The sequence below is a fragment of the Amycolatopsis sp. lyj-112 genome (assembly GCF_046549055.1).
Lineage (GTDB): Bacteria > Actinomycetota > Actinomycetes > Mycobacteriales > Pseudonocardiaceae > Amycolatopsis.
Window position 1 is genome coordinate 1,355,317 of sequence record NZ_JAJPWS010000001.1, and the last position, 57,671, is coordinate 1,412,987.

At 69.6% G+C, this 57,671-nt stretch carries 43 protein-coding genes (2 of these 43 only partly in view); 24 read left to right on the forward strand and 19 right to left on the reverse strand.

Annotation, left to right across the window (positions count from 1 at the left end; genetic code table 11):
* From ACLJRL_RS06490 to ACLJRL_RS06520, 7 genes are all read left to right on the forward strand, one after another.
* Positions 1-4,898, forward strand: partial view of an SDR family oxidoreductase gene (locus ACLJRL_RS06490; protein ID WP_410655061.1) — the 3' portion only. 1,900 nt of this gene lie to the left of the window's left edge; the window shows 4,898 of its 6,798 coding nt (coding positions 1,901-6,798); the start codon falls outside the window, past its left edge; it ends in the stop codon at positions 4,896-4,898.
* Between the two features lie 36 nt (positions 4,899-4,934).
* Positions 4,935-9,185: a beta-ketoacyl synthase N-terminal-like domain-containing protein gene (locus ACLJRL_RS06495; protein WP_410655185.1), complete on the forward strand. Its 4,251-nt coding sequence runs from the start codon at positions 4,935-4,937 to the stop codon at positions 9,183-9,185.
* Positions 9,175-9,480: an acyl carrier protein gene (locus ACLJRL_RS06500; RefSeq protein WP_410655062.1), complete on the forward strand. Its 306-nt coding sequence runs from the start codon at positions 9,175-9,177 to the stop codon at positions 9,478-9,480. Before ACLJRL_RS06495 ends, ACLJRL_RS06500 begins: the two co-directional genes overlap by 11 nt.
* Positions 9,481-9,482: 2 nt before the next feature.
* The gene (locus ACLJRL_RS06505; protein ID WP_410655063.1) at positions 9,483-10,280 is read left to right on the forward strand and encodes an alpha/beta fold hydrolase; all 798 of its coding nucleotides are present in this window, start codon (positions 9,483-9,485) and stop codon (positions 10,278-10,280) included.
* Entirely contained in the window at positions 10,281-11,432 is a 1,152-nt protein-coding gene (locus ACLJRL_RS06510; RefSeq protein WP_410655064.1) for a glycosyltransferase, read from the forward strand. It begins immediately after the preceding gene.
* A gap of 81 nt (positions 11,433-11,513) precedes the next feature.
* Positions 11,514-13,250 (forward strand): cytochrome c oxidase subunit I, encoded by a 1,737-nt coding sequence (gene ctaD / locus ACLJRL_RS06515; protein ID WP_410655065.1) that lies wholly within the window; start codon positions 11,514-11,516, stop codon positions 13,248-13,250.
* Between the two features lie 10 nt (positions 13,251-13,260).
* Positions 13,261-13,809, forward strand: coding sequence for a bifunctional nuclease family protein (locus ACLJRL_RS06520; RefSeq protein WP_410655066.1), 549 nt, complete (start codon positions 13,261-13,263; stop codon positions 13,807-13,809).
* Between the two features lie 87 nt (positions 13,810-13,896).
* Here the strand turns inward: ACLJRL_RS06520 and ACLJRL_RS06525 are convergent, their stop codons facing one another.
* From ACLJRL_RS06525 to ACLJRL_RS06540, 4 genes are all read right to left on the reverse strand, one after another.
* Positions 13,897-19,383 (reverse strand): biotin carboxylase N-terminal domain-containing protein, encoded by a 5,487-nt coding sequence (locus ACLJRL_RS06525; protein ID WP_410655067.1) that lies wholly within the window; start codon positions 19,381-19,383, stop codon positions 13,897-13,899.
* Between the two features lie 374 nt (positions 19,384-19,757).
* Positions 19,758-20,942, reverse strand: coding sequence for a DUF222 domain-containing protein (locus ACLJRL_RS06530; protein WP_410655186.1), 1,185 nt, complete (start codon positions 20,940-20,942; stop codon positions 19,758-19,760).
* Positions 20,943-21,197: 255 nt separating this feature from the next.
* Positions 21,198-22,427 (reverse strand): GGDEF domain-containing protein, encoded by a 1,230-nt coding sequence (locus ACLJRL_RS06535; RefSeq protein WP_410655187.1) that lies wholly within the window; start codon positions 22,425-22,427, stop codon positions 21,198-21,200.
* A gap of 323 nt (positions 22,428-22,750) precedes the next feature.
* Positions 22,751-24,019, reverse strand: a complete 1,269-nt coding sequence (locus ACLJRL_RS06540) for an MFS transporter (RefSeq protein ID WP_410655068.1) — start codon at positions 24,017-24,019, stop codon at positions 22,751-22,753.
* A gap of 169 nt (positions 24,020-24,188) precedes the next feature.
* On the opposite strand from ACLJRL_RS06540, the gene ACLJRL_RS06545 reads away from it, so the two are divergent.
* The 3 genes from ACLJRL_RS06545 to rnhA all read left to right on the forward strand — a co-directional run bounded on the left by ACLJRL_RS06545 (position 24,189) and on the right by rnhA (position 26,508).
* Positions 24,189-24,479 carry a hypothetical protein gene (locus tag ACLJRL_RS06545; protein ID WP_410655069.1) on the forward strand — a complete coding sequence of 97 codons (291 nt, stop codon included), beginning with the start codon at positions 24,189-24,191 and terminating at the stop codon, positions 24,477-24,479.
* Between the two features lie 309 nt (positions 24,480-24,788).
* Complete coding sequence (dinB, locus tag ACLJRL_RS06550) at positions 24,789-25,979, forward strand: DNA polymerase IV (protein ID WP_410655070.1); 1,191 nt, start codon at positions 24,789-24,791, stop codon at positions 25,977-25,979.
* Positions 25,980-26,022: 43 nt separating this feature from the next.
* The gene (rnhA, locus tag ACLJRL_RS06555) at positions 26,023-26,508 is read left to right on the forward strand and encodes a ribonuclease HI (RefSeq protein ID WP_410655071.1); all 486 of its coding nucleotides are present in this window, start codon (positions 26,023-26,025) and stop codon (positions 26,506-26,508) included.
* Between the two features lie 4 nt (positions 26,509-26,512).
* Here the strand turns inward: rnhA and ACLJRL_RS06560 are convergent, their stop codons facing one another.
* The 4 genes from ACLJRL_RS06560 to ACLJRL_RS06575 all read right to left on the reverse strand — a co-directional run bounded on the left by ACLJRL_RS06560 (position 26,513) and on the right by ACLJRL_RS06575 (position 29,976).
* On the reverse strand, positions 26,513-27,181 hold the full coding sequence (locus ACLJRL_RS06560; protein ID WP_410655072.1) for a hypothetical protein: 669 nt from the start codon (positions 27,179-27,181) through the stop codon (positions 26,513-26,515).
* A gap of 196 nt (positions 27,182-27,377) precedes the next feature.
* Positions 27,378-27,878 carry a hypothetical protein gene (locus ACLJRL_RS06565; RefSeq protein ID WP_410655073.1) on the reverse strand — a complete coding sequence of 167 codons (501 nt, stop codon included), beginning with the start codon at positions 27,876-27,878 and terminating at the stop codon, positions 27,378-27,380.
* Positions 27,875-29,287 carry an ATP-binding protein gene (locus ACLJRL_RS06570; protein WP_410655074.1) on the reverse strand — a complete coding sequence of 471 codons (1,413 nt, stop codon included), beginning with the start codon at positions 29,285-29,287 and terminating at the stop codon, positions 27,875-27,877. The genes ACLJRL_RS06565 and ACLJRL_RS06570 overlap by 4 nt, the downstream gene beginning before the upstream one ends.
* Positions 29,284-29,976, reverse strand: coding sequence for a response regulator (locus tag ACLJRL_RS06575; RefSeq protein ID WP_410655075.1), 693 nt, complete (start codon positions 29,974-29,976; stop codon positions 29,284-29,286). Before ACLJRL_RS06575 ends, ACLJRL_RS06570 begins: the two co-directional genes overlap by 4 nt.
* 110 nt (positions 29,977-30,086) lie before the next feature.
* On the opposite strand from ACLJRL_RS06575, the gene ACLJRL_RS06580 reads away from it, so the two are divergent.
* A complete protein-coding gene (locus ACLJRL_RS06580) occupies positions 30,087-31,034 on the forward strand; it encodes a phosphatase PAP2 family protein (RefSeq protein WP_410655076.1) in 948 nt (315 codons plus the stop codon).
* Between the two features lie 4 nt (positions 31,035-31,038).
* On the opposite strand, the gene ACLJRL_RS06585 is transcribed toward ACLJRL_RS06580, so the two are convergent.
* Positions 31,039-32,610 (reverse strand): diguanylate cyclase, encoded by a 1,572-nt coding sequence (locus ACLJRL_RS06585; RefSeq protein WP_410655077.1) that lies wholly within the window; start codon positions 32,608-32,610, stop codon positions 31,039-31,041.
* Between the two features lie 102 nt (positions 32,611-32,712).
* On the opposite strand from ACLJRL_RS06585, the gene ACLJRL_RS06590 reads away from it, so the two are divergent.
* Positions 32,713-33,933, forward strand: a complete 1,221-nt coding sequence (locus ACLJRL_RS06590; protein WP_410655078.1) for a cytochrome P450 — start codon at positions 32,713-32,715, stop codon at positions 33,931-33,933.
* Positions 33,934-33,939: 6 nt separating this feature from the next.
* Here the strand turns inward: ACLJRL_RS06590 and ACLJRL_RS06595 are convergent, their stop codons facing one another.
* Positions 33,940-36,222, reverse strand: a complete 2,283-nt coding sequence (locus ACLJRL_RS06595) for an ATP-binding protein (protein ID WP_410655079.1) — start codon at positions 36,220-36,222, stop codon at positions 33,940-33,942.
* A gap of 457 nt (positions 36,223-36,679) precedes the next feature.
* Here ACLJRL_RS06595 and ACLJRL_RS06600 point away from each other — a divergent pair, with 457 nt between their 5' ends.
* Positions 36,680-37,618: a DMT family transporter gene (locus ACLJRL_RS06600; RefSeq protein ID WP_410655080.1), complete on the forward strand. Its 939-nt coding sequence runs from the start codon at positions 36,680-36,682 to the stop codon at positions 37,616-37,618.
* On the opposite strand, the gene ACLJRL_RS06605 is transcribed toward ACLJRL_RS06600, so the two are convergent.
* On the reverse strand, positions 37,543-38,049 hold the full coding sequence (locus ACLJRL_RS06605) for a GNAT family N-acetyltransferase (RefSeq protein ID WP_410655188.1): 507 nt from the start codon (positions 38,047-38,049) through the stop codon (positions 37,543-37,545). The two genes, ACLJRL_RS06600 and ACLJRL_RS06605, sit on opposite strands and share 76 nt — an antisense overlap.
* A gap of 173 nt (positions 38,050-38,222) precedes the next feature.
* Between ACLJRL_RS06605 and ACLJRL_RS06610 the strand changes: the two genes are divergently transcribed.
* Together ACLJRL_RS06610 and ACLJRL_RS06615 are read left to right on the forward strand one after the other, a co-directional pair.
* Positions 38,223-38,432, forward strand: a complete 210-nt coding sequence (locus tag ACLJRL_RS06610; RefSeq protein WP_410655081.1) for a hypothetical protein — start codon at positions 38,223-38,225, stop codon at positions 38,430-38,432.
* 42 nt (positions 38,433-38,474) lie between these two features.
* Positions 38,475-38,909, forward strand: coding sequence for a VOC family protein (locus tag ACLJRL_RS06615; RefSeq protein WP_410655082.1), 435 nt, complete (start codon positions 38,475-38,477; stop codon positions 38,907-38,909).
* 17 nt (positions 38,910-38,926) lie between these two features.
* On the opposite strand, the gene ACLJRL_RS06620 is transcribed toward ACLJRL_RS06615, so the two are convergent.
* The gene (locus ACLJRL_RS06620) at positions 38,927-39,286 is read right to left on the reverse strand and encodes a VOC family protein (protein ID WP_410655083.1); all 360 of its coding nucleotides are present in this window, start codon (positions 39,284-39,286) and stop codon (positions 38,927-38,929) included.
* Positions 39,287-39,327: 41 nt separating this feature from the next.
* Positions 39,328-39,939, reverse strand: coding sequence for a TetR/AcrR family transcriptional regulator (locus ACLJRL_RS06625; protein WP_410655084.1), 612 nt, complete (start codon positions 39,937-39,939; stop codon positions 39,328-39,330).
* A 109-nt stretch (positions 39,940-40,048) separates the two neighbouring features.
* On the opposite strand from ACLJRL_RS06625, the gene ACLJRL_RS06630 reads away from it, so the two are divergent.
* The 4 genes from ACLJRL_RS06630 (at position 40,049) to fgd (ending at position 43,731) form a co-directional block, all read left to right on the forward strand.
* The gene (locus ACLJRL_RS06630; RefSeq protein ID WP_410655085.1) at positions 40,049-41,272 is read left to right on the forward strand and encodes a lipase family protein; all 1,224 of its coding nucleotides are present in this window, start codon (positions 40,049-40,051) and stop codon (positions 41,270-41,272) included.
* Positions 41,273-41,291: 19 nt separating this feature from the next.
* Positions 41,292-41,816 carry a hypothetical protein gene (locus ACLJRL_RS06635; RefSeq protein WP_410655086.1) on the forward strand — a complete coding sequence of 175 codons (525 nt, stop codon included), beginning with the start codon at positions 41,292-41,294 and terminating at the stop codon, positions 41,814-41,816.
* A 43-nt stretch (positions 41,817-41,859) separates the two neighbouring features.
* A complete protein-coding gene (locus ACLJRL_RS06640) occupies positions 41,860-42,336 on the forward strand; it encodes a DIP1984 family protein (RefSeq protein ID WP_410655087.1) in 477 nt (158 codons plus the stop codon).
* Between the two features lie 390 nt (positions 42,337-42,726).
* Positions 42,727-43,731, forward strand: coding sequence for a glucose-6-phosphate dehydrogenase (coenzyme-F420) (fgd, locus tag ACLJRL_RS06645; RefSeq protein WP_410655088.1), 1,005 nt, complete (start codon positions 42,727-42,729; stop codon positions 43,729-43,731).
* Positions 43,732-43,824: 93 nt separating this feature from the next.
* On the opposite strand, the gene ACLJRL_RS06650 is transcribed toward fgd, so the two are convergent.
* Positions 43,825-44,238 carry an SsgA family sporulation/cell division regulator gene (locus ACLJRL_RS06650; protein WP_410655089.1) on the reverse strand — a complete coding sequence of 138 codons (414 nt, stop codon included), beginning with the start codon at positions 44,236-44,238 and terminating at the stop codon, positions 43,825-43,827.
* 560 nt (positions 44,239-44,798) lie between these two features.
* Here ACLJRL_RS06650 and ACLJRL_RS06655 point away from each other — a divergent pair.
* From ACLJRL_RS06655 to kstD, 5 genes are all read left to right on the forward strand, one after another.
* Entirely contained in the window at positions 44,799-45,722 is a 924-nt protein-coding gene (locus ACLJRL_RS06655) for a tetratricopeptide repeat protein (RefSeq protein WP_410655189.1), read from the forward strand.
* A 59-nt stretch (positions 45,723-45,781) separates the two neighbouring features.
* Positions 45,782-46,297: a winged helix-turn-helix transcriptional regulator gene (locus ACLJRL_RS06660; RefSeq protein WP_410655090.1), complete on the forward strand. Its 516-nt coding sequence runs from the start codon at positions 45,782-45,784 to the stop codon at positions 46,295-46,297.
* A 55-nt stretch (positions 46,298-46,352) separates the two neighbouring features.
* Positions 46,353-46,871 carry an SRPBCC family protein gene (locus tag ACLJRL_RS06665; RefSeq protein ID WP_410655091.1) on the forward strand — a complete coding sequence of 173 codons (519 nt, stop codon included), beginning with the start codon at positions 46,353-46,355 and terminating at the stop codon, positions 46,869-46,871.
* On the forward strand, positions 46,871-47,911 hold the full coding sequence (locus tag ACLJRL_RS06670) for an LLM class flavin-dependent oxidoreductase (protein WP_410655092.1): 1,041 nt from the start codon (positions 46,871-46,873) through the stop codon (positions 47,909-47,911). The genes ACLJRL_RS06665 and ACLJRL_RS06670 overlap by 1 nt, the downstream gene beginning before the upstream one ends.
* A gap of 141 nt (positions 47,912-48,052) precedes the next feature.
* On the forward strand, positions 48,053-49,828 hold the full coding sequence (kstD, locus tag ACLJRL_RS06675) for a 3-oxosteroid 1-dehydrogenase (protein ID WP_410655093.1): 1,776 nt from the start codon (positions 48,053-48,055) through the stop codon (positions 49,826-49,828).
* Between the two features lie 102 nt (positions 49,829-49,930).
* Here the strand turns inward: kstD and ACLJRL_RS06680 are convergent, their stop codons facing one another.
* The 5 genes in view from ACLJRL_RS06680 to ACLJRL_RS06700 are tightly spaced (at most 14 nt apart) and all read right to left on the reverse strand, a layout consistent with a single transcriptional unit that may run on beyond the window.
* On the reverse strand, positions 49,931-51,781 hold the full coding sequence (locus tag ACLJRL_RS06680) for an exo-alpha-sialidase (RefSeq protein WP_410655094.1): 1,851 nt from the start codon (positions 51,779-51,781) through the stop codon (positions 49,931-49,933).
* A gap of 14 nt (positions 51,782-51,795) precedes the next feature.
* Entirely contained in the window at positions 51,796-53,796 is a 2,001-nt protein-coding gene (locus tag ACLJRL_RS06685) for a beta-galactosidase (protein ID WP_410655095.1), read from the reverse strand.
* Positions 53,796-54,719 carry a dihydrodipicolinate synthase family protein gene (locus tag ACLJRL_RS06690; protein WP_410655096.1) on the reverse strand — a complete coding sequence of 308 codons (924 nt, stop codon included), beginning with the start codon at positions 54,717-54,719 and terminating at the stop codon, positions 53,796-53,798. The genes ACLJRL_RS06685 and ACLJRL_RS06690 overlap by 1 nt, the downstream gene beginning before the upstream one ends.
* Positions 54,719-55,714: an oligopeptide/dipeptide ABC transporter ATP-binding protein gene (locus tag ACLJRL_RS06695; RefSeq protein WP_410655097.1), complete on the reverse strand. Its 996-nt coding sequence runs from the start codon at positions 55,712-55,714 to the stop codon at positions 54,719-54,721. The genes ACLJRL_RS06690 and ACLJRL_RS06695 overlap by 1 nt, the downstream gene beginning before the upstream one ends.
* Positions 55,711-57,671, reverse strand: partial view of a dipeptide/oligopeptide/nickel ABC transporter permease/ATP-binding protein gene (locus ACLJRL_RS06700; protein ID WP_410655098.1) — the 3' portion only. It continues 28 nt past the right edge of the window; 1,961 of the gene's 1,989 nt are visible here — the last part of the coding sequence; its start codon lies beyond the right edge, outside the window; it ends in the stop codon at positions 55,711-55,713. Before ACLJRL_RS06700 ends, ACLJRL_RS06695 begins: the two co-directional genes overlap by 4 nt.

The following is a 57,671-nucleotide window of genomic DNA, read 5'->3' on the forward strand; positions in this document are numbered from 1 at the left end:
GCATGGCGTGCCTCTTTCCCCAGGCCGGGGATCTGCCGTCGTTCTGGTCGAACATCCTGTCCGGAGTGGACTCCGTCACCGAGGTCCCGGTGCGGCGCTGGGATCCGTCGCTCTACTACGCACCGGATGGCGACGGCGAGAAGACGCCGTCGCGCTGGGGCGGTTTCCTGCCCGAGATCCCGTTCGACCCGCTCGATTACGGCATCCCGCCCGCGTCGCTGGCGAGTATCGAACCCGTGCAGTTGCTGGCGCTGGAGGTGTCCCGGCGAGCACTCGCCGACGCCGGGTACGGCGAACGCCCCTTCGACCGGTCGCGCGCGTCGGTGGTGTTCGGGGCGGAGGCAGGCAGCGACCTGTCCAGCGCGATGACCCTGCGGACCGTGCTCCCGTCCTACCTGGGCGAACTCCCCGCCGACCTCGACCGCCAGTTGCCGCGCCTGACCGAGGACTCGTTCCCCGGCGTGCTCGCCAACGTCATCTCCGGGCGGGTCGCGAACCGGCTCGACCTCGGCGGCGCGAACTACACCGTCGACGCGGCGTGCGCGTCCTCGCTGACCGCCGTCGACGTCGCCTGCAAGGAACTCACCACCGGCACCAGCGACCTCGTCCTGTGCGGCGGCGCGGACCTGCACAACGGCATCAACGACTATCTGCTGTTCTCCTCGGTGCACGCGCTTTCGCCGTCCGGCCGGTCCGCGACGTTCGACAGCGACGCGGACGGGATCGCGCTGGGCGAGGGTGTCGCCTGCGTGGTGCTGAAACGGCTCGCCGACGCCGAACGTGACGGCGACCGGGTCTACGCGGTCGTCAAGGGCGTGGGCAGCGCCAGCGACGGCCGGGCGCTCGGGCTCACCGCGCCCCGGCCGGAAGGCCAGCACAACGCGCTGACCAGGGCTTATCGCAACGCCGGGATCTCCCCGTCGCGGGTCGGGCTCGTCGAAGCGCACGGCACCGGCACCGTCGTCGGCGATCGCACCGAACTCGGGACCCTCACGAAGGTGTTCACCGAGGCGGGCGCCGAACCCGGCCGGTGCGCACTCGGTTCGGTGAAATCCCAGATCGGGCATACGAAATGCGCCGCCGGGCTGGCCGGGTTGATCAAGGCGAGCCTGGCGCTGCACACCGGGGTCAAACCGCCGACCCTGCACCTGGAAAAGCCGAATCCCGCGTGGGACCCGGAAAGCAGCCCGTTCGCCTTCGACACCGAGGCGCGGCCGTGGGCCGAACGCGAACGCGTCGCCGGGGTGAGTGCCTTCGGTTTCGGCGGCACCAACTTCCACGTCGTCCTCGCCGCGCACGACGGTGTCCCACCCGCGAAGACCCTCGACGAGTGGCCCGCGGAGCTGTTCCTGTTCGCCGGCAAGGACGACGCGGCCGCGATCAAGGCGGCGCAAGACGTTCTGGCCGCCTCCGGCCAAGGCTGGCACCTGCGAGACCTGGCACTGGCCGCGTCACGTCGAGCCGAAGCCACGCGAGGCGGCCGTACCCGGTTCGCCGTCGTGGCGTCCACTGTGGACGAACTCGCCGTGCTGCTCCGGCGGGCGATCGCCGGTGAGCGGGACGAGAAGGCGGGGATCTTCGCCGCCGAGGGGGACCCGGCGGGCGAGGTCGCGTTCCTGTTCCCAGGTCAGGGCAGCCAGCGGCCCGGGATGTTCGCGGAGCTGTTCGTCGCCTTTCCCGAACTGCGGCGGTATCTCGCCCGGGGCGGGCACACCGTCGACGTCCTGTTCCCGCCCGCCGCGTTCGACGAGGCGGAACGCGAGGCCCAGCAAGCGCGGCTCACCGACACCCGCGTGGCCCAGCCCGCGCTCGGGATCGTCGGGCTCGCCGCGCACCACCTGCTGGGGAAGGCCGGGGTACGGCCGTCGATGGTCGCGGGCCACAGCTACGGCGAACTGATCGCGTTGACCGCGGCGGGTGCGCTGAGTTCGACGGCGCTGCTCGAATGCAGCGAGGCACGGGCGGCGGCGATCCTCGGCGCCACCGGAGCCGGGGACCCGGGAACGATGGCGGCCATCGCCGCCGGTGCCGCCGAGGTGGCCGACGCGCTCACGGCCGAAGGCTTGCACGAGTCGGTCGTGGCAGCCAACCGGAACGCGCCGAAGCAGACGGTGATCTCCGGCCCGACGGCGGCCGTCGGCATCGCCGTGGAACGGTTGCGGGCCCGGGGAATCGGCGCGAAGGCCCTCCCGGTCGCCTGCGCGTTCCACAGCCCACTGGTCGCCTCCGCGGGGGCGGAGTTCGCCCGCGTGCTCGACGGCGTCCAGGTCACCGAACCCGAGATCCCGGTCTGGGGGAACCGGGCCGCCCGGGCCTATCCGGTGGGTCCGGGGGAGATCCGCGCCGAACTCGCCGCGCAGATCGGTGCCCCGGTGCGGTTCGCCGACCAGATCGAAGCGATGTACGAGGCGGGCGCCCGGATCTTCGTCGAAGCAGGGCCGGGTTCGGTCCTCACCAGGCTCGTCGGCGCGATCCTCGACGGACGTCCACATCGGACGGTCACCGTCGAGAGCGGCCGCCGCACCGGGATTCCCGGCTTCCTCGCCGCACTGGCCAGGCTGGCGGTCGCGGGCGTGGACGTCCGCACCGGCTGGCTCTACACCGGCCGCGCGTGTGCGGACGCGCTGACCGCGCGGCCGCCGAAGAAGGCAGGCTGGACCGTCGACGGTCACCTCGTCCGCACCCGGGACGGCGAAATCCCGGCCACCGCCCTGCATCCAGCCCAGCGAATCTCGGAGGCGATCGTGACATCCCGGCCCGGCACCGGAATCGGAACCGACGGGGGTGAAGCGCTGGTCTCGGAGTTCCTGCGCACCAGCCGCGAGATGATCGCCGCCCAGCGCGACGTGCTGCTCGGCTACTTCGGCACGGATCCCGGCACCCGCCCGGCCGCGCCCGTGGTCCTGCCCGCGATGCCCGAACCCGTGCGGATCGAGGCGCCGGTCGTGCCCGAGCCCGTCCCGGCCGGCCGATCGGTGTTCGAGGTCGTCGTCGAGGTGATCGGGGAGCGGACCGGCTACCCGGTGGACATGATCGAGCCGGATCTGGATCTGGAAGCGGATCTGAGTGTCGACTCGATCAAACGCGCCGAGATCGCCGGAGAGCTGGCGACGAGGCTCGGCGCGATCGAGGGCGATCCCGAAGTACTGGCCAAGGCGCGGACGGCCGCGCAGCTCGCGAGCCTGCTCGAAAACACCGGCCTGGAAGCGCCGGCCGTACCCGACGTTCTGGCCGTGGTCGTCGAGGTCATCGGGGAGCGGACCGGCTACCCGGCCGACATGATCGAGCCCGGCCTGGATCTGGAAGCGGATCTGAGTGTCGACTCCATCAAACGTGCCGAGATCGCCGGAGAGCTGGCCAAGAGGCTGGGCCTGAGCGGCGGTGATCCCGAGGAACTGGCGAAAGCCAAGACCGCGGCGGCGATCGCGGACCTCATCACCGGCGGTAACGCCGAACCGGCCGCCGGACCGTTGGTGGGAACCGAAGCCGTTGTCGTGGCACCGAAGCGTTACGTGATGCGGGAGTTCGACCTGGCGAACCCCGTACCCGTCGACGAAGAACTCGCCGGGCTCCGGTTCGCGGTCATCGGCGAAGGCCAGGTCGCGGAAACCCTCGCCGCCCGTCTCGCCGGATACGGCGCCGAAACGGAATTGGTCCAGGGTATTCCGGAGCACGGCGCCGACGGCGTGATCCACCTGGCACCGTCCTTCCCCGACGACTTCCCGCTGTACCAGGCGATCTTGGCGACCGAGCCGCGCTGGCTCATCGCGAACGGCCCCGCCGACGGCGCTCGTGGCTTCTTCCGCACGGTGACGCGGGAGTACCCGGACATGGTCGCCAGGGTGGTCGAACAACATCCGGAATCCACTGTGGACGAACAGGTGGAGACGCTGCTCGCCGAACTGTCCGCGGGGGACTGGGAACCGGTCGTCGTCCGTCGCGACGGTGCGCGACGCGGGTTGCGGATGACCGAGGAGGCACTGGGCCTGCTCGCCGGTTCCGGGGCGGGACCGGCGGGCGAGGGAGCCGCCGAGGCCGCGGCGCTCGGGCTGGACCGCGATTCGGTCGTCCTCCTCGTCGGCGGGGCGAAGGGGATCACCGCCCGGCTGGCGACCACGCTGGCGTCGGCGTCGCGCTGCCGGATCGAGTTGTTCGGCCGCACCGCCGTGCCCATCGAAGGTGAGGAGCCCGCGATCGCGGCGGCGGCCACGACGGCGGAACTGCGCACGGCCCTGATCGCGAGCGGGCTGACCAAACCGGCCGAGATCGAGCGGACCATCCGGCTCATCGAAGCCGAGCGGGAGGTGCGCGGAACCCTGCGACGCATCGGCGACCTCGGCAGCCCGGTGCGGTACCACTCGGTGGACATGCTCGACGCCGAGGCCGTGCACCGCGCGGTCAAGGAGATCCACGCCGAGCACGGCCGGATCGACGGCATCGTCTACGCGGCGGGCGTCATCGAAGACAAACTCATCGCCGACAAGGATCCGGCGTCGTTCAACCGCGTCTTCGGCACGAAGGTCGAAGGGGCGAGCACGCTGCTCGCGGCGACCGGCGAACTGCCGGAGGCCCCGAAGTTCGCCGTCCTGTTCGGCAGTATCGCCGCGACGCTGGGCAACCGAGGGCAGTCCGACTACGCCGCCGCGAACGACGCGCTGGAGACGCTCGGGCGCCGATGGTCCACTGTGTACGGACGTCGGGGGCTCACCGTCCACTGGGGACCGTGGGCGCCGACCGGGGTCAACAACGGAATGGTCACCCCGGAACTCGTACGGGACTACGCCCGGCGCGGGATCGAGCTGATCGACCCCGAAGAGGGCACGTTGAGCCTGTTGCGCGAACTGGCGTGGGGCGACGAGGACCTCACGGCCGTCACCTACACCGCGTCGGGGTGGTGACCGGTGCCTGAAACTCCTCCGATCGCGATCGTCGGGATGTCGGTGCTCTTCCCGGGAGCACCCGACCTCGACACCTACTGGCGCAACATCGTCGACGGCACGGACGCGATCACCGAGGTCCCGGCCGACCGCTGGGACCCGGGGTTCTACGCGCCCGACGCCCCGGCACGAGCGGACCGGATCTATTGCCGTCGCGGCGGTTTCGTCGGCGATCTGGCCGAGGTGGACGTCACCGGGTTCGGCGTGATGCCGTCGTCCGTCCCCGGCACGGAACCCGACCAGCTGATCGCCCTGCGGGTGGCCGCCCAGGCCATCGCCGACGCGGGCGGCGAGCACCGGCTGCCCGCGGACCGGCAGCGGGTCGGCGTCATCCTCGGCCGCGGCGGCTACCTCACCCCGGGGCTGGTGCGGCTCGACCAGCGGGTCCGCACGGCCGCCCAGCTGGTCCGCACGCTCGGCGAGCTGATGCCCGAACTCGGCGGCGAACGGCTGGAGGAGGTCCGGCAGGCCTTCACCGAACGGCTCGGCCCCGAAGCGCCGGAGGCGGCGATCGGGCTGGTGCCGAACCTCGCCGCTTCCCGGCTGGCGAACCGGCTCGACCTGCGCGGCCCGGCGTACACAGTGGACGCCGCCTGTGCCTCCTCGCTCGTCGCCGTCGACCATGCCGTGCGGGAACTGGCGTCCGGACGCTGCGACGTCGTGCTGGCCGGTGGCGTGCATCATTGCCACGACATCACCTTCTGGAGCGTGTTCTCCCAGCTCGGCGCGTTGTCCCGGAGCCAGCGGATCCGGCCGTTCCACCGCGACGCCGACGGAGTGCTGATCGGCGAGGGCACCGGCGTCGTCGTGCTCAAGCGGCTCGCGGACGCCGAAAAGGACGGTGACCGGGTCTACGCCGTGGTCACCGGAACCGGCGTGGCCAGCGACGGCCGCACCGCCGGACTGTCCAATCCGGACTCCGCCGGTCAGGTCCGGGCGGTGCGGCAGGCCTGGGCCGCCGCGGGAATCGACCCGGCCGGCACGGGCGCCGTCGGGCTGCTCGAAGCGCACGGGACCGCGACCCCGGCGGGCGACACCGCCGAACTCGCGACGATCGCGGAGGTCTTCGGCCCGGCGGACGAGCCGACGGCGGTACTCGGCTCGGTCAAGTCGATGATCGGGCACACCATGCCCGCGGCGGGGGTCGCGGGCCTCGTCAAGGCCGCTTTGGCGGTGTACCACGGGGTTCTGCCGCCGACCCTGCACTGCGAGGAGCCGCATCCCGCGCTGGCCAAGACCCGGTTCGAGACGCTCGACGCCGCGAAAGCCTGGGAGACCGACGATCGGGCGCCGGTGCGGCGGGCCGGGGTCAACGCCTTCGGGTTCGGCGGGATCAACGCGCACGTCGTGCTGGAACAAGCCGCGACCCGGCCCGCCGTCGAAGTCCGCGAGCCCGAACGCGCCCTGCGGCTCTGCGCGCCGACCGTCGCCGAACTCGCCCGGCTGCTGGACGGCGACGACGTGCTGCACCAGCAGCAGCCCGGCCGTGGCCGGTTCCGGCTGGGCCTGGTCGATCCGACGCCCAAGCGGCTCACCCTGGCCCGGAAGGTGGTCGCGAAGGGCAGACCCTGGCGCGGCCGCAACGACCTCTGGTTCGTGCCTGAACCACTGCTCGGGCCCGGCGGCGGCAAGATCGCGTTCGTCTTTCCCGGGCTGGAGAACGAGTTCGAGGCCCATTCCGACGACATCGCCCGGCACTTCGGTCTCCGCTGGGATTCCCCGGACGTCACCATCGGCGACGTCGGCAGGCACGGCAAAGGTGTGTTCCAGCTCGGCAGGCTGCTCGACACCGCGTTGCGCAAGCTGCGTGTGACCCCGGACGCGCTCGCCGGCCACAGCCTGGGGGAGTGGACGGCCATGGCCGCCGCCGGGATCCACTCCGATGACGAGGTCGACGCGTTCTTGGCGGACTTCGATCCCGACGCGCTCAAGGTGCCGGGGCTGGCCTTCGCGGTGATCGGCGCGCCCGCCTCCGTGGTCCTGGATGTCCTCAAAGGACAGTCTGATGTGGTCCTTTCCCACGACAACGCGCCCAACCAGTCGATGCTCTGCGGGCCATCCGAAGCGGTCGACGAGTTCGTACGCGGTTTCCGCGCCGACGGCGTGATCTCCCAGGTCCTGCCGTTCCGGTCCGGATTCCACACCCCGATGCTCGCGCCGTACCTCGGCCCGATCCGCGAGGCCGCCGAGCGCTATTCCCTGCATCCGGCGAAACTCCCGGTCTGGTCGGCGACCACGGGACGGCACTATCCGGCGCCCGCCGGTGAAGTACGCGACCTGTTCGTCCGGCACCTGCTGGAACCGGTGCGCTTCCGGAGTCTCGTCGAGAATATGTACGAGGCCGGGTTCCGCGCGTTCGTGCAGACGGGCGCGGGACAGCTCGGCTCGCTGATCGGGAACACCCTGCACAGCCGGGACCACCTCGTCGTCGCCGCGCATTCCGCGCACCGGCCGGGTCTCGCGCAACTGCTCCGGGTGGCGACGGCCTTGTGGGCGGACGGCGCCGATCCGGCGTTCGAGCTGCTGCCCGGCCAGGGCGGTGCCCCACGCGGGCGGGCCGTCCGGCTCGACCTCGGCGGTGCGCTGGTCTCCCTCGACGAGAAGACCCGGCGCCGCTTCCGGCCGGGCGCCACCACGACGTCCACTTTGGACCAGATCGGGGAACGGAACCCGCTGGCAGCCGAGTTCTCCGGGCTGCTGGCCGACACCGCCGGTCTGGCGGCCGAACTCTTCGCCGCCAGGCCGGCGCCCCGGATCCGGCCGCTGCGGACCGAACTCCGCGTGTCCGTGGAGACGATGCCGTACCTGCTCGATCACTGCTTCTTCCGGCAGCCGCCAGGCGCAGACCCCGCCGACGCCTGGCCGGTCGTGCCCGCCACGACGGTGATCGGGCACCTGATGGACTTCGCCGAGCAAGCGGCGCCGGGACAGCGCGCTGTCGCGCTCGACGACGTCCGGCTGAACCAGTGGATCGCCGCGACCCCGGCGTTGGACGTTCCGGTGACCGTGGTGCCGCAAGGATCTTCGCGGGTCAGCGCGTCCTTGGGTGACTACTCCCAGGCGCAGGTGGAACTGGCGGACGGCTTCCCGGCCGATCCGCCCGAACCGTGGAAGTTCCCGGCCGCCGGGGAAGAGGTGCCGGACCTGCTCGCCGAACAGCTCTACACCGAACGCTGGATGTTCCACGGTCCGGCGTTCCAGGGCGTCTCGGAACTGACCGGCATCGGGGAGCGGCACGTGCGCGGGGTACTGCGGACCCCGGCGGCGCCGGGTGCGCTGCTCGACAACGCCGGGCAGCTGCTCGGGTACTGGATCATGTCCCGGCTCCCGGACCGCACCACGGTGTTCCCGGTGGGGATGCGGCGGATCCGGTTCTACGGCGAGCATCCCGTGCCGGGTGAGTGGCTCGACTGCGCCATCCGGATCGTCTCGGTCACCGGCACCGAACTCGAAGCGGACGTCCAGCTCGTCCGCGGCGGCCGGGTCTGGGCGGAGGTCGAGGGCTGGCGTGACCGCCGCTTCGACAGCAACCCGGTGATCCGCGCGGTGGACCGGCGGCCCGAACGTGCCACGCTGTCCGAGGGCCAGCCGGGCGGCTGGGCGCTGGTGCGCGAACAGTGGCCCGATCTGGCGACCCGCGATCTGATCATGCGGAACCTGCTGGCCGGCGCGGAACGGGAGCAGTACGAGAAGCAGTCGCCGCGCCGGAAACGGCCTTGGCTGCTCGGCCGGATCGCGGCCAAGGACGCGGTCCGGCGACTGCTGTGGGCGGACGGCGAAGGGGACGTGTTCCCCGCCGAACTCCGGATCGGGAACACGTCTTCGGGAGCACCGGCCGTGACCGGCGCTTATGGTCGGGAACTGCCCGAGCTCACCGTGTCGATCGGGCACCGCGACGCGCTCGGTGTGGCCATCGCCCGTCCCGGGCCGTGCGGCATCGACATCGAAGCCGTCGAAGATCGTCCGCAGAGCACGGTTTCCGCTGCTCTCGGTGACGCCGAACGGGCGCTGCTCGGCGAGCCGGAAGCCCTGTGGTTCACCAGATTTTGGGCCGCGAAGGAGGCCGTCGCGAAACGGCTCCGGACCGGCCTGCGCGGGGATCCGCGCGCTTTCACCGTCGTCGGCGTGGACGGCGGGCGGCTCACCGTGGCGGTGGGCCAGGCCCGGTATCCGGTGTGGCACACCACGATCAGCGCGCCGGACAAGGACTACGTCGTGGCTTGGACGGAGAACGAAGATGACCACTGAAACCGTGTCGGCCCGGACAGTGCTGACCGACATCACCGTGATGCTGCGGGAACTGCTCGAAGAATACGGGCTGGACGACGCCGAAATCGCACGGGACACCAAGTTCCACGACGATCTCGAACTGGAGAGCATCGACCTCGTGGCGCTGTCCGGGCAGCTGCGCGACCACTACGGCGACCAGGTCAACTTCGCCGAGTTCATCGCGGCACGCGAACTGGACGAGATCATCGCGCTGACCGTGGGCGAACTGGTGGACCACGTCGTGACGTCGCTGCGCGCGGCCGGAGAGGGCTGAGGATGGCCAAGGTCCGCGTCGGCGATCTCGACGTCCACGTCCAGCGCCTCGGTCCGGCGGAGGGGGAGGCGCCGGTCGTGGTGTTCGTCCACGGCCTCCTCACCGACAGCCTGGCGAGCTACTACTTCACGCTCGGGCCGTCGTTCGCGGCGCAGGGGATCGACGTCGTCATGTACGACCTTCGCGGCCACGGGCGCACGACGCGGCCCGGCACGGGCTACCGGCTCGAGGAGTTCGTCGCCGACCTCGACGGCCTGCTGACCGCGCTCGGCATCGACCGGCCGGTGCACGTGGTCGGGAATTCGTTCGGCGGTTCGGTCGCCTTCGGGCTCGCGGCCGCGCGTCCCGAGCGCGTCGCCAGTGTCATCGCGATCGAGGCGGAACCGCCGGTGCGGGCCTGGGCCGGGCATATGGCCGACGGGCTGACCGACGCCAAGACCCGGCTCGGCCACGACGAGGTGATCGGCTGGATCGCCGAGAACCACGGCGCGCACACCGCCCGGCTCTCGCGGTCGGCGTTCAAGATCCTCGCGGCCACCACGCTGGCCGAGGACATCCCGTTGAGCCGGACCATCGACGACGACCTCTCGGCGGTGCACTGTCCGGTGTTCGCGCTGTTCGGGGACCTCTCCGGGCTGTCCGCCCAGGTCCCGGACCTGGAGGCGAACCTCGCCCGCTGCCGGACGGTCGTCCTGGCCGATCAGGGACATTCGGTGCTCGTCGAGCGCACCGCGGAGACGTCCGGGCTCATCCTCGACTGGGTCCGGGAGCACTCGCGCGCGACCGCCGGAGTCGATTGAATGGGCAGATTCCTCTTCGTCACGCCACCGCTGGTCGGGCATGTGAACCCGGCGGTGGGCGTCGCGGCCGCGTTGACCGCTCGCGGCCACCGGGTCGCCTGGGCGGGGCAGCCGGAGATCATCCGGCGGCTCGCGGGTGACGACGCCGAGGTGTTCCCCTGCGCGGTCCCCGACGACGTTCCCGAGCGCGACGCGAGTCTCAAGGGGCCGGCGGCGTTCCGGTTCCTGTGGGAGGAGTTCCTGATCCCGCTGGCCGAGGCGATGGCGCCGGGCGTCCGCGCCGCGATCGGCCGGTTCCGGCCGCAGGTCGTGGTCGCCGACCAGCAGGCCATCGCGGGCGGGCTCGTCGCCGACGGGCTCGGCCTGACGTGGGTCACCTCCGCGACGACGTCGGCGGAACTCGTCGACCCGCTGGCCGGGATGCCGAAGGTGGTGGCCTGGCTCGACGACCTCCTCGACGGCCTGCGAGCGCGCATCGACGGTGGCCCCGCCGACCCCAGGATGTCCCCGCACGGCGTCCTCGCCTTCACCACGAGGGAACTGCTCGGCCCGGCCACCTTGCCGTCCCGGGTCCGGCTGGTCGGGCCGTCGATCGGCGGCCGCGCGGCCACCGGAGAGTTCCCGTGGGAGTGGCTCGACCCGGCCGTGCCGACGGTGCTCGTCACGCTCGGGACCGCGAACGCCGACGCCGCCGGAGACTTCCTCAACGCGGCCGCGAAGGGGCTTTCGCGGGTCGACGGGATCAGGACCGTCATCGCCGATCCCAGCGGCTGTGTCGGATCCGTGGGGTCAACGGGAGACCAGGTGCTCGTGGTGCCGCAGGTGCCCCAGATGGCGCTTCTGGAGCGCGTGGACGCCGTCGTATGCCACGCCGGGCACAACACCGTCTGCGAAAGCCTGTGGCACGGTGTGCCGCTGGTCGTCGCGCCGATCCGGGACGACCAGCCGATCGTCGCCGGGCAGGTCGTCGACGCGGGAGCCGGGATCCGGTTGCGCTTCGGCCGGGCGAAACCGGACCGTGTCGCGGACGCGGTGACCAGGGTGCTCGACGAGCCGGCCTACCGGGCGGCCGCCGAAAAGGTCGGCGCCTCGTTCCGGACGGCGGGCGGCGCGGCGACCGCGGCCGACCACTTGGAGAACTTACTCGCCTAGCCGCTTGAAAACGCCGGGTGTAGGGACTCTCCTGGAGGGGTACCTGCTCTCCGAAGGTGTGTCGTCGTGCTGGGAGTCGCCATGACCACAGTCAAGACATCGCACAAACCCCAGGCCGTCCGATTCGGCGGAAGGAGCCGCGGCCCCAAAGGCAGCGTGCTGCTGAGCGTGCTGCGCACCACCGATCACAAGACGATCGGCCTGCTCTACCTCGGCACCTCGTTCGCGTTCTTCCTCATCGGCGGGTTCATGGCCCTGCTGATGCGCGGTGAACTCGGCAGGCCGGGGCTTCAGTTCCTCTCGCAGGAGCAGTACAACCAGCTGTTCACCATGCACGGCACGATCATGCTGTTGCTCTACGCGACCCCGAACCTCTTCGCCTTCGCCAATTACATCCTGCCGCTGCAGATCGGCTCACCCGACGTCGCCTTCCCCCGGCTGAACGCGTTCTCCTACTGGCTGTACCTCTTCGGCGGCACGATGACGCTTACCGCGTTCATCACCCCGGGCGGCGCGCCGGACTTCGGCTGGACGGCCTACACCCCGCTCTCGGCGGCCGCGCACGCGCCAGGGGTGGGCGCCGATCTGTGGATCATGGGCCTGATCGTGTCCGGGCTCGGGACGATCCTCGGCGGCGTCAACATGCTGACGACGATCCTCTGCCTGCGCGCGCCCGGGATGACCATGTGGCGGATGCCGTTGTTCACCTGGAACATCCTGTTCACCACGATCCTGATCCTTCTTGCGTTCCCGATCCTCACCGCCGCGTTGTTCGCCCTGGAAGCGGACAGACGGCTGGGTGCCCACGTCTTCGACCCGGCCAACGGCGGGGTGATCCTGTGGCAGCACCTGTTCTGGTTCTTCGGCCATCCTGAGGTCTACATCGTCGCCTTGCCCTACTTCGGCATCGTGACCGAGATCGTCCCGGTGTTCAGCCGGAAACCCTTGTTCGGCTACAAGACCATGGTGTTCGCGACGATCGCGATCACCGCGCTGTCGATCGCGGTGTGGGCGCACCACATGTTCGCCACCGGCGCCGTGCTGCTGCCGTTCTTCTCGATCATGACGTTCCTCATCGCGGTGCCGACCGGGATCAAGTTCTTCAACTGGATCGGCACGATGTGGAAGGGACAGCTGACCTTCGAAACGCCCATGCTGTGGGCGATCGGGTTCATGGTGACGTTCCTGCTCGGCGGGCTGACCGGGATCATCCTCGCGTCGCCGCCGCTGGACTTCCACGTGCACGACAGCTATTTCGTGGTCGCGCATTTCCATTACGTGCTGTTCGGCACCATCGTTTTCGCCACCTTCGCCGGAATCTACTTCTGGTTCCCCAAGATGACCGGGAGGATGCTCGACGAGCGCCTCGGAAGGCTGCACTTCTGGACCACCTTCATCGGCTTCCACACCACGTTCCTCGTCCAGCACTGGCTGGGCAACGAAGGAATGCCGCGCCGCTACGCCGACTACCTGACCTCCGACGGATTCACCACGCTCAACACGATTTCCACCATCGGCGCGTTCCTGCTGGGCGCGTCGGTGCTGCCGTTCGTGTGGAACGTCGTCCGCAGCTATCGGTTCGGGGAGGTCGTCGAGGTCGACGACCCGTGGGGATACGGGAACTCCCTGGAATGGGCGACGACCTGTCCGCCGCCGCGGCACAACTTCCACGACCTGCCTCGGATCCGGTCCGAACGGCCGGCGTTCGAACTCCACTACCCGCACATGGTCCCCCGGCTCCGCGCCGAGGGGCACCTGAACCCGTTACAGCGCAAAGAAAAGGTGCTGGCGGACGGCTCTGACCGACAAAGGGAATGAGGTACCGCACATGGTCCCGATGGAAGTCGAGGGAATGGCCGTACTGGCTCCGGAAGCGGCACCGGTGATGCTGCTGCGCGAACGGGAAGGCGACCGCCGCTGGCTGGCGATCACGATCGGCGGCCCCGAGGCGAGCGCGGTGGCGCTCGCCCAGGAGAAGATCAAGCTGCCCCGGCCGGGCACGATCGAACTGATCGGCCAGGTGGTGAAATCGTTCGGGCACCGCGTGATCGGGGTCGAGGTCACCGCCCTGCGGGACGGCATCTTCTTCGCCGACCTGGTGCTCGATTCCGGCATCCGGATCTCGGCGCGGCCGAGCGACGCGGTCGCGATCGGGTTGCGCGCCGAGGTCCCGATCCAGGTGGACGACTCGGTGCTCGACGTCGCCTCGGTGCGGGTCGAGATCGTGGGAAGCGGGCCCGACGCGGAACTGCCGTCCCTCTCGTCGGACCCTGTCGATCAGGAACGGGAGGTCGAGGAGTTCCGGGCGGCGTTGGACCGGATCGTGCCGGAGGACTTCGGTGAACCGCCACCCCCGGACCCGAAGCCGAACCCCTGACTCCCCTGACGCCGGATGCTATGAACGACTCGTTACTTGCAAAATTTGCAAGTAACGAGTCGTTCATAGCACTTCTTGGGGCGACTACTACTGCTTCGCCAAGCCTCGCTCGACCGCTTCGATGATGCGCGGCCGCAGTTCGGCCGCGCGGATGATCGCGTCCACCGAACCGACCTTCACCGCGCGCTCGATGCTGTGCACGCCGTCGAACTCGGACGCGACCGCGCCCAGCTTCTCGGCCCGCACCGACGACTGGACGTCGGCCAGTTCCGCGGCCAGCGCGGCGCGTTCGGCGCCGGAGGCTCCGCTGAGCTTCTCCGACAGCGACCGCACCCGCGGGTCCGCCGCGGTCCGGGCGTTGACCTCACCGGAGAACACGACCGCGGCGGCGGGTGCGCCGCCGAGCACGGAGGCGAACGAGCCCTCCAGCGCCAGCACGGTCATGTTCGGGTTCAGCGCCTTCGAGAAGACCACGAACGCGCCACCGTGGTACCGCGAGATCACGCAGAACACGATGGGGCCCTCGAAGTTGACGATCGCCCGGCCGATCTCCGCGCCGTACTCCAGCTGCAGTTTCCGCATGGACTCCGGCGAGCCGTCGAAGCCGGACAGGTTCGCCAGCACCACCAGCGGCCGGTTGCCGCTGGCCGCGTTGATCGCCCGCGCCGCCTTCTTCGACGACCGCGGGAACAGGGTGCCCGCGGTGTAGGTGTCCGGGCCGTCGGTGGGAGGGAAGCCGCGGCGCGGCACCGAACGCGACTCGATGCCGAGCAGGCAGACCGGCCGCCCGCCGAGGTGGACGTCCTGCACGGCCGCGGTTTCCGCGTCGGCCATTCCCGGCCAGCGCTCCAGCACCGGGTGGTCCTGGTCGGAGAGCGCGCGCATCACCGTGCGGATGTCGAACGGCTTCTTGCGGTCGGGGTTGGACTCCCGCGAGAAGATCTGCCCGACGGTGGTGAAGTCGCTGTCGACGGCCGCGTGCGGGAACGGCGAAACGTCCCGGTCGATCGGGTCGCTGGTGACGGCCTTGCGCGGACCGGTCTCGTCCGGCGCGATGTAGGTGTGGTCGTAGTGCGACATCAGCACGTCGCGGGCCGCGGCGAGGTTCGGCGCCCAGTACTGCGCCTGGCCGTTCGGGCCCATGACCCGGTCGTAGCCGCCGATGCCGAAGTTGTCCTCGGCCGACACGCCACCGGAGAAGTCGAGCGACTGCTTACCGGTCAGCACCATCGCGGAATCCGGCGTCATCACCAGGATTCCCTTGGTGTGCATGAGCATCGTCGCTTCGGCGTTCCAGTACGGCTGGGCGCCGACGTTGATGCCGGCCACGATGATGTTGATCTCGCCGCCGTCCTGGGTGAAGTGCACGATCCGCTTGAGCGCGGCCGCGACCCAGTCCATGTTCTCGGTGCCGGACTCCATCGAGATCCGGGCGCCGGCCGACAGCGCGAACCACTCCAGCGGAAGGCGCAGCCGCTCGGCGAGGTCCAGCGCGGCGATCACCCGCGAGCACTCCGGCTCCGACAGGGCGCCGAGCGCCTTCGTCGGGTCGCCCAGCAGCACGACACGTTTGACGCCTTCCGGGTAGCGCTCGGTCGGCGTGGTGACCACACCCGCGACGATCGCCGCCTTGTTGCGCCCCTTCGGCCGGTCGACCGGGACGAGCGTGTTGCTGTCGTCCATGTCGTACTCGGTGAACGAACCGAGCATCTCGGTCAGCTCGTACGGGTACACCGTGTCGCGACGCCGGGCGCGCAGGACGTTCTGGCGGTAGTCGTCGAGCGGTTCGATCGGCTCGGTGGTGGGCTCGGCCAGCGACATCTGTACGCCGCCGCTGACGTCGTAGCCGATCCGCACGGCGATTTCGGTGAGGTCGCCGGTCGTGCGGTCACGCTGCCTGCCGAGGAACTGGACCTCTTCCAGGCCCGCGCCCGCGGTGGACGGCTGCACGCGCTGCGCGACCGTGTTCAGCTCGTCGCCGGACAGCTCACTGGTCGGCCACACGTAGAGCATGATCCTGTTGGTGTCGAAGCGCTTCTTCGGCGGAAGCTTCGCCTGCACCTCACGGATCGCGTCGAGGCAGGCGGCCAGCGTGCCTTCGACGGCGGGCAGCGCGAGCAGCTTGCCGTCGTTGTCGCGCAACGGCGTCAGGTCGCGGACCTGCGCCAGCGCGACCAGCCGCTGGTCCGAAGGGTTCTTCGGCGCGACGCACTTGAACAGGTAGACGTCCTCGTCACCCGACGGCAGCCGCGTGAGGTCGAAGTTCTCCAGCCGCTGCAGCTGCATCCGCTGCGCGATCAGCGGGTGCAGGCCGCGGATCAGCCGCTCTTCGGTGAACCCGGTCGAGGACGGCCGGAAGGTGAAGTGGTGGTGCATCACCGCGCCGCTGTGCCCGGCGACCGTGGTGGTGATCCGCCGGACCCGGCTGGGCAGCGACTCGGCCGCGAGGATCTCACGCAGGCCCGCCGCCATCGCGTCGTCGTCGGCGGAGGCGTCGTCCCAGGTCAGGTACAGGTCGGCCTCGACATCGGTGTCGGCGGGCAGCCCGGCCGCGAGGTCGGCGACGGCCTTGATCGCCCCGGGCAGCCCGGCGCGGTCGACGGCCGTGGTGGCCATGTGGAACCGCTCGCCGTCGTCGGCGTAGTCGCCGGTGACGAAGGTGCAGCCGCCCACGGTGACCGGCTGGACGCCGGTGAGCGCGCGGTTGCCGTAGTAGCGGCGGCTCAGCACTTCCAGCAGCGGGGTGTGGTCGGTGCCGGGGCGGCCGATCCGCTGCCCGAGCAGGCGCACCAGCGGTTGCGCGCTGGCCACCATGCTCGCGATCCGCTCGGCGCGGTCCGGCGAGGCGGGGTTCTGGTCGAGGTGGCGCAGGTGCCTGCGGACCTCGGCGTAGACCTCCGCGCGGGTGCGGCGCAGGAGCGGCTGGGCGAACCAGCGGAACACCACGCTGCGCGCGAGGTCGCCGACCACCGGGAAGCGGAGCTGGGTCGCGGCGATGAGCTGCTCCAGCGCCTTGCCCGCCGGTTCGCGCATCGACTCGAACGGCGGGGCCTCGGTGAGCCACAGCCGCAGCAGCGCCGTCACGATCGCGACGTCGGAAGCGGTGCGCTGCTGGGCGAGGAAGATCCGGAAGACCGCCTCTTCCAGCTCCGGGGTCCGCTCGAGGTCCTTGACGCCGTAGTGCCCGAGGACCTTCTTGAGTTTGTTCTGGAACGACTCCGACAGGCCGGCGCGCTCGACGTCGAGGCTCTGCAGGTAGGTGTGGAAGAACTCGCGGGCACTGTGCACCCGGGTGTCCGTCTTGGTCTCTTCACCGGCCGGCTTGTTGCGGATCAGTTCGGAGAGGTCCGCGAACACGGTCAGCAGTTCGACCTCGCCCTCCAAGGGGCGGTCTCCGTTGTCGTCGAGCTTGGACCGGGCGGCGAGGTAGGTGCTGAGCGAACGGCGCTCGTCGTGCGGGTCGACGTCGTAGCCGAGCAGGAGGCTGCGCAGATCCTGCTGACCCCGCGCGAGCCGCTGCGGCGACGCGCCGTCCGGCGCGGTGGGCAGCTCAATCTCGACGCTGCCGGTGTCCTCGGCGACCTCTTCGCCTTCGTCCGCCAGCGGTTCGAGCCGCAGCAGCGGCGCGCCGGTCTCGACCTGGCTGCCGACCGAAACCACGCACTCGCGCAGCTTCGCGCGGAAGGGCGCACGGAGCACCGTCTCCATCTTCATGCTTTCCAGCACCAGAATCGGGGCACCTGCCTCGACCTCCGCACCGACCTCGAGCGGCGTCGCGACGACGAGCGCGGGCGCGGGGGAGCGGACGACGCCGCCCTCGTCGCGGCTGATGCGGTGCGTGACGCCGTCGACCTCGACCAGGTGGATCGGCCCGTGCGTGCCGGTGACCAGGCGGAACCTGGTGCCGTTGACGGTGATCTGGCCGGTGTGCTCGTCGAAGCGGTCGACCTCGACATCGGCGAGGTGGGCGTCGCCGTTGGCCGCGCCGACGCCGACCCGGAAGCGGCGATGGCCGATCCTCGCGACACTCACCCGGTAGGCCGCGCCGCGCAGCTTCAGGTCGAGCGGACGGCCGCTCTCGTGTTGCACCTGCGGGCGGCCGCCGTGCGCGGTGGCGAGAAGTCGTTGGCGTTCAACGGCTTCCTCGTCTTCGTAAGCCTCGATTGCGGCCGCGGCCAGTGCGATGGCCGAGTGCCGGTGCGTGATCAGGTCGCCCTCGGCGCGGACACGGTCGATCCAGCCGGTGTCGGCGCTGCCGTCGACCACCTCGGGCCTGCCGAGCAGGTCGAGCACGAAACTCTTGTTGGTCGCGCCGCCCTCGATGATGACCGTGGTCTGCGCCATCGCGCGGCGGAGACGGCCGAGCGCCTCGTCGCGGTCGCGGCCGTAGGCGATGATCTTCGCGATCATCGAGTCGAAGTCGGCCGGGATCGTGTCGCCTTCGCTGACGCCGGTGTCGACGCGGATGCCGGGGCCCGCGGGCAGGTCCAAGCGGGCGATACGGCCGGGAGAGGGCGCGAAGTCGCGATCCGGGTCCTCGGCGTTGAGCCGCGCCTCGACGGCGTGTCCGGCCTCGGCGGGCTGCGGGCCTTCGAGCTTGCCGCCGGAAGCGACGTGCAGCTGCGCCTTGACCAGGTCCATGCCGGTGGTCAGCTCGGTGATCGGATGTTCGACCTGGAGGCGGGTGTTGACCTCGAGGAATGCGAACAGCTTGTCGCCCGGGTGGTAGAGGAACTCGACCGTGCCGGCGCCGCAGTAGTCCACCGCGAGCGCGAGCCGCTCGGCGGACCGCTTGAGCTCGTCGGCCTGCTCGAGGCTCAGCACCGGGGAAGCGGACTCCTCGATGATCTTCTGGTTGCGGCGCTGCACCGAGCAGTCGCGGACGCCCAGGGCCCACGCGGTGCCCTGGCCGTCCGCGATGACCTGGACCTCGACATGCCGCGCGCCGGTGACCAGGCGCTCCAGGAAGACGACGCCGCTGCCGAAGGCGCGCTCGGCCTCCAGGCTGGTGCGCTCGTAAGCGTCTTCGAGTTCGTCCGCGGAGGTGATGACGCGGATGCCGCGCCCGCCACCGCCGGCGGTCGCCTTGAGCATCAGCGGGTAGCCGATCTCCTCGGCCGCCTTGATGGCGGCATCGAGATCCGCGACCGCGCCGCGGCTCCACGGCGCGACCGGCACGCCGACCTCTTCGGCGATCAGCTTCGCGCCGATCTTGTCGCCGAGCTTGCGCATCGCGTCCGCGCTCGGCCCGATGAAGGTGACACCGATCCGTTCACACAGCTCGGCGAAGGCGGGATCCTCGGCCACGAAACCCCAGCCGACCCAGGCCGCGTCGGCCCCGGTCTCGGTCAGCGCCCGCTCCAGCACCGCGAAGTCCAAGTAGGGACGCGCCGACGCCGGGCCGAGGTTGTAGCTGATGTCGGCTTCCCGCACGAACGTCGCCGACCGGTCCGCATCGGTGTAGAGAGCGACGGTCTCGATCCGCTGCCCGGTCTCCGCGGAAAGTTCGCGGGCGGCATGGATGAGCCGCATCGCGGCCTCTCCGCGGTTGACGATGGCGACACGACTGAACACCGACTGAGCCTCCCAAGTACACAGCACACAGCAGACGACATTCCGCCGGATCGCGCGCGGAACGGTCGCCTGCACCTGCCTACAGCCTGCCTCCTACCGGCCGGTACGAGAATGTCGCCGGTGACGCATGCCGAGGGCCGGGTCTTGTAGGAACCCGCCAAAAAGTGGCCTGGCCCACGCCGCTGAGGGGGTGGATGACGTCATGAAGTGGACAATCGGGCGCCCTGGGTGGGGGAGGGGGTGACGCGCAGGTTCGAGAGCTGTCACCAGGTGTTCACGCCGGTTTCATCGGCGGCCGGGTGGGGGTGTGCGTGTCGAGAGGCGACGTGGGGCGGCTCGGCCGCCAAAGGGCGTTGCCGTTTTTCGGCAACAGCTCAGAACGGTGGTGCTTCGTCGTCGATGCGGGGTTCGTGGAGTGGTGGAGGCGTGCTGGTGTGGTTTTGTCCGGTGGGTGTGGTGATCGTCAACGTTCCGTCAGGGGCGAGCTGGTAGTTCCAGCCTGGTGTGTCTTTGAGGCGGTGGTCGCGGCGGCAGAGGTCGATGAGGTCGGCGGCGTCGGTGTTGCCGTGGAATTGCCACGGTGTGGAATGGTCGATGTCGCAGGCCTGGGCGGGTCTGTGGCAGCCGGGTCTTCGGCATTCACGGTCCCGTACCCGGACGAACTCGTCGAGCCCGGCTGTCGGCTGGTACCGATCCCGGCCCAAATCCTTGACCTGGCCCGACAGCGGGTCGGTGATGATCCGGCGCAGCACCGTGTTCGGCCCGGACGCGATATACCGCGCCAGAGCTGCGGGGATGTGGCCGTGCCCGGCCATCTCAGCCGGGTTGTCGTTCAACCCGAGGTAGGTGTTGAGGTCCAGATAAAGGAACACCTCCGCGCGTTCGCTGGTGCCGCCTTGTCCGCTGAGCAGGAGATCGAGTGCGACGTCCGCGCGGAGCTGGTCCAGCGTGCGGGTCTCTGCGGAGGTGTTGAGGGCGTGGGCTTCCCGGTTGATCCGCAGATAGGCGGCGTTGACCTTCTCGGCGGGTCCGTCTTCGATCTCGATCGAGGCGACTCCGGCGTCGCCTTGACGTGCGACGAGACGTCGGCCCGCGCGGCTGTGTTCGCTTCGTCTGGTGGCGCCGTCGGGGTCGATGGTGATGGCGGCGTGGTTGGCGGCTTTGCGGATCTGGTCGGTGTTCTTGTCCGGCAAACGATCCTCAAGCAGCGCGTCCGCGGCGAGAGCGTCGTCGTCGGACAGCCACGCGGTGGCCGCAGCGACTTTGGTGGCACCGAAGCCGCTGACGTGGCCTTGGTCCATCAGGTCCAGGGTGCGGGGCAGTCGGGTGGCGAGTGCTTGGGCGGTCGTGACCAGCCCGGTGGCATGACCGTCCACAACGGACAACGCGAACGCGACTTCCTGGACGACACTGCCCACGCCATCGCGGTGTCGGCTCAGCTGCGCTATGGCGCGGAACCGGACTGCTTCCAGACGCGCGATCCCAGCGGACGCCGCGACAGCAACAGCGACGGAATCGTTGTCGTCCAACGAATTCAGGGATGCGTTGATGTCCTCCAGAAGACTCGGCTGGGTGAGGTCTTCGAGTAGCGCCACGGGGGCGGATCTGTGTGTGTCCACAAGATCAAACCTACAACCGGCCACCGACAATTCCAGCCACTCGAAAGCCGTTACCGAAATTCGGCAACGCCCCAAGCCTCAGTAGTAATTCCGCAGCTCGCTCCACAAACACCGCGAGTACCGGCAGGCCGTCGACGAGTGACACGGCCGCGCCGGTGATCGCCAGTGCCCCTGCCGGGACACCGGTGAAAGAGTCTATTGGGCGGGCGGAGCCAGTTCGACGCGGTTGCGGCCGCCCTGTTTCGCCCGGTACAGCGCGGTGTCAGTGGCGACGAGGAGATCGTCGACGCTGGTGATGTTTTCGGCCGGGTACAGCGCACCGCCGATCGACACCGTCAGATCGGTCAGCACCGTGTCCCGATCGGGCAGGACGACCGAAACCGCCGACACCCGGTGCCGGATCCGCTCGGCCACCTGGCGCAGGTTCTCCTCGCTGTGCACGTCGGGGATGACGATGGCGAATTCCTCGCCGCCCCAGCGTCCGCAGACGTCCTGATCGCGGATCTCGGCGCCGAGCGCGTCACCGACCGCGCGCAGGACGAGGTCGCCGTTGGGATGGCCGTAGGTGTCGTTGATCGTCTTGAAATTGTCGAGGTCGAGGAACAGCACGCCGAGCTTCCGGCCCGCGCGTGTGCGCCCGAGAAGCTCTTCGGCCAGCTGGCGCCAGCGGCGTTTCGTGGCGAGCCCGGTGGTGGCGTCGGTATGCGCGTCACGCCGGTACTGGGTCAGCAGCAGCCCGCGATGCAGCGCGACGAGCGCGAGCACGACCCCGATCAGCACCAGCGGGTTGGCCTGGACGAGCACCACGGCCGTCACCAGCCCGAGGCCGAGCGCGCCCGCCTCGAGGATCTGGTCGCCGAACCCGGAGAACAGCTCGCCGATCGACTTCGGCGGCGAGGACAGCGAGATCGCGATCATCACCAGCGCGGTGTTGATCGCCCAGCGCAGGGCCGCCGCCACCACGATGACGGCGAGGTCACCCAGCCCGGCGAGCATCCCGGAGTCGGGCGCGCCGGGGTAGTGCCGCATACCGAGACTGAGGACGACGACGGCGGCCTGCGTGCCGCAGAGCACCGTCGCGGCGGAAAAGATCCACCGATGGGGGAGCACCGGTCGTTGGTGTGGCCAGATCCGTGACCATGCGATGGTGTAGGTCACGACGACCATCGCGGCGGCCAGAACCGGCGGCAGCGCGATTACGGCGGCGACGCTCCAGACCGCTTTCGTGTCGACGTAGGCGACCGACGGCGACCGGTCGTACTCCCGTTGGCGTTCGATCTGCCGGGTGCCTTCGATCGCGATGGCCGCGCACAGGGTCAGGACACCGAACCGCACGAGATCGGTGCCGGTGATCGGGACGAGCCAAGCCGTGGCGGCGGTCGAGAGGACTGCGATGAGATTCACGACCAGGACGTAGGTACGCACGGATCGCGGCAGGCTCCACAGGTGCCAGGCACCGAGCCACCGCCGCGCGCTGCCGAGTCGTCCGTCCACACACCCTCTTCCGTCGGTGATCTACACCGTAATAGAACCGCGACTGCCGAGACCGTCGTTGTCCGGACGAGCGGACACACGGCGCCGAATTCCCCCGGACAGCCCAACCAAAACGTGGGAGGTGTTCCGATGCAGGACAACAACTGGTGAGTGTTTTGCCAGATTCGTCGCTATTCCGAGGGAGGTGAACGGCATGCGGGACAACAACTGGACCACTCGGCGTGACAACAACTGGACGTGATGAACCGGCCGGGTCAGGAACCCTGCTCGCCAACGGGTGTCGTCCCGCCGACCGGACCCACGGGATCTCCGTGATCAGCGTGGTCTTCGGAGCTTCGGCGGGGCGGCACCGTCCTTGACCACCCCACTGCGGCGACGCAGGCGACCGCCACGCCCGCGAGCGCCGCGACGGTGACCACGGTGGTCGGCGCGAGGACCTGGGCCAGCAGCCCGGCGGCCGCGATACCCACCGCCTGGGCCGCGCGCAGCGCCGCGATCGCGACGCCGATCACCTGACCGCGGTGTTCGGCCGGCGCGGCCAGGCTGTACTGCGTCTGGGTGATCATGTCGTGTGCGGAGAACACTCCCGACACCGTCCACAGCACAACGATCGTGACCAGGCCCGGCGCCCAGCCGGTCGGGATCAGCACCAGGCTGCTCGCCACCGTCAGCGCGCCCAGCACCTGGACCTGCCGTGCCCGGGGGATCCGGCTCAGCAGGATCCCGCCGAGCACCGAACCCACCGGATTCGCCGCCAGCAGCCACGGCAGCGCGCCGGTACCGCCCAGTTCGGCGGCGACCGGGACGGCGAGGCCCTCGGGGACGACGTAGAACCCGCAACAGCACGCGATGACCAGCAGCCACCGCAGCTTGCGGTCGCGGGCGACCAGACGGCAGCCCGCGACCAGGGACGGGCGCGCGTGGTGACGCGGCGCCGCGGGCGGGTACCGCTTCAGCCCGAAGCGGAGCATGACCGCGGAGAGCGCGAACGTCGCCGCGTCGATCAGCAGCGCACCGGGCACCCCGAGCCCGGTCACGACGGCGGCACCCGCGCCGAAACCCAGCACGAGCCCGGCCTGATACGTCGACGAGATGATCGCCTGGCCGACGACGAGGCGGTCCGGGTCGAGCAGGTCCGGCAGCATCGCCTGGCGCGCCGCGTAGAAGGGGCCCGCCATGAGCTGCACGAAGAACAGCAGCGCGGCCGCGGCGGGCAGCGGCAGCCCGGGCACCGCCATCAGCGCGATCAGCGCCGCGCGGCCGACGTCGGCCACCACCATCACGGTGCGTCGCGAGAACCGGTCCGCGACGCCGCCCAGCGCGCCGCCGAGAAGGTCGGGCACGAAGGTCAGCGCGTAGGCCGCCGACGCCCATCCCGCGGACGACGTCCGGTCGAACACCAGCACCGTGAGCGCGACCCTGGCCAGCTGATCCCCGGCGACGGACAGGAGATGCGCGAGCCAGATCCGGCGGAACTCGGCGACCGCGAACACGCTGCGGAACGACGCCGCTCGGGCTGGCATGCGCTTCAGGCTGTCGTGAAGCGGCCACTTTACGCAACCCTCAGGTCCGGCTCCAGACTTCCGGTCCGAAGAAGTTCGAAAAATATCCCGGTGGATGTCGAACCGTGGCGGCTCCGTTCGACGTGTCAGTAGATAAGGGAAACGAAACCGCGAAGGAACGGAGAATCCGATGTCGCATTCACTGGGTCCGCTGGCGAACAACCTGACCGCTTACGCCATCTATTCGACCGCGCAGACCGAAATGCGGCACGCCTACAAACTGATCGAGGCGGGCGACTATCTCGGTGCCGCCGCGGAGATCGAATCCGCCGCGCACGCCGCCGAAGTGCTCGCGCGGGCGACGTCGGATCTCGACGCCGAGCGCTCGGAACGATGGCTCAGAGTCGTCGTCGCCCGAAGGCGGTTCGCGGAACAAGCCCGCGTGCGCGCCGCTGAATCCGCTCTTTCGCTCGTCGCCTGATTTCTTTTCCGTTCATCGGAAAGCTCGCCGGTAACTGTGGGGCTGACGCCGGTGGTCCGCTTGAACCGGTCGCGAAACGACGTGGGGGAACCGAAACCGACTTCCGGGTACTCAGCCCGGCCCGCGCGGCGATGTCGGCCAGACTCAGGTCGCGCGCCAGATTCTCCTGCATCCACAGTGCCGGAACAGATCGAGGCGATCCGGGTGCCCTCGGCGGCGGACGATCGGTGACCGATCTCCTCCGTGCGCGTGTCGATTCGAGACTCCGGCGGCTTGGCCGTTCGACCACTTGATGCGAACATATGTTCTATGACGACCGAGGGTCCCATCCTGCACGCCGACCTGGATTCGTTCTACGCGTCGGTCGAGCAGCGGGACGACCCGAGCCTGCGCGGGCGGCCGGTCATCGTCGGCGGCGGCGTCGTGCTGGCGGCCAGTTACGAGGCCAAGGCGTACGGCGTCGCCACCGCGATGGGCGGCGGCCAGGCGCGGCGGCTGTGCCCGCAGGCGATCGTGGTGCCGCCGCGGATGTCCGCGTACTCGAAGGCGAGCAAGGCGGTCTTCGAGGTCTTCGACAACACGACGCCGTTGGTCGAGGGGATCTCGATCGACGAGGCCTTCCTCGACGTCGGCGGCCTGCTGAAGATCGCGGGCACGCCGAGCCAGATCGCCGCGAAACTGCGCCGGGACGTCCTGGAGCAGGTGGGCCTGCCGATCACGGTCGGCGTCGCCAGGACGAAGTTCCTCGCGAAGGTGGCCAGCGGCGTCGCGAAACCCGACGGCCTGCTCGTCGTACCGCACGACGGCGAACTCGAGTTCCTGCATCCGCTGCCGGTCGAGCGGCTGTGGGGCGTGGGCAAGGTGACCGCGCGGAAGCTGCACGAGCGCGGCGTCACGACGGTCGGGCAGATGGAGGGCTTCGGGGAGAAGGAACTCGTGCGGATGCTCGGCAGCGGGGTCGGCGCCCATCTGCATGCCTTGTCCCACAACGACGATCCCCGGCGGGTGCAGACCGGTCGCCGTCGCCGGTCGATCGGGGCGCAGCGCGCGCTGGGCAGCAGGCCGCGTTCGCCCGCCGAACTCGACGCGACCCTGCTGACGCTCGCCGATCGCCTCGCCCGGCGCCTGCGCGCGGCACACCGGGTGTGCCGGACGGTCGTGCTGCGGATGCGGTTCGCCGACTTCACCAAGGCGACGCGGTCGCACACCCTGCTGGAGGCCACCGAGCAGAACGCCGCGATCGTCGCCGCGGCCCGTGACCTGCTCGCCACGGCGAGACCGCTGATCGACGAACGCGGGCTCACGCTGATCGGCCTCGCGCTCACGAATCTGTCGAAGGACGACGCGATCCAGCTGGCCCTGCCGTTCGACGCGAAGCCGAGGGACGCGCTCGATTCGACGCTCGACACCGTCCGGGACCGCTTCGGCTCGAAGTCCATCACCCGTGCCGTGCATCTCGGGCAGGCCGAGGAGCCCTGGGTGCCACTGCTGCCGGACTGACGTGCTTGCCTGACCGATCGGGCGCCGTCGCTAAGGTGACCCGGTGACGGATTCGGTCGAGATCTACACCGACGGTGCGTGCAGCGGGAATCCCGGCCCCGGCGGCTGGGGTGCGTTGCTGCGGTACGGCACGGTCGAGAAGGAGATCTACGGCGGGGAACTCGGCCCGACCACGAACAACCGGATGGAGCTCACAGCGCCCATCGAGGCGCTGGAGAGTTTGAAACGCCGCGTCACGGTGAACCTCTACACCGACAGCACCTACGTCCGGAACGGCATCACCAGCTGGGTGCAGAACTGGAAGCGCAACGGCTGGGTGACCTCGGCCAAGACGCCGGTCAAGAACGCCGACCTGTGGCGCCGTCTCGACGAAGCCGCCTCGCAGCACGACGTCGAATGGCACTGGGTCAAGGGCCACTCCGGGCATCCGGAGAACGAGCGAGCGGACCGGCTCGCCGTCAAAGGCGTGGAAGAGGTCGTGGGCCGACCCGTGGTCCAGCCCGGCGAACGGTCCGCTCGACGTCGCTAGTGGCTCAGCACTTGACGTTGACCTTGGCGCTCTTGGAGAACGACACGTGGACGTGGTCCATGTGGTTGGCGGTCGCGCCGCCGCGGTCCTCCATGGTGTCCCAGCCGCTGCCGTCGTTGTAGCGCTGGCGCCAGATGACGTAGGTGACGCCGAAGTCCTTCTGGTTGGCCAGGATGTAGTCGGCGACGGCGTTGCCGGTGGAGGTGTCCACCATGAAGTCCAGCGCGAGGCCGGAGGGGTGGTCGCTGGCGTTCGCGCGGCCGGCGACCCCGCCGATGTTGTCGACGCCGAACTTCGCCTTGATGTGGTTGCCGACCTGGGCCACGTGCGGCTTGGTGCCGGACAGGCTGGTCGAACACGACGCCGTCGCGGCCGGCACGGTCTTCTTGACCGGGGCGGGGGCCTTGGTCGACGTCGTCGGCTTGGGGGGAGCCGCGGTCGTCGAGGGGGGCGGGGTCGTCGAGGGAGGCGGGGTGCTGCTGGATGACGGCGGGGGTGTCACGCTGGAGGTCGGGGGAGCCTGCAGCGCGAGTGCGGCACTGGCCGCTTCGACGTCAGGGGAACCTGCGGTGGTCAGCCACATCGACGCCGGGAGCGCCGTGGCGACGGCTGCCGCGATACCTACGGGGAGCTTCCACTGCGGAGCTTTCGTCTTGCGATGTCTGCCGGCCATTTCTCTGATCACTCACCACTTCGGGGACGGGAACTCGCGTCGGGGGCCGCGAGCTCCGGGCAACATTACGAAATGGACACGGCAATGTCACGCCGGAGTGTTGTCGCCCACAGTTACCTTGATCGTTGAACCAAAGGGTGCTCGCGTCCGTACAGACACAAGAAGTGCTTTTGTCCGAGCACTGTGAGTGACGAAATCAGCCGGATTTGCAGGCTTGGAAGTAAGTCTCCCCGTCCGGGGAAATAATGTTCATGCCGGGGGCCGACGAGGTCCGTCCCATCGCCGAATAGGCCGCGATCGCGGTGCAGACCAGCTGGTTGACGGCCTGTCCGGACATTTTCCGCGGGCTGAACGGCAGCGAAATGTACCCCGGATCGCCCGAAGACACCCCGATCCCGCCCACCTCGGTCGGCACGAAGGTGGTCAAGCCTTGCGCGGCCTCTTGTTCGCTCGGTCCCTTCAACAACAACATGAGCGCGCCTTCGGGGGAGATGAATCCGTCGGACGGCCGTGTCACCGGGATGACCCGGCCCTCGGAGACGAAGTACAACGTCACGCCGCCGACGGCTACCGCCGATCCGGTGGTGGGGCGGATCGACGGTCCGGGACCGGCCTCGACGACACCGGTCGGCTGGACACCGCAGGCCGCCACCAGCGCCGTGGCCGCGAAGACCGCCAGAACGCACGCCTTCCTCATCGCGTCACCCCTTCGGCTCGGTGCGGGACGCTCAGGACGAACCGGGCGCCTTGACCGGTGTTGGCGGCGGTGATGTCGCCGCCGTGCAGGCGCGCGTTCTCCAGCGCGATCGCCAGGCCCAGCCCGCTGCCTTCGGACCGGGCGCGGGCGGTGTCGGCCTTGGTGAACCGGTCGAACACGTGCGGCAGCATCTCCGGGTCGATCCCGGGACCGTGGTCCTCGACCTCCACCGTGATGCCGCCGGTGTGGGCCTTCAGACGGATCTCGACGGGGGCCGCGCCGTGGCGGAGCGCGTTGCCGACGAGGTTGGCCACGATCAGGTCGAGCCGTCGCCGGTCGACCTGGGCGAGGACGCCCTCGGGCAGGTCGGTGACCAGGTCCTCGCCATCGCGCCAGCCCCGGGCGTCGAGACTGTCCCGGATCGCCGTCGCGAGGTCCCATTCGTCGGTGACGAGTTCGGCCCGGCCCGCGTCGAACCGGGAGATCTCGACCAGGTCCTGCACGAGCCTGGTCAGCCTGCGGGTCTCGCCGGAGACCAGCCGCGCCGCGACGGCCGTGTCCGGAGGCAGGGTCTCGGCGTCCTCGTCCAGCACGTCGGTGACCGCGTTCATCGCCGCGAGCGGGGTGCGGAGCTCGTGAGAGACGTCGGCCACGAACCGGCGGGCGTCGGACTCCATCGCTCTCAGCTCGCCGACCGTGCGTTCCAGCTCGGCCGCCGTGTTGTTGAACGTCGTGACCAGCTCGGCCAGTTCGTCGGACCCCTTGGCGGGCAGCCGGACGTCGAGCCTGCCCGCTCCGAGCTGCGCCGCGGCGGTGTTGAGCGCCCGCACCGGCCGCAGTACCTGTCTGGCCGCCAGCAGGGCGAGCGCGGCGGCGAGCGGCAGGGCGAGCGCGGCCATCTGCCAGGCGGATTTCGCGAGCTCTTCGATGGCCTGTTGCTGCTGGCCGAGCGAGGTCAGCGAGTACACCTGGATCCCGCTGGGACCCATCGACCCGTTCGGCTGCCGGGTCAGGACCGGCATCCCGACCAGGAGTTCGGGAAAGGTGTCGCGGACCAGCCGCTGGAACTGGATCCGGTCGTCGCTGGTGACCATCTCCTTCATTTCGGGCGAGAAGGTCGTCAGGTCCGGCCCGTTGACCGACCGCGTGTCCCGGTAGACCGCGACCGCGTTCAGCCGCAGGCTGCCGGCGAAGTCGTTGAGCTGTTCCTGCGTCGGTGGCACGGACAGCGGGCGGCCATAGGTGGCGACCCGGTCCTTCAGCTGGTTCATCGCCGCGTCCTGGACGGCCTCGAGGATGGCGTTGCGGGCCGAGACGTAGCTGGCGCCGGCCGCGGCGGCCGCCCCGATGAGCGTCATCGCCGCGAAGGCCAGGATCAGCCGGGGCCGCAGCCCGGAGAGCACCCTCATGAACGGCCGAACCGGTACCCGAAGCCGCGGACTGTCTGCACGTGGTCGGGTTTCGCGGGCACGTCCTCGATCTTCGCGCGCAACCGCTGGACACAGGCGTCGACCAGCCGCGAGTCACCGAGGTAGTCGTGGTCCCAGACGGCGGCGAGGATCTGCTGGCGGCTGTAGACCTGCCCCGGGGTGCGGGACAGCTCCAGCAGCAGTTTCAGCTCCGTCGGGGTGAGCGAAACCGGCACGCCGTTCTTCGTGACCACCAGCCCGGACCGGTCGATGACCAGGCCGCCGTGCCGTTCGGCGGCGGAGCCCTCCTCGCTGGCGGGCCGTTCGCTCACCGCCCGCCGCAGCACCGCGCGGATCCGGGCGTCGAGCACCCGGGGCTCGATCGGCTTGGTCACGTAGTCGTCGGCGCCCGCCTCCAGGCCGGCCACGATGTCGAAGTCGTCGCTGCGGGCGGTGAGCATGATGATCGGCACCTCGCCGGCCGCGCGGATCCGGCGGCAGGTCTCGAACCCGTCGATCCCGGGCAGCATCAGGTCCAGCACGACGATGTCGGGCTGGTACACCCGCAGTTTCTCCAGTCCGAGCTCACCGCTTTCGGCGGCGTGGACGGTATGCGCCTGGCGGCGCAACGCGAGTTCCAGACCCTCCCGCACAGATGCGTCGTCTTCGATCAAAAGGACACTTGCCACGCCGCCATTATTCGGATGGCGCGGCGAGTGTGCGACTCGGCCCGATCTTGTAGCAGAACCATGACATTGTCCGGACCTCACGGCGAAACGGCGTGGGGACAGTGAGATGCATGGCCGTACTCCTCCACGAAACGAAACCGACCCCCGCCCACCGTCCGCTGCCCGGGCGGCACGCGGAGACCAGGCTCACCCTGTCCAGGGCCGCCTTCCAGCTCGCCACCGGACTGGGACTGGCCGTCGCGTTCGTCGTGACCTACGTGCTTTTCGTGCACACTTCGGCCGGCCAGCTCGCGGAGAACGGCGTCGTCCGCAGCGCGCAGTCCGGCCGCTGGTCCACAATGGACTGGGCGGGGCCGTTGCGTGACCAGGACATGGTGCTGGTGATCGGCGCCTCGGTGCTGGTGCTGATCGTGCTCGCCATGCTCCGCCGCAAACCCGGCCTCCTCGTGCCCGCGCTGAGCGTGCTCGTGCTGCCGCTCATCGTGGCCCAGTTGCTCAAGCTGTACGTGCTGGTGCGGCCGGAACTGCCGGACGGCGGCTCCGGGCCCGGGCACAACAGTTTCCCGAGTGGACACGTCAGCGCCTCGATGGCGATCCTGATGGCACTCGCTTTCGTTCTGCCCCAACGCTTCCGTCCGGTGATGATCGGGCTGGGCGGGATCGTGGTCGCGTGGGTCGCGTCGTCGACGATCGCGCTGGGCTGGCACCGGCTGAGCGACACCGCGGGCGCCTGCCTGCTGGGTGCGTCGTTCGCCTGCCTCCTCGCGGCGTGGCTGACCACCCGGCGCCGCGACCTCCGCCGCACGCCCGCCGCACTGGTCGCCCTCGCCGCCGTCCTGCCGACCGGGATCGTGCTGATCGGGTTCGCGGTGCTGAGCACGGCGACCGCCGGCGCCGCCCAGTTCGTCGCCGCCCTGGTGCTCGCCGCGCTGGCCGCGGTGGGGATCGTGCTGGTCACCCTGTGGCCGCTGCGTGGATCCGCGTTCGAACGGCGCTCCGGTGTGGAGACCCGCGTGGTCGACGATCTGCTCGAGACTCGCCTCGTGACCCGCCACTAGAGGACTAATTGCGGGGCTGGGCCTGGCTCAGCGGCGACGAAGGAGCCCGAGGCGCGGGAGGCTCCGGAGGTGCCGAAGGAGCGACGACCACCCGGTTCCGCCCACCCCGCTTTGCCTCGTACATCGCCGAGTCCGCCGTACGGAACAGCTCGCCGTAGTCCGTCGAGTGCTCGGGGGAGAGCCCGACCCCGATCGACACCGTGCAGCCGTAGATCGTCCCGACCGCGCGGGGTTCGTTGGTGGCGTGGCCGCTGGCGAGTTCCGTCAGCCCGGTGATCGCCGCGTTCGCGACGGCTTCCCGGATCCGCTCGGCGATCCGCCTGGCCTCCTCGCGGCTCGTGTCCGGCAGCAGCACCGCGAACTCCTCGCCGCCCCACCGCCCGACGACGTCGCTCGAACGCGTGTTGTGCCGCAGCACCGCGCTGACGCAGCCGAGCACGATGTCGCCGCCCGAATGCCCGTACTTGTCGTTCCACTGCTTGAAGTGGTCGAGGTCCAGCATGAGGAACGCGGACGGCCGCCGGTCGGTCTGGTCTTCGAGTAGCCGAAGGGCCGCCGGGGCGTGGAACGAGTCCTCGGTCAGCAGGCCGGTCTTCCGGTCGCGCTGGCTGCGCGCGATCGTGTCGGCGAGCGCCTGCGAGAGACGGGTCGACCGCAGCGCGACGCCGATCATCACCAGCGGCACGAGCGCGATGTTGACGGCGCCGAGGATCGTGGTGCACGCGGCGAGTTGCAGGGCGTAGACGAAGTCCGCGTTGTCGGTCCAGCTGCCGATGAGTTTCTGCCGTCGCCAGCCGCCCCAGGCCAGGCCACGCGCGATGCTGATCAGCAGCGTCTGCGACGTGAAGTACCAGAGCGCGGCGCCCACCAGCGCCGCGGCGGCGAACGCGATGTCGCGTGGCTGCTGGGGGAACGTGCCCGATTCGAGCCAGGTGTGCAGCGACGTCAGTTCGGTGATCGTGTGCACGCCGAGGATGGACGCGGCGTGCGCGGCGGTGGTGAAGAGGAACGTCGTCATCGCCTTGTGCGCGATGGAGTAGCGCTGCACGCGCACCATCAGCAGCAGCGCGAGCGAGTACGCGGGCGGCAGCAGCACGGCCGCGCTGCCCAGCCAGACCGCGGTCTGGTCGATGTGCTCGCCCCGCCGGTCGTCGGCGCGGCGCTGTTCCTCGGGGTGCTGGGTCTGGATCAGGTACCAGATGGCGCAGCCGGCGATCACGGCGAACCGGACGAGGTCCGCGGTCGTGGCGGAGGCCTTGAAACCGCTGTAGAGGGCCCAGCCCGCGACGGCGAGCTCGGTCCCGAGCATCCAGACGACCGCCGTCGGGGGCAGCCGCCACAGTTCCCAGCCCGCCGGGTGCCGCAGGGTGTTCCACGCACGACTGCGCAGGCGCCACACACGCGCGGCGGCGAGGCCGACCGTGTCGGCGAACCGGCGGAGCGAGCCCGCGGGCCGCTCCACGTCCGCGTCGCGATCGGGCAAGACGGCTTTCAGGTCGTCTCGGAGTCCGAACTCGTTGACGAGATCCACCTCCCGCTCGTTACGCACCGCACCCGCCTCGATCTTGCTGGTCACCACAAGAGGGTGACAGGGGGACCGCGTTGACGATCGCGTGAGACAGGGCAATGCCTGCGTTCGCCGGAAGAGATTGGGCCAGGAGCTGGCAGGGTGATTCGTATGCCTGATGCCGCATATGACGCTGAAGCGGGCCCGGTGATGTTCGGCCCCGAGTTCGACCGGGACCCCTCGCCCGCCTACGAGTGGTTGCGCGCGAACGCCCCGGCGTACCGGCTCGAGCTGCCCGGCGACACCTGGACATGGCTGCTGACCAGGCACGAGGACGTCGTCGCCGCGATGGCCGACCCCCGGTTGTCCAAATGCCCGTCGGTGGCCACGGAACACTGGCGCAAGGCGAATCTCGGGCTGCCCGCCGATCACCGGCAGACGCTGATCGGGCATATGAACAACGTCGAGGGCGAGGAGCACGCGCGGTTGCGGAAGGCGTGCGCCGGCGCGTTCGGTCCGCGACGGCTCCAGCACCTGCGCGACCGCACCCATCAGCTGGCGAACGAACTCCTCGACCCGATCATCGAGCGTGGTGAGGGCGACCTCGTCGAGGATTTCGCCTACCCGCTGGGAATCCGGTCGATCTGTGAGCTGATCGGTATCCCCGACGAGCTGCTGGACGACGTCCGCCCGCCGGCACTGGTGGTCGCCGCCGGGGACGTCACCGACATGCCGTCGATGCTCAAGGCGACCGACGAGCTGGACCGGCTGCTCGCCGATGTCGTCGCGCGGAAACGGGCCGAACCCGGCGCGGACCTGATCAGTGACCTGCTCGCGCAGGAGGCCGCCGGGAAGCTCACCGAAGAAGAGGTCGCGGCGACGGCGTTCCTGTCGCTGATCGCCGGGCACGAGACGACGATCAGCCTGATCGCCTCCACCGCGCTCACCCTGATCACGCATCCGGAAGAGGCCGCCCGCGCCCGCGAAGACGGCGGGCAGCTGACGCTGGTGATCGAAGAGGTCCTGCGCCGCGACACCCCGCTGCAGAACACGAGCTGGCGCTTCATCACCGAGCCGATGGAACTGGCCGGACAGCGGATGGAGGCGGGCGACGCGATCCTGTTGTCGTTGCTGGCGGCCAATCGCGACCCGGAGGTGCATCCGGAACCGCTCGCGTTCCGGCCGGGGGAGCGCACGGTGCGGCACGTGGCCTTCGGGCTCGGGCCGCATATCTGCATCGGTGCCGCCCTCGCCCGGATGCAGGCGGCCGCGGCACTGGAGACGCTGTTCGATCGCGCGCCGTCGATGACGCTGACCGTGCCCGAAAACCGGCTCGTCTGGTGGCCGAGCGCGATCACTCGCGGGCTGCACAACCTGCCGGTGAAGCTGTAGGCGGTTCTAGACCGCGCCTTCGATGCGGCCCCGCAGCACGCCTGCCTTGCGGTCGTCCAGATCCATCACGAGCTGGAGCGCGTTGCGCCACACGGCCAGCGCTTCTTCGGCCTGGCCGAGTTCGGCCAGCGCACAGCCGCGTTCGTCGAGGGCGTCGGCCTGGCCCCAGACGTCGCCGCAGTTCCGGTACGCGGTCAGCGCCTGGTCGCAGTAGCCGATCGCCCGGTCCAGTTCGCCGAACCGGCGGCAGGTGCGGGCGAGCGGGACCAGCGCGAACCCCATGCCGTGCTGGTCGGCGTCCTTCGCATAGACGTCCAGGGCGCGGCGGCCGTGGTCGAGGGCGAGGTCGCGTTCGCCGAGATCGCGGTAGGCGCGCCCGAGGTGGACCCGTGCCGTCGCTTCGCCGAGCTGATAGCCGATCGCCGCGCACACCTCCACGCCCTGCCGGATCAGCCGGACGGCCTGGTCGTAGTCCTCCCGCTCGTGCGCGATGTTGCCGAGCCCCACCAGCGCCCAGCCGAGGCTCGGGTTCGGGCCGATCTCCTCGGCGAGAGTCACGGCCTGGCTGAAGAGTTCGTGCGCGCGGTCGAGGTCTCCGCGTCGGCGGTGCGCCTCGGCGAGGTTGATCGCCGACCACGCCAGCCCGCCGAGGTCGCCGCCCGCCTTCGCGGCTTCGATCGCGACGTCGTGGCTGGAGATCCAGGTCTGCCAGGGACGGCCGAGCAGGTGGTAGTCGAACATCTCCACCGGCAGCCGCCAGCCGATCTCGTAGAGCCCGTGGTCCAGTGCGAGCCGGGCGACGCCGGTGATGCTCGGCATCTCCGCCGCGCACCAGATGTAGGCGTCGTCGAACGTCGCGAACCGGATCGGCTCGACGCCTTCGGGTGCCGGGCCGAGGTCGACGTGGTGATCGCGCGCCGGGGTCAGCGTCCAGCCGGCCGCGTTGGCGGCGTAGAGGTACCAGTGCGTCAGCCGGGAGACGGCGGCCTGCCGCTCGTCCCGCCACTGCTCGGCGGCGGCCTCCTCGGCGGCGTAGACCCGCAGCAGATCGTGGAACCGGTAGTACTGCGCGCCGACCTGCTGCACGAGATAGGCCTGGACCAATTTGTCGACAAGCCGCCGCGCGTCGTGTTCGGGCAGCCCGGCGAGCGCGGCCGCCGCGCCGGCGGTGAACCGGGGGCCGGGGTGGAGGCCGAGCAGCCGGAACATGCGGGCGGTGTCGGGGTCGAGCGCGCGGTAGGACCAGCTGAAGGCGGCCCGCACCCCGACGGCGTCGTCGTCGACGGCGAGCAGTTCCAGCCGCCGTCCTTCGGCGACGAGTTCACCGGCGAGTTCCGCGACGCTCTGATGGGGATGCGTGGCGACCCGTTCGGCGGCGATGTTCACCGCCAGCGGCAGCGCCGCGCACAGCCGCACGAGTTCGTCGACGCCCTCGGGGTCGCTCGCCGCGCGTTCGTCTCCGATGAGGTCCGCCATGAGCCGCGCCGCTTCGAGATCTTCCAGTGGTTCCAAGGAAACCTGGACCGCGCCGCTGCCGACGACCAGTCCCGAGAGCCGTCGCCTGCTGGTGATCAGCACGGTGGTGTCCGGGGTGCCGGGCAGGACCGGCCGCACCTGATGCGAGTCGAGCGCGTTGTCCAGTACGACGAGCGTGCGCTGCCCGCGCAGAAGACCGCGCAGCAGCGCGAGTCGCATGTGGTCTTCGGCGGGAATGCGGTCGGGGCGCACGCCGACGCAGCGGAGAAGGTCGTCGAGGATGTCGGCGGGTTGCGCGGGAGAACCCGCCGCGTAGCCGCGCAGATCCGACCAGAGGACGCCGTCGAACTCTTCCTGCCGCTGATTCGCCCATTTCAGGACGAGTGCGGTTTTCCCGACCCCGGGCGGGCCCGCCACGAAGACCACTTTCGCCGGTCCGGTGAACACCTTTTCGTCGAGCAGGGAGAAGTGCTCTTCACGGCCGACGAAATGGCTCGGCGGCGGGGGAAGGTGAACGTAGGGTTCCGCGCGGGCGGCTTCGGCGAGCACGATCAGCGTGCCGCCCGCGTCCAGCGCGCGGTCACACGCTTCGGCGAATTCCACGCTCGGCGGGGTGAGTCCACGTTCGACCCGGCTGATGAGGCTTTTGTCGACGTAGGCGAGTTTCTGGAGTTCGCGCAGCGCCAGCCCTTTGGCCTGCCGTCGCTGTCGCAGGGCGCGCCCGAACTGCAGCGCGGCGGTGGAAACCGGTCGCGGTCCCGTCCGTGCTTTCCCGGTTTCGCCGGAGCTGGCCGAGCCGGAATTCTCGGTCACCGAGAGCACCTTTCTCCCCACTTAGCGGCAGATCGTGCCACAGCGGCGCGACGGGGGGCAGGGCCATCTGCCGATTCACCGCTGGGCGGAATGGCTCCGCGTGGGACAACCTTCCCATTACATGGGTCACAACACGGCCACCGGGTGTACGGACCTGCGAACAGAGACCCCAAACTGAGCGAGAACGCGCCCGTTCCCCACCGGTGCGCCAGTCGAAAGGGAGGTGGGTCATGCGCGACCGCGAAATGTGAGCAGGCCCCGTTCCGCCTGCGCGCAACCGGGCGAGTACTGATCCGTCGTAAGCCGGTCGTGGTCGCCTATTCCTTGGCGGCCACGGCCGCGTGACCCTTTCGAACATGTAGCACCGCTTAACGTCGGTGTAGATCTTTTCACTTGTCCTGTCGGGTTTCCCGGGGCAGCTTGGTGAGGTATCGAGCGGCTCGGCGAAAGGACGATAGTGAGCACTGGCGCGCCGGGGACCCTGATCCGGATGGGCGTTCTCGCCCTGTTGTGGGGATCGGGGTTCCTCTGGATCAAACTGGCGTTGACCGGGCTGTCGCCACTGCAGGTCACCGTCATCCGCTGCGCCCTCGGCGCGGCCGTGCTCCTGGTACTGAGCCGCTGGGCCGGTCAACGGCTCCCGCGGGGACGCCGGATCTGGGGCAGGCTCGTCATCGCCGCCTTCTTCTGCAATGCCTTGCCGTTCGCGTTGTTCAGCATCGGTGAACTCACGGTGGATTCCGGCGTCGCCGGTGTCATGAACGCGACGACCCCGCTGTGGTCGGTGCTGATCGGCATCGGGATCGGCAGTGAACGCGGTATCACCGCGGTCCGGGTGGGCGGCCTCGTCCTCGGTTTCGCCGGCATCATGCTGATCTTCGCGCCCTGGCAGAAGAGCGGCCTGCTCGGCTGGGGAACGCTGGCGCTGCTCGGCGCCGCCGTCAGCTACGCCGTCGCTTTCGCTTACATGGGACGGAAACTCGTCGGCCAGGGCGCCGGTCCGATCGCGATCTCCGCCGCACAGCTGATGACCGCCACCGGGTTGAGCGCGGTCGCCCTGCCCTTCGACGCGCCGTCGCCAGGGCCGCTGAACGTGACCGCGCTGATCGCCGTCGTCGTGCTCGGCGTCTTCGGCACCGGCATCACCTTCTACCTCAACTACCGGCTCATCGCCGACGAAGGCGCGACCTCCGCGGCGACCGTCGGCTACCTGCTGCCGGTCGTTTCGGTGGCGCTGGGCGCGATCGTGCTCGGCGAGGAACTCGGCCCGCGCGTGTTCGCCGGGATGGCGGTGGTGCTGATCGGCGTCGCGCTGACCCGCTACGTGAGGTCTTCGGCGAGAAGGTCCATCAGCAACCCGTCGTGCCAGCCGTCGCCCTCGGTGTCGCGTTCGTAGTGGCGCATCACGCCCACTTCGCGGAAGCCGACGGCTTTGTAGCAGCGGATCGCGGCGGCGTTGTCCACCGCGGGATCGATCACCAGCCGGTGGTGCCCGCGATCGTGCACGAGGTGGCGGGCCATGGTGCGGACGGTGTCCGTGCCCAGCCCGCGCCCGTGCGCCGCCGGGTCGAGGAACAGATCGACCGACGCGTGCCGGTACATCGGGTCCTCTTCCTCGCCGTACTGGACGAGGCCGCGGACCACGCTGTCCTCCAGCACGGTGAAACAGGCCGTCATGGGGTCGTCGAACGGCCAGGTGGGGGAGTCGTCCACCGCACCCCAGCGCGCCCTGACCTCGGCCGTGCCGATGATCCTCCGCAGTTCCGGGACGTGGGCTTCGGTGACCGGGGCCAGTACCACGATCTCCCCGCGCAGCTCGGTGGTCAGTTCCCGCTCCGTCCGCTCGTTCGAGTGGCGCCAGTCTAGAGAGAAACCGGCGCGTCCGCCGCCGGGACCACCGATGTCCGGCCGACAGGACCGGTGCGGCGAGAACAGCAAGCAGGAATGGGGTCTTCTCGGCCCGGATCGGGTATCAACGACAGGGAAGGTGGAGGTGTGTCATGGGGAACCACTACGACGAACTACTCCCGGTCGGCGACCTGGTCGACGGCGGGGAGACGGCCGTGCGCGCCGCGGTGCTGCGGAAGGCGACCGAAACGGTGGCCTCCAACGCGCGTGACGCGACGGACTGCCGGATGCTGCTGGAAATGCTCGGGCTGCACTCGCGGCCCGCCGCGGAAACCAGGGAAGAGGACGACGAGGCCGCCTGAGGCCGTCTGAGTCCACACGGGATGCGCCACTATGGTGGACCCATGGCGTCGGTCAAGCAGTTCCAGGTCACGTTCGATTGCGCGGAACCCGAGCGTGTCGCTCGTTTCTGGTGCGAGGTGCTGGGGTACGTCGTACCGCCGCCACCGGAGGGGTTCGCCACGTGGGCCGATTTCGATCGCTCCATGCCGCTTGAGAGCCAGGGGGCGGCGTTCGCCTGCGTCGATCCCACAGGAGTGGGCCCACGCTTGTTCTTCCAGCGTGTCCCCGAAGGCAAGGTCGTCAAGAACCGGGTGCATCTCGATGTGCGGGTCGGCACCGGCCTCGTGGGCGACGAGCGCCTCGCCGCACTCGAGGCCGAGTGCGCACGACTGGTCGCGCTCGGCGCGGTGAAGGTGCAAGTGCTGCTCGCCGACGGCGTCAACGAGTCCTGCATCTCGATGCAGGACATCGAGGGCCACGAGTTCTGCGTCGACTGAGGCAAGGACGGGCCCGCTTAACGGCGGGGCAGCACACAGAACTCGTTGCCTTCGGGGTCGGTCATGACCACCCAGGGGTCGTCGTCGGAGTCGGCGACGACCTTGGCACCGAGTGACACCAGCCGCGCGACCTCCTCGCGCTGCTCCAGTTCGGTGGGGGCGATGTCGAGGTGCAGCCGGTTCTTGCCGGATTTCTCCTCAGGCACCTGCTGGAAGAGCAGGCTCGTGGTCTCCGGGCTCTTCAGTTCTAGGTAGGTCAGCCCGTGGCTGTCGGTCCAGCGTTCGGTCTCGGGGTAGCCGAGCGCCTCTTTCCAGAACGCGGCCAGCGCTTCGGCCTCACGGCAGTCGACGGTGACGGCGAGTATCCGGGTTCGCATCGCTCCAAGGTCCCACGGAACGGCGAGGTTCGCCGGATGCGCTAGCCGGGCCTGGGGGTGATCAAAAGCCTTAGGACGTCGGTGAAAAGCGTGTCGGGGACCGCGGCTGCCTCGACTCCTCTCTCGACGGCGAGGCCGTTCGACAGCGCGAGGATCACCACCGCGAGCTGCTCGGCGGGGAGCGGGAGCGCGATCGAGTGGGCGCTCGCGGCCTTGCGGATCGCCCTGGCGATGGACTCGCGCAGCCGGGCGCGGCGTTCCGCGAAACCGGCGTGGAGCGCCGGATCCCGCATCGCGAGGCCCCAGTACTCCAGCAGCAGCCGGTGCCAGGTGGCGTCGGTACCGATGCCACTGAGCAACCGGGCGCCGGCCTCGGCCGTCGCCTCCTCCAGATCGGCGATCTCGTCGAAGACCGTGGTGGCGGCCCGCATCCGGTCGACGATGTGCTCTTCCATGATCGTCAGGACCAGGTCGTCGCGGCCGGCGAAGTTCGAGTAGACGGCGCCTTTGGTGAGCCCCGCTTCGGCCGCGATGTCGTTGAGCGACGTGCCCGCGATGCCCTGGCGGGCGAACACGGCCGTCGCCGCGTCGAGCACGCGCCGCCGGGTTTCGGCCCGGCTCGGGCGGGTGCGCGGAGTGCGGGAGGTGGCCATGAAACCGGAGGGTACAACCAGCTGAGCTGCGGCCTTCGACGTTGACTGTGACCTGTCTCATATGGTACTCAGACAACTCGATACCGATCGGTATCGAGTTGGAGGTCCCGTGTTCGCAGTCAACGTCGACGCGCGCCGCACCCTGGCCGTCCTGGCCGCAGCCTTCGTCGCCTTTTCCGTCATCGTCGTCGCCGCACAGCCCGTCCGAGCCGCCGATTTCCCGCAGAATCCGCGGAATGATCCCTTCTACGCCCAGCCGTCGCCGTTCCCCGATGTCGTGCCCGGCACCGTGCTCGATTCCCGGCCGGTCACCATCCGGGCGCTCGCCCTGCCGGTGCCGATCCGAGCCTGGCAGGTCAAATACAAGTCCACCGATACCCGGGGCAGGCCGATCGCCGACGTGGCGACGATCCTGCAACCGCTCGTTCCGCCCATGGGACAGCGCAAACTCGTCTCGTACCAGACCGCGCAGGACGGCCTGAGCACCGATTGCGCGCCGTCGTACGCGCTGCGGACCGGGCTGAGCCTGCCCGCGGAAGAACTCGCCCTGATGATCCCGCTGCTGGCCGCCGGGCACACCGTCGTCACCGCGGACTACGAAGGTCCCGATTCCCAGTGGACGGCCGGGCTCAACACCGCGCACGGCGTCCTCGACGGAATCCGTGCGGCACAACGCTTCGCGCCCGCACGGCTGAACGGTACGGCCACCCCGACGGCGTTGATGGGCTACTCCGGCGGAGCACTGGCGAGCCAGTGGGCCAACGAGATCCAGCCGTCGTACGCGCCGGAACTCGAGTTCGCCGGCGTCGCGGCGGGCGGTGTCCCGGCCGACATGGGCTACATCGCGCGGCAGATCGACGGCGGGCCGCTGTCGGGTGTCTACATCGGAGCGGCCGTCGGACTCAGCCGGGCATATCCGGAGATCGACCTCGCGACCCTGCTCAACGCACGCGGCAAGGCTGCCTTCGCCGAAGTCGGGAAGCAGTGCATCAACCAGTTCAGCGTGGGCCAGGCCTTCCGGAAGATGGCGGACTACGTCACCGTGCCGGAACTGCTCGACGTCCCCGCGGTGAAGAAGGTGATCTCCGAGAACGTCATGGGCGGCCACAAACCCGGCTCGCCGACGTACTTCTACCAAGGGATCTTCGACGAACTGACGCCGATCCCGCCGGTCGACAAGCTGGTCGCGAGCTACTGCGCGGCCGGAGTGAAGATCAAGTACAACCGGATCCCGGTCGGGGAGCACGTGACCGTGGCCGTCCAGGGCGCACCCGGCGCGCTGGCCTACCTCAACGACCGCCTCGCCGGAAAACCGGCGCCGAGTTCCTGCTGATCACCGGCATACTCGGTGCGTGGCTTTCTTCGACATCGACGGTTATGAACCCGTGTGGCTCTCCGGACTCGGCACTGTCCGGGGAGCCCACGGGGATCGTCTGCGCGGCCTGGTGGGCCGCCGGCTCCAGCGTGTCCACCTGACGTGGTTCGTCCACGAGGACGCCTGGCTGGAAGACGCTCCCGTCGTGGTGGACTTCGGCGACGAACGGCTGGAGATCACGCACTTCAAATTCGATGACCTTTCCCTGACGTGGAACACGATCGACCCGTACGGCAAGCCGGAATGGTTCTACGGCGACGAGGAAGACACCCCGCTGGCGTGGCGGCACGACACGAGTCCTGAACTGTCCTCTTTGGAGGGACAGATCCTCCAGGACGTCGAACTGCTCGAGTGCGTGACCCGGGACATGGCCGACGGCATGGTCGCGCTCGGTTTCGTCTTCCCGCACGGCCGGTTCACCGTCTTCAACGCCTTGGACGAGAACGGACTCGAGTTCACCGAGCCGGATCCCTCTTATCGAAGGCATTCACTGGTCCGCTGAAAACCGGATGCGGTCGTCGTCGATCTTGGCGATACTTCCCGGCATGTCCCAGATCAAGCTGGCCGAAGCGCTCGCGCTGCGTGCCGACGCGACCAAGAAGGTGGAGGCGCTGCGCTCCCGGATCGTCGACAACGCGCGTCACCAAGAGGGCGAGGAACCCGCGGAGAACGCGGCCGCCCTGCTCGTCGACGCCGAAACGACCTTGAGTGAGCTGGAAACGCTGATCCAGCGGATCAACCGGACCAACGCCGCGACCCCGCTCGGGGAAGGCACGATCACCGACGCGATCGCGCGCCGCGACGTCCTCCGGCTGCGTCACGGTGTCCTCACCGCGGCCGCCGACGCCGCCGCCGGACGCAACCAAGGCGGTTACGGCCGCCAGCTTCGTTCGGAACTCCGCTTCTTCGCCGCCCTTCCGGTGGCGGAACTGCGGTCCCGGGCGGACCGGATCGCGGGGGAGATCCGGGCGGTCGACGTCGAGATCCAGCGCACCAACTGGGAGACCGACCTCCTGGACTGAAGTTCGACGCCAGACGTGGAAAGCAGGTAGCCCTCCGGGAAGCGGGCACAAGCCGAGGGCCGGCGGTCGATCCGGCTCCCCTCCTGGCACGTGGCGGGCAGCGTGGGGTTCGAATCCCCGATCACAACTCAGCCCAGCACAGTGCACAGGTGACGGCGCAAACGGCACAGTTCATCACCACGTGCCGGTCCCGGAAGGTGAGGGTGGGTACGGGGCATTTCCACGTCCTGGCGCGGTGCACGGAATCCTGATCACCACGGTGGCCGCATTCCCGTCTCCGGCGTGGTGTTCCCGACATCACCGACCTCGACGATGCATGGGCGGACCTGATCGACTCTGTGCCAAGGTGAAGAGCAGACCAACCCCATGAGCCCCAGGTGGTGACCCCGGATGGCACTGAAGATCGGTTACAAGGCGTCGGCCGAGCAGTTCGGCCCGCGCGACCTCGTCGAGTACTCCGTGCTCGCCGAGCAGGTCGGGCTGGACAGCGTGATGGTCAGCGACCATTTCCAGCCCTGGCGGCACCAGGGCGGGCACGCGCCGTTCTCGTTCGCGTGGATGGCGGCGGTCGGTGAGCGCACCGAGCGGGTGGTCCTCGGCACCAGCGTGCTGACCGCGACGTTCCGCTACAACCCTGCCGTGGTTGCGCAGGCGTTCGGCACCCTCGGCAGCCTGTATCCGGGCCGGGTCCTGCTCGGCGTCGGCAGCGGCGAGGCACTCAACGAGGTCGCGGTGGCCCGGATCGAGTGGCCCGCGTTCAAGGAGCGGTTCGCGCGGCTGCGCGAGGCGATCGAACTGATGCGGAAGCTGTGGTCCGAGGAGCGCGTGACCTTCGAGGGCGAGTACTACCAGACCACCGACGCGACCGTGTACGACCGGCCCGAGGGTGGGGTGCCGATCTACATCGCGGCCGGCGGCCCGGTGATGGCGAAGTACGTCGGCAAGCAGGGTGACGGCTTCATCTGCACCAGCGGTAAGGGAATGGACCTCTACACCGAGAAGCTCCTGCCCGCGGTCGCGGAGGGAGCGGAGCAGGTCGGCCGGAGCACCGGCGACATCGACAAGATGATCGAGATCAAGCTGTCCTACGATCCGGATCCCGCGCGAGCGCTGGAGAACACCCGGTTCTGGGCGCCGCTTTCGCTGACGCCGGAACAGAAGGCGGGCATCGAGGACCCGGCGGAGATGGAGAAGGCCGCGGACGCGCTGCCGATCGAGCAGGTCGCGAAGCGCTGGATCGTCACCTCCGACCCGGCCGACGCCGTCGAGCAGATCAAGCCGTACGTCGAAGCCGGGTTCAACCACCTGGTCTTCCACGGTCCCGGCCACGACCAGGACCGGTTCCTGCGCTCGTTCTCCGAGCAGGTCGTCCCGGGTCTTCGCGAACTCGGCTGAGCCGGCACGGGTAGTGGTGCCGCCCGCCGCGTTTAGTCCTCTAATTGCGACAAGCAACCGACGCAAGTAGAGGACTAAACGCGGATCGCCGGCTCAGGATTCGGTGACGAGCTTGCCGATCTCCTGGTCGAAGTCGAACCACTCCGGCTCCGAACCGGCGGGCACGGCGTCGTAAGTGCGATCGAGGAACTCGGCCAGTTCCTGTGCCTTGGCTTCGAGCACCGCGCAGCCATCGGGCGCGCTGAGCGCGAACACCACGATCGAAGCGTCGTCGGCCGGGCTGATGATCACGTCGCCCTCACCCGATGGGGTGAGCAAGCCGTCGGCCAGCAGGTCACGGCCGAACATCCAGCGGACCGTCCCGCCGCCCGAGTGGTAGGCCACCACGATCGCGTAGGGGTCCTGCGGGTCGTACTCGAGGTCGGCGTTGACGGGCAGGGGGTCGGCACCGAATGTACGCAGGCCGAAGATGATCGTCCCCCGGATGAGGTCGTTTTCCTTGTCCAACGCTTCAGCCCCTTACGTTCGGTTGCAGTTGATCTTCAGCTATTGATAACGCAATGTGAAGCCTTTTCGTGACCCGAGTCGGCAACTTTCACACGTTCGGCTGAGAGCTGCGTCTCAGACGCTCACTGTCCGTCCCCGCCGTGTACGTGCGGTGAGCGGCCGATAAAGGGGCGGTCTTCCGGTGCAAAAGAAAAAGATTCCGCACGTGCATTCTCCGGTGAATGACGCTGCCGGGGAATAAAAGAGCCCACCGATCGGCGGATGAACTCGATTTTCTTCGCAGTTAACATCATCTGGCGTCGTTCACTGAATTCTGAAGACCGGCGCGGCTCCGTCCCGGACCTCGACGAGCATGATCGTTGCAGGCGGGAAGGAGAAATCAATGGGCGTGCGAATAAGTATCACCATTCCCAAAGAGGACATCCGGCGGCGTGATGCCGTTTACGGGACGCGACGGCGGCCGTTGCCCGGCTGCGTGACGGTTCCGCCTCGGCCGGGCGACGGAGGTGAACCGGCTGTGCCGCGGGGCCAGGGGCGGCGCCGTGAGTGATCGCCTTCCGATGCGGGTCGGGCAGTCCGACATCGACCGGCTGGAAGGGGTCGTCGCCGCACTCCGGGCGCGCGACTACCGGGAAGGCGGCGGCTCCTGCCGGGAACTGTTGCGGGTACTGCAACCCTACGGTGCCGCACTGCGGCGGGGGATGATGTCCGAGGCACTGGAGCGACGGCTGGCCGGGGTGGTCGCCGATCTGTACAACCTGATGGGCTGGACGGAATTCGACGCCGGCCGGCCTGTCCGGGCGGAGCGGCATTTCCGTCGCGCGCTCGAACTCGCGGAGGAATCGGGCCACGACGACCTCTCCGCGAACGTCCACTACCGGCTCGGCCGCGTGTATCTGCATCACCGTTCCCCGGCGGAGGCGCTCGTCCAGTTCGGTCAAGGGCAACGCGCGGCACGCCGGGCCGGAACGCCGTTGTCGCAGGCGATCCTTTCGGCCAATCAGGCGTGGGCTTACGCGCTGCTCGGTGATGTCAGGCAGGCGCTGGACAAGATTTCCCTCGCGCCCGAACAGTTCGCCGATGCCTCCGGTGACTCCGTGCCGTCGTGGTCGGCTTTCTTCACCGCCAACGACATGGCGGCGATGATCGGCACGGTACGCACCGAACTCGCCAGGCTCGTGGACGTGCGGCACAGCCGGAAGGCCATTCCGGCACTGACCGAGGCCGTCGACGGGTACGGCGCGGACATGGCGCGCAGCCGGTCGCTGACGATGATCTGGCTCGCCGTCGACCACGCGCTGGAAGGGGATCTCGACCGTGCGGCCGAGGTCGGGCTGGCGGCCATGGAGATCGCCGACGGAATCCGTTCGGTGCGCACGCGTGATCGTTTGCGTCCGCTTTCGGAATCTGTACGGAAGCGCGTTCCGGATATCAATGCCCGGGATCTGCTCGACCGGATCGCCACATTTCGCGTCAGCGCGTGAACGCCGGAGAATGGGCGGAGGAATGACCGGATCAATTCGCCGGGCGTAAGCTCTCGGGCATGAAACGGACTTCGTTCGCGCAGTGGCCGTGCTCGATCGCGCGCACCATGGACCTGCTCGGCGACTGGTGGACACCGCTGGTGCTGCGGGAGGCGTTCTACGGGATCCGCAGGTTCGACGAGTTCCAGCAGGAACTCGGCATCGCGCGGAACACCCTCGCCGACAGGCTGCGCCGCCTGGTCGGCGAGGGACTGCTGGAAAAGCGGGCCTACCAGGCCGAACCGGTGCGCTACGACTACGTGCTGACGGAAAAGGGAGCCGATTTCTACGGCGTGCTCGCCGCCATGTCGCGTTGGGGTGACCGGTGGCTCTCCGGTGAGGCCGGACCGCCGATCACCCTCCATCACGACACCTGCGGGCAGGACACGCACGCGGAGGTCGTCTGCGCGCACTGCGCCGGGCCGCTCACCGCGGAGAACACGCGGGCGCGGCTCGGGCCCGGATACCCGCCCAAGCTGGCGAACCGCCCCGACGTCGTGCGCCGGTTCGCCGCGCAGGAGTCGACCGAGGTTTGACAAGGTAAGTCTATCTACGCAACTATCGAGGTCACGAGCACAGGAGGCGACCACGATGGAGTGGACCGGCGCCAGATACGCCGACAAACCGACGGTCGAGGTGCAGACCTGGGTCGACGCCGACCCGGAGCGGGTCTGGTCGATCGTCTCGGACGTGCGGCTGATGCCGGAGATGAGCGGGGAGCTCCAGTCAGTCGAGTGGTGTGACGACGCCGCGGGCGCGGCGGCGGTCGGCAGGCGGTTCGTCGGCCGCAGCAAGCACGACGCGCTGGGCGAGTGGGAGACGACGTCGCACGTCGTCGAATGCGACGCGCCGCGAGTGTTCACCTGGGCCGTCCACGATCCCGAGACACCGACAGCGTTGTGGCGTTTCACGCTGGAGCCGGAGAACGGCGGCACGAAGCTGCGGCAGTGGATGCAGCTGGGCCCGGGCCGGTCGGGACTCTCACTGGCCATCGATCAGATGCCGGACAAGGAACAGAAGATCGTCTTCGTCCGGCTGCGCGAATTCGAGAACGCGATCACCGGCACTCTCGCCGCGATCAAGGAACGGGCCGAGGCGGCTCCGGCGTGATGCGGACGGCGACCACGGTCGAGGCGTCTCGGGGTCCGGGACGGGAGACGCTGGATTTCGTGCTGGAGGCGGAGAAACTCGGTCTCGACGACTGCTGGGTCGCCGAGGCGTGGGGTTCGGACGCGCCATCCGTGCTGGGCTTTCTCGCCGCGCGGACCGAGCGGATCCGGCTCGGCTCCGGGATCATCCAGCTCGGCACCCGTACTCCGGTCGCGATCGCGCAGGCGGCGCTGACCCTGTCCGAACTGTCCGGCGGCCGGTTCGCGCTCGGCCTCGGTGCGTCGGGCCCGCAGGTGATCGAGGGGCTGCACGGGGTTCCGTTCGCCCGTCCGCTGGCGCGGATGCGCGAGACCGTCGCGATCATCCGCCAAGCGTTCGCGGGGGAGAAGATCTCCTTCTCCGGCAAGGAATTCGAGATCCCACTGCCCGGTGATGCCAAGCCGATGAGGCTGTCGACGGTGCCGAATCCGGAGATCCCGATCCATCTGGCCACGCTCTCGCCGAAGCTGCTGGAACTGACCGGCGAGATCGCCGACGGCTGGCTGGGCACCAGTTTCGTTCCCGAGGGGGCCGGCGCGTACTTCTCGCATCTCGACGCGGGTCTGGCCAAGGCCGGGCGGTCGCGGGCGGACCTCGAGGTCTGCCAAGGTGCCGAGGTCGCGTTCGCCCGCGATGACGACGAACTGCGCGGGATGGTCGCGGGCCGGAAGACCGAACTCGCGTTCAGCCTCGGCGGGATGGGTTCGGCGAAGACGAACTTCTACAACAACGCCTACAGCAGGCAGGGCTGGGCCGAGGTCGCCGCGGCGGTGCGGGAGCGCTGGCAGGGCGGTGACCGGGAAGGCGCCGCGGCGCTGGTGACCGACGAGATGGTGCTGGGCACGACGCTGATCGGCACCGAGCCGATGGTCGCCGAACGGCTGCGCGTGTGGCGCGACGCCGGCGTCGGCACCGTCCGGCTCTACCCGGCGGGGGAGACGCTCGGCGACCGGCTCACCACCCTCGGCCGTGCGCTCGATCTGGTCCGCGCCGTCGGCTGAGGTTCGGCCGAATGCCCCTGGTGTGATGAGGTGACCGGCCGAACGCGCGTGGCCCGGCGTGCTCCAAGCGGGTAGAACTTGTTCCACTTTTGCCTCCGGACGGAGACCATGACCTCGCTCGATTGAATGCGAGGAGGATTCATGAATCCGGTCCCCGACTCCCGCCTGTCCCGGCGCCAGGTCCTGCGCGGCACCGCCGGCGCGGGGATCGCGCTCGCGTCGGGCCTCTCCTTGGCCGGTACCGCCTCGGCCGCCGACGCCCCGGTGATCGGCGAGTACGACGTCGTCGTGGTGGGGGCCGGCGCGGCCGGGATGACCGCCGCGCTGACGGCGGCGAAACGCGGTTTGAGTTGCGTCGTCCTGGAGAAGGCGGCGAAGTTCGGCGGCTCGGCCGCCCGTTCGGGGGCGGGGATCTGGCTCCCGTGCAATTCCGTGCTGGCCGCGGCCGGCGTCCGCGATACGCCGGAGCAGGCCGCCCGGTATCTGGCCGCTGTCGTCGGCCCGTCGATTCCGGTCGCGCGGCAGCAGGCGTTTCTCGGCAACGGGCCGGCGATGCTCTCGTTCGTGATGGCCAACAGTCCGCTGCGGTTCCGGTGGATGGAGGGCTACAGCGACTACTACCCCGAACTGCCCGGCGGGATGCCGAACGGCCGCTCGATCGAACCCGATCAACTCGACGGGAACGTCCTCGGCGCCGAACTGTCCAATCTGAACCCGCCGTACCTCGCCACCCCGGCGGGGATGGTCGTCTTCAGCGCCGACTACAAATGGCTCGCCCTGGCCGCGGTGAACCCGAAGGGCACCGCCGTGGCCGCCGCCTGTCTCGCCCGGGGCACCGCGGCCGCGCTCGCCGGGCAGAAACCGCTCACCATGGGCCAATCGCTGGCGGCCGGATTGCGGGCGGGACTGCTCCGCGCCGGCGTCCCGGTCTGGCTGAACACACCGCTGACCGACCTGATCATCGAGAACGGGAAGGCCACCGGCGTGACGGTGACCCGAGGTGGTTCCGCCGGTGTGGTGAAGGCGCGCCGCGGCGTCATCGTCGGCTCGGGCGGCTTCGAGCACAACGCCGCGATGCGGGCGGAGTACCAGCGCCAGCCGATCGGTACACAGTGGACGGTCGGCGCGCGGTCGAACACCGGAGACGGGATCCTGGCGGGCAAACGCGCCGGAGCCGCCCTAGACCTGATGGACGACGCCTGGTGGGGCCCGGCGATCCCGCTGCCCGGTGAACCGTACTTCTGTCTCGCCGAGCGGACCCTGCCCGGCGGGCTGATGGTGGACGGCGCGGGCAAGCGGTTCGTCAACGAGGCCGCGCCCTACAGCGACGTCGTGCACACGATGTACGACCGGAATCCGACGTCGCCCACCATTCCCGCGTGGCTCGTCGTCGACCAGCACTACCGGAACCGGTACCTCTTCCGCGACGTCGCCCCGTTACTGCCGCTGCCTCAGGAGTGGTACTCGGCGGGCGCGGTGAAGAAGGCGTGGACCGTGGAGGCGCTCGGCTCCGCGATCGGCGTCCCGCCGCAGGCGTTGCGCGCCACGGTGAACCGGTTCAACGGCCAGGCACTGTCCGGAGTGGACAGTGACTTCCGCCGTGGCGCCAGCGCCTACGACCACTACTACACCGACCCGTACGTACTGCCGAACTCGTGTCTCGCCGCCCTGTGGGAGCCTCCGTTCTACGCGTTCAAGATCGTCCCCGGTGACCTCGGCACGAAGGGCGGAATGCGGACCGACGCGCGGGCGCGGGTGCTCCGCGGCGACGGCTCGGTCATCCCCGGCCTGTACGCCGCCGGGAACGCCAGCGCGGCGGTGATGGGCACCAGCTACGCCGGCGCCGGCTCGACCATCGGCCCGGCGATGACGTTCGGGTACGTCGCGGCCAACGACCTCGCCGACCACCCGGCGTGATCAGAGACGGATCTCGCGTGATCAGACGCCGTACATGCGAGTGCGGTATCCAGTCACGTGAGTTCCGTTTCTGATCACGCGAGTCACGCCTTCGTCCTTCGCCTACCGGGACCGGTCGAACGGCAGATGCAGGACCAGACCGTCCCGGACGGGAGCGTTCCCCAGCCGGATCCGCTCCAGTTCGGCGTCGGTCAGCGCGCGCCGGTAGAGGCGGACGTCGTCGAGACCGCCCTTGAGCGACATGCCGCCGTCGAGGCGCTGGCCGAGCCAGAGCTGGAACGACACCGTCCGGCTGACCGAGCCTGGCGAGTCCGGGCCCGCCGCGGCTTGCGCGCCGTCGACCCAGACCGTCAGCTGCCCGCCGGTGCGCCGCAGCGCCACGTGGTGCCAGGCCTGATCGGCGTAGGCCTGCGTGGTGCTGACCGACTTCGACCCGTTGGGGGTGGTGATCGTCGTGATCAGCCGGTTCGCCGACGGTTCGCCGCGCAGCCACAGCTGCGGCGCGGTACCGCCCATCCCGCCCAGCCAGAACAGCACCTGATTCCCTTGCGAGGCGCCGTATCGGAACCATCCCGACCAGGTGAGGTCGCCTTCGCCGGGAAGCTGCGCGGAGTCGTACGGCACTCGGACGCGATCGTCGACGCCGTCGAGTGTGACGCCCTTGCCGTACCGGCCGTCACCGAGGGTCGCGCCGCCGAGAAGGTAGCTGTCGGCGTGCTCCCGCGAAACGTCCGGAGTGGACGGACCTGCCGGATTCCGCCAGCCGAGGTGGTCTTCGGTGAAGCGTGCGAACCGGATTTCGTCGCGTGCGTCGACCGTGCCGCCTTCGTAGAGCAGCCCGATCTCGGCCGTGCGCGTGCGTGGGTCGCTGATCTGCACCAGATCCGAGTACCCGGACCAGTCGGAGGTGATCCGCGTGCCCTGTTCGGCGTTCTCCCAGCTGCGTCCGCTGTCGTAGGAGGAGCGGATCATCATCCAGCGGCGGCGGTCGGTGTCCGAAGGGGACGAGAACAGGAGCCTGTCAGGCTTTCCCGGACGTTGCAGCCGCAGCACCGAGCCTTGCACGATCGGCGTCACGAGGTCGGGGATCGTGGTGAACCGGCCGCTGAACGACTCGCCGCCGTCCCGGCTGACCGCGAAATCGCGGTTGCCCACATCCGTGCCTCCTTGCTCGCGCCCGGCCGCGTACACGGAGCCGTCGGCGAGTTCGGCGACGCTGATCTCCTGCGGCTTCTGCGGGTAGGTGCCGCCCGCGGGGAACGGATAGCTGTCCAGCGCGCCGATCCGCCAGTTCTCGCCGTGGTCGTCGCTGTAGATCAGGGCGGCGTGGTTGGCGATCGGCCGGGTGCCGTCGCTCGTCTCGGCGTTCACCCCGAACACCAGCCGTCCGGCGTGCCGCCCGTGTTCGAGCTGGATCCCGTGCACCGGACCCGAGGCGTACCAGGCATCCCAGCCGGGGAGCTTCGTCTGCGCACCGATGTCCTTCGCGGCCGACCAGGTGACGCCATCGTCGTCGCTGTGCTGCTGGTGCGGGAACCGCGGGCAGGGGACGTCGCAGCCCTTGTCGTCGGTGCGGCCCTTGTTATAGGTCGAGATCAGCACGATCCGGCCGGTCCGCCGGTCGACGATGGGCACCGGGTTGCCGTGGGTGTCGCCGTTGCCCTCGTTGATCACCTGAAGCGCCGACCAGGTCCGGCCGCCGTCGGTCGACCGTTTCAGCACCAGGTCGATGTCGCCGGTGTCGCCGCAGTCGTTGACCCGTCCCTCGGCGAACGCGAGCAGGGTGCCCTTGGCGGATTTCACGACGGCGGGGATGCGGAAGCAGCGGTAGCCCTGTTCCAGTGAGGGCCGGAACAGCACCTGCTGGTCGACGGCCGGAGCGGCCGCCGTCGCCGGAGCGACCGCGAGGGCCATGAGGACGGCGAGGAATCCGATCAGGAAACGAGATCTCACTTTTCCGTTCTCCTTCAGTCGACTGAGACGACGGCGACCCCGCGGGGGCCGAGGGTGATGTGGTCCACCGGTGTGGCCGGAGCCGTCAGCAGATCCGCGGCGGACGCCGGGAGTGGCACGGTCACCTCGCCGGTGCCGTGGTTGAGCAGGAAGAGAAAGGACTCGCCGTCGCCGTGCCGGACGATCGCCTGCACACCGTCCGGAAGCCCCGGCAGAACCGGCCGCGCTCCGGCGTCGGCGGCGACGCGGTCCATCAGCGCGCGCATCCCGGCGGCGTCGGGACGGCTGCCCAGATACCACGCCACCCCTTTGCCGAAGGTGTGGCGCGTGATCGCGGCGCGCCCGTCGAGTTCGCCGCCCTCGAAGTCCGCGACGGCTTCCGCGCCCTCGAGTTCGATCCACTCCGACCAGATCGTGCCCGCCGCCTGGCTGCCGTCGGCGAACCGGAGACCGGTTTCGCCGTCTTCGGGCAGCGGCCAGAACTCGTCGATGCGCAGCCCGAGCAGATCCCGCAAGGGGGCCGGGTAGCCGCCGAGGTACGCGCGGTCGCACGCGTCGACGATCCCGGAGAAGAACGACACCAGCAGATGCCCGCCCGCTGCGACGTAGGCCCGCAGGTTCGCCGCGACGGCCTCGCCCATCAGATACAGATTCGGGACGACGACGAGCTTGTACGACGACAGGTCACGTGCCGGATGGACGACGTCGCAGGTGATGCCGGCGTCGAACAGCGGGGCGTAGTGCGCGAGATGCGCGTCGAGCTGCTGGAGATCACCGGAGGGGTGGGAGTCCAGTTCGAGCCCCCACCAGCTCTCCCAGTCGTGCAGGAGCGCGACGTCGGCCCGCACCCGCGTGCCCGCCAGGCGGGGCAGCGCGGCCAGTTCCTGTCCCAGCGAGCGGACATCGCGATAGCCCCGGGTCTCCGGGCCGCCGTGCGGCACCATCGCCGAGTGGAATTTCTCCGCGCCGCCACGGCTTTGCCGCCACTGGAAGAAGAGGATCGCGTCGGCGCCCTGCGCGACAGCTTGCCAGCTCCCGAGCCGCATCGCGCCCGGTGGCTTGGGACTGTTGCGGTTGCGCCAGTTCACCGCGCTCGGCGCCTGCTCCAGCAGCATCCACGACTGTCCGTCCTTAAGGGACCGGACGAGGTCGTAGGCCAGCGCGACTTCGACGTGGGAGCGCGGATCGTAGGGATCCGGGTAGGAGTCGAGGCTGACGACGTCCTCGTGCGGCACCCAGCGGTTCCAGTCGAGCGCCTTCTGCACGAGCCCGACGAAGTTCGTGGTGAGCGGCACGTCCGGGGTGATCCGCCGCAGCACCTCCTGCTCGGCCAGGAAAGAGCCCAGCGAGGCGTCCGAGGAGAACCGGTGGAAGTCCAGCTGTTGCGCCGGGTTCGGGAACGTCGGGGCGACGCGCGGCGGCAGGATCTCCGCCCAGTCGTCGTAGCGCTGTGACCAGAACGTCGTCGTCCACGCCCGGTTCAGCGCGTCGATGTCGCCGTAGCGGTCCTTGAGCCAGCGCCGGAAATCCGCCGCGGACTCGTCGCAGTAGCAGGCCCGGATATGGCAGCCGTACTCGTTGCCGACGTGCCACAGCGCGAGCGCCGGATGCCCGGCGTACCGGGTCGCGACCTGCTCGACCAGCCGGGCGGCGTGCTCGCGGAACACCAGGCTCGACGGGCAGAACTGCTGCCGGGCACCGGGGGAGAGCCGGGTGCCGTCCGCGCGGACCGGCAGGATTTCGGGGTGGCGATGGGAAAGCCACGGCGGCGGCGACGCGGTCATCGTCGACAGGCAGGCCGACACCCCGCCCGCCGCGAGCTTGTCCATCACCTGGTCGAACCAGCCGAAGTCGAACTCGCCCGGCCGCGGTTCGACCTGGGCCCACGAGAAGATCCCGACACTGACCAGCGTGACACCGGCCTCGGCCATCAGCTTGACGTCCTCGTCCCAGACGTCTTCCGGCCAGTGCTCGGGGTTGTAGTCGGCGCCGTAGTGGATCCGGTCGAAGTCCATCAGAGCAGCCCCGCTTCCGCCAGCTTTTCCTTGATCCGCAGGAGTTCGTCGTCATCGAGCGCGATCTGCGGCGGTGCCATGACAGCGTTGTCGACGAACCCGCGCATCTTCATCGCGGCCTTGAACGCGCCCAGCCCGGCCGAACCGCGCCCCATCCGGCCCGGCGGCGCGACCTCGGTGATCGCGAACAGCTTCAGCAGCCGCTCCTGCTCGCGGCGCGCGGCGTGCGCGTTGCCCGAGCGGAAGTGGTCGTAGATCAGCACATAGCCGACCGGGTCGACGTTGGCGAGGCCGGGGACGGCGCCGTCCGCGCCCAGGGCGAGCGCGGTGTCGACCAGGAGCTCCGAACCGGTGAAGACGGCGAACCGGTCCAGCCCGCGTTCCCGTTTTCCTTGCAGTACCAACCGGAAACCGGCTTCGTCGCCGCTGGAGTCCTTCAGCCCTTCGATGACGCCTTCCTCGGCGAGCCGCAGCAGCATCCCGCCGTCGAGTTTGCTGTGCACCGCCACCGGGATGTCGTAGGCGAAGATCGGCAGCGACGTGGTTTCCCGCAGCAGCCGGAAATGCCGCTCGATCTCGGCGGGGTGGGTGCGGGTGTAGTACGGCGCCGTGACGACGATGCCGTCCGCGCCGAGGGCTTCGGCGGTCTTGATGTGCTCGGCGACCCGCAGTGTGGTCATGTCGATGCAGCCCACGAGCACCGGGACGCGACCGGCGGCCTGCGCTACGGCCGTTTCGATGGTCACGCGGCGTTGTGTGTCGGTCTGGAAGGCCACCTCGCTGGAGGAGCCGAGGACGAACACGCCGTGCACGCCGGCGTCGAGCTGGGATTCGACATGCCGCCGGAAAGAGACGGTGTCGACGGTGAAATCGTCGTGGAACGGGGTGCACAGCGGGGGGATGATTCCGGCGAACTTCGGCATCAGGCAGGCGCTCCGGTCGTGTGCGGGATTTCCGGGTGGATACAGCGGTAGGTATGGCCGGGCGAGTCGTCAGCGATGGCGAGCGGGGGTAGCGACGCCGCGCAGTCCGCGGTCGCCTTCGGGCACCTTGTACGGAAACGGCAGCCGCTCGGCGGCGCGGTGGCGGACGGGACCGGGCCACTGAGCGCGATCGGTTCGACCGTCTCCAGCAGGCTCGGCGTGGCGGAGAAGAGCGCGCGGGTGTACGGATGTCTCGCGGCGGCGGGCAGCCGTTCGGCCGGTGCCTCTTCGACGACCCGGCCGAGGTACATCGTGACGATCCGGTCGCTCATCTTCCGCACCGTCTGGATGTCGTGCGAGATGAACACCATCGCCAGCCCGAGCCGTTCGCGCAGGTCCAGCAGCAGGTTGAGGATCTGCGCCCGGACCGAGACGTCGAGCGCCGACGTCGGTTCGTCGGCCACCAGCAGCGACGGCCGCAACGCCAGCGCCCTGGCGATCGCGACCCGCTGGCGTTGCCCGCCGGACAACTGTGACGGGACGGCGTCCGCGACACTGTCCGGCAGGCCGACGAGCGACATCAGTTCACGCACGCGGTCCGCGCGCTCGGCGGGAGTGCCTTCGGCGTGGACGTCCAGCGGGTCGCGGATGATCTTGGCGATCGCCAGCCGCCGGTTCAGCGCGGTGGCGGGATCCTGGAAGATCATCCCGATGTCCCGGCCGAAGTCGCGGGCGCGTTCGGCCCGATTCATCCCGTCGAGCGGACGGCCCTGGTACCGGACGGTGCCCGACGTCGGCTGCTGCAGCCCGACGACGACCTTGGCCAGCGTCGACTTCCCGCAGCCCGACTCGCCGACGACGCCGACGGTCTGCCCGGGTTCGAGGGCCAGGTTCGCCTCGGTCAGCGCGTGGACGCTGTCGTGGCCGAACAGGCTCGACGAGCGGATCCGGTGCACCACGCTCACCGCGTCGAGCTCGATCAGGGCGCCGGTCATGCCCGCACCTCCTCGGCGGCCGGGCCGAGCGGGGTCCGCTCGGCGGGGAAATGGCAGGCGACCAGATGCCCGGGACCGTCACCGTCTCCGTCGGGTACCGGGGGATCGCCGTGGCAGATCGCGCGCGCGGCCGGGCAGCGGCCGGCGAACCGGCAGCCCTGCCCGAAATCGGCGGGGGAGGGCACGACGCCTTTGATCTGGGTCAGCGTCGCCTGGTTCTCTTCCAGCGACAGCACCGCGCTCAGCAGGCCGCGGGTGTAGTGGTGCCGGGGCGAGCCGATGAGCTGCGCGGTGGTCCCGGTTTCGGCGACCTGGCCGCCGTACATCACCACGACGCGGTCGGCGACGTCGGAGACCAGCGCGAGGTCGTGTGACACCAGGACAAGCGCGAACCCGAGCTCGTCCTTCAGCCGCATCAGCAACGTCATGATCTGGGCCTGCACGGTGACGTCGAGCGCGGTGGTCGGCTCGTCGGCGACGATCAGCTGGGGGCCGCGGGAAAGCGCCATCGCGATCAGCACCCGCTGGCGCTGCCCGCCGGACAGCTCGTGCGGGTACGCCCGGAGTGTCCTTTGTGGATCCAGGTTGACCAGCTCCAGCAGTTCTTCCGGGGTCCGCGTGCCGCCCCGGCGGGTGAACTGCTTGAGCTGGGACCGGATGGTCATCGCCGGGTTGAGCGAGCTGAGCGCGTCCTGGTAGATCATCGCGATGTCGTGGCCCAGGTGACGGCGGCGCGTCTTTGGCGCCATCGTGAGGAGATCCTCGCCCTCGAACCGGATCCGGCCCGAGACCCGGGCCGACGGCGGCTGCAGGCCGAGGATCGAAAGCGACGTCAGCGACTTGCCGCAGCCGGATTCGCCGATGAGACCGAGGACCTCGCCCGACCGCACGGTGAACGACACGTCCTCGACGACGTCGACGCCGTTGTGCCGGTCGGGGAACGAGATGGTCAGCCCTTCCACCGCGAGCACGGTCCGGCGTCCGCTGAGGTCCTTCGCCTGGGCACTGAGCCGTTCTCCGGCTTCCCGGAGGCCGGCGATGGGGAGGACCGGCGGCACGTTCTCCGACGCTTCTTCTTCCTCGGCGATCTTCGCGACGGCGCCCGCTTTCGCCCGGCGAGCGGACGGGGCGGCCCAGGCGTCGGAGATACCTTCGGACAGGACGTTCAGCGACAGCACGGTGAGCAGGATCAGCAGGCCGGGGAACAGCGTCGCCCACCAGCCGCCGATCAGCACCAGGTCCTTGCCGTCCGAGAGCACCGAGCCCCACGACGGATCGGGCGGCTGGATGCCCGCGCCGATGAACGACAGCGACGCCTCGAACACGATCGCGTCGGCCACCATCACCGTGCAGAACACCAGGATCGGCGCGGCGCAGTTGACCGCGACGTGCCGGGCGAGGATGAAATGCCTTCTGGCGCCGATGATCCGCTCGGCGGCGACGTAGTCCTCGCCGTACTGCGCCATCACGTTCGCGCGGACCACCCTGGCCACCGACGGCATGTTCAGGAAGCCGATCGCCAGGATCAGCACCGAGATCCCGCGGCCGAACACCGCGACCAGCACCGCCGCCAGCGCGATCCCGGGGAACGCCATGACGACGTCGAGGATCCGCATGATCAGCGCGTCCACCTTGCGGCCCGAGGTCGCCGCGATGGACCCGATGACGGCGCCGGTGGCGAGCGCGAGCAGGGTCGCGCCGAGGCCGATCGTCAGCGACCAGCGGGTGCCGTACACCAGTCGGGAGAACACATCCCGGCCCGATTGGTCGGTGCCGAACCAGTGTTCGCCGCTCGGGCCGCCGGTGTCGGTGCTCAGCGCGTCCGGGCTGTGCGTCGCGACGAACGCGCCGAACACCGCGACGAGGGCGAGGAGGACGATCACGCCGAGCGCGATCCACGAGGCCCGGTTCAGCCGGGAAAACCGGATCCCCGGCCGCGAGAGCCGCTCGGTCAGGT

Excerpts from the sequence above, each read along its gene's own strand:
- ACLJRL_RS06495 (WP_410655185.1), top strand. The coding sequence starts at position 4,935 with ATGTCGGTGCTCTTCCCGGGAGCACCCGACCTCGACACCTACTGGCGC.
- ACLJRL_RS06500 (WP_410655062.1), top strand. The coding sequence starts at position 9,175 with ATGACCACTGAAACCGTGTCGGCCCGGACAGTGCTGACCGACATCACC.
- ACLJRL_RS06505 (WP_410655063.1), top strand. The coding sequence starts at position 9,483 with ATGGCCAAGGTCCGCGTCGGCGATCTCGACGTCCACGTCCAGCGCCTC.
- ACLJRL_RS06510 (WP_410655064.1), top strand. The coding sequence starts at position 10,281 with ATGGGCAGATTCCTCTTCGTCACGCCACCGCTGGTCGGGCATGTGAAC.
- ctaD (WP_410655065.1), top strand. The coding sequence starts at position 11,514 with ATGACCACAGTCAAGACATCGCACAAACCCCAGGCCGTCCGATTCGGC.
- ACLJRL_RS06520 (WP_410655066.1), top strand. The coding sequence starts at position 13,261 with ATGGTCCCGATGGAAGTCGAGGGAATGGCCGTACTGGCTCCGGAAGCG.
- ACLJRL_RS06540 (WP_410655068.1), bottom strand. The coding sequence starts at position 24,019 with ATGCCAGCCCGAGCGGCGTCGTTCCGCAGCGTGTTCGCGGTCGCCGAG.
- ACLJRL_RS06545 (WP_410655069.1), top strand. The coding sequence starts at position 24,189 with ATGTCGCATTCACTGGGTCCGCTGGCGAACAACCTGACCGCTTACGCC.
- dinB (WP_410655070.1), top strand. The coding sequence starts at position 24,789 with ATGACGACCGAGGGTCCCATCCTGCACGCCGACCTGGATTCGTTCTAC.
- ACLJRL_RS06560 (WP_410655072.1), bottom strand. The coding sequence starts at position 27,181 with ATGGCCGGCAGACATCGCAAGACGAAAGCTCCGCAGTGGAAGCTCCCC.
- ACLJRL_RS06565 (WP_410655073.1), bottom strand. The coding sequence starts at position 27,878 with ATGAGGAAGGCGTGCGTTCTGGCGGTCTTCGCGGCCACGGCGCTGGTG.
- ACLJRL_RS06570 (WP_410655074.1), bottom strand. The coding sequence starts at position 29,287 with ATGAGGGTGCTCTCCGGGCTGCGGCCCCGGCTGATCCTGGCCTTCGCG.
- ACLJRL_RS06580 (WP_410655076.1), top strand. The coding sequence starts at position 30,087 with ATGGCCGTACTCCTCCACGAAACGAAACCGACCCCCGCCCACCGTCCG.
- ACLJRL_RS06590 (WP_410655078.1), top strand. The coding sequence starts at position 32,713 with ATGCCTGATGCCGCATATGACGCTGAAGCGGGCCCGGTGATGTTCGGC.
- ACLJRL_RS06610 (WP_410655081.1), top strand. The coding sequence starts at position 38,223 with ATGGGGAACCACTACGACGAACTACTCCCGGTCGGCGACCTGGTCGAC.
- ACLJRL_RS06615 (WP_410655082.1), top strand. The coding sequence starts at position 38,475 with ATGGCGTCGGTCAAGCAGTTCCAGGTCACGTTCGATTGCGCGGAACCC.
- ACLJRL_RS06620 (WP_410655083.1), bottom strand. The coding sequence starts at position 39,286 with ATGCGAACCCGGATACTCGCCGTCACCGTCGACTGCCGTGAGGCCGAA.
- ACLJRL_RS06625 (WP_410655084.1), bottom strand. The coding sequence starts at position 39,939 with ATGGCCACCTCCCGCACTCCGCGCACCCGCCCGAGCCGGGCCGAAACC.
- ACLJRL_RS06640 (WP_410655087.1), top strand. The coding sequence starts at position 41,860 with ATGTCCCAGATCAAGCTGGCCGAAGCGCTCGCGCTGCGTGCCGACGCG.
- fgd (WP_410655088.1), top strand. The coding sequence starts at position 42,727 with ATGGCACTGAAGATCGGTTACAAGGCGTCGGCCGAGCAGTTCGGCCCG.
- ACLJRL_RS06655 (WP_410655189.1), top strand. The coding sequence starts at position 44,799 with ATGCGGGTCGGGCAGTCCGACATCGACCGGCTGGAAGGGGTCGTCGCC.
- ACLJRL_RS06660 (WP_410655090.1), top strand. The coding sequence starts at position 45,782 with ATGAAACGGACTTCGTTCGCGCAGTGGCCGTGCTCGATCGCGCGCACC.
- ACLJRL_RS06665 (WP_410655091.1), top strand. The coding sequence starts at position 46,353 with ATGGAGTGGACCGGCGCCAGATACGCCGACAAACCGACGGTCGAGGTG.
- ACLJRL_RS06670 (WP_410655092.1), top strand. The coding sequence starts at position 46,871 with ATGCGGACGGCGACCACGGTCGAGGCGTCTCGGGGTCCGGGACGGGAG.
- kstD (WP_410655093.1), top strand. The coding sequence starts at position 48,053 with ATGAATCCGGTCCCCGACTCCCGCCTGTCCCGGCGCCAGGTCCTGCGC.
- ACLJRL_RS06685 (WP_410655095.1), bottom strand. The coding sequence starts at position 53,796 with ATGGACTTCGACCGGATCCACTACGGCGCCGACTACAACCCCGAGCAC.
- ACLJRL_RS06690 (WP_410655096.1), bottom strand. The coding sequence starts at position 54,719 with ATGCCGAAGTTCGCCGGAATCATCCCCCCGCTGTGCACCCCGTTCCAC.
- ACLJRL_RS06695 (WP_410655097.1), bottom strand. The coding sequence starts at position 55,714 with ATGACCGGCGCCCTGATCGAGCTCGACGCGGTGAGCGTGGTGCACCGG.